The organism is Anaerospora hongkongensis (genome assembly GCF_004339805.1).
Classification (GTDB): domain Bacteria; phylum Bacillota; class Negativicutes; order Sporomusales; family DSM-15969; genus Anaerospora; species Anaerospora hongkongensis.
In genome coordinates, this window is record NZ_SLUI01000016.1 from 57,672 (window position 1) to 105,974 (window position 48,303).

A 48,303-nucleotide genomic window follows, 5' to 3' on the forward strand; every position below is an offset into this window, starting at 1 on the left:
AGGCCGTCAAAACCGTGGCCTATTGCCACAGCCTCAATGGAATCGGCAATCAGCTCTCGGCTGGGCAAAGGATATTTCATACCATCATGCCCCATTGCAATCCCATCACAAATTCCAATCGCCGGAAATTCAACAGCCATACCACCGGCAGCTGCAATCCCCGTTTTTACCGCTTCCGCCACATCCCGCAGGTGCATGTGGCCAGGAATAATTTCATTGAAGGCATTTACGACGCCAATCATTGGCTTTTGCAATTCTTCAGGAGTGTACCCCATCGCATAAAACAAGGAACGATGCGCGGCTCGTGTCGAGCCTTTTTTTACAATGTCACTGCGCATGACATAATCACCTCTTATTTTAGTACTCTATATACTATTAGCCTCTGCATCGCTCATTCCTGCCTTAAACAAAACGACTTGCGAAAATATATTGTAAACTTGTAAACCAGACGGAGGTCCCGTCTGGTTTACATCCCTATAACTATTGACTTTTTTACAATTCACCCAGATTCTTCTTAATAAATGCGGAAATTTTATCAATCCGCCGCAGAATATCGTCTGATTTGGCATTATCACTGCTGACTAACTGCTCCAGGCGCTGACGATATCCGGTATATTGGGCTTCCAGCTGTGCCAGCGAATCACGCAGCTGCTGTACAGAAGGCTCTACCATTACAATATCTGATTTTTCTACCTGCCACTGTCTGCCATCAATCAGGGCACTGTCCCCAAAATGAGGAATATAAGTGGTCAGTCCCAGTTCGGCTTCAATACGCTCGGAAAAAGGACCGGACATCTCCGGCTCACCATGCACCAGAAATACGTTTGCCGGTTTGCCGCTGAACCGCGAAAGCCATTGCAGTAGATACGACCGGTCACCATGTGCGGAAAATCCATCCAGATTAATTACGTTTGCTTTTACCGTAATATCTTCTCCCATGATTTTTACCCGCTTCGCACCTTCGGTCAAACGCCGCCCCAGGCTGCCCTCGGCCTGATAACCTACCAGCAGTACACTGGAATCGGAACGCCACAGATTATGCTTCAAATGATGCAGTATCCGTCCGGCATCAGCCATACCGCTGGCAGAAATAATAATAACTGATTCATTCATTGTATTAATAGCCTTGGATTCAGTCGCCGTGCGGGTAAATGTAAGTTGAGGCATATACAAGGGATTTTCTTTGCTATCATAAACCAGGCTATAGGCTTCTTCATCGTAGACCTGCGGGTTATGCATAAAGATATCGGTAGCTGATATTGCCAGGGGACTATCAATAATAACCGGTATATCAGGAATTTTTCCTGCCTTAAATAACTTGCGCAAATAATAGAGAAGTGTCTGCGTGCGCCCGACCGCAAAGGCCGGTACAACAATGTTTCCGCCCCGGCTGACAGTATCATTAATAATTTCGGCCAGTGTTTCCTCACGGTCAAACGGCTGGTGATCCCGATTTCCATACGTGGATTCTACCACAATATAATCTGCATCATCGATAAAGGTCGGATCTTTAATAATTGGTTGACCCGGCTGGCCAACATCACCCGAAAACACAAGTTTAGTCGTTTTTCCCGCTTCTGTTACCCACATCTCCACCATGGCCGAACCAAGAATATGTCCAGCATCCCGGAACTTAATGACAATTTCAGGCGTAAGAGCGAGTTCCTGATCGTATTGATGAGGAGTAAATTGTTTCAGGCAAGCATAGGCATCATCTATTGTATATAAAGGTGTAACCACTTTTTTCCCGGCTCTTTTGCCTTTGCGGTTAGCAATCTCCGCATCAAATTCCTGGATATGGGCACTATCAGGCAGCATAATCCCGCAAAGATCAGCCGTTACTTTTGTTGCATGAATCGGCCCTTTAAACCCCTCCTTGCATAGTCGGGGTAACAAGCCGCTATGATCAATATGGGCATGCGTTAAAACAACACAATCCAGTTCTGCCGGATTATACATAAATTCACGGGTATTAAATGCGCGAATCGCTTTCGATCCCTGAAACATACCGCAATCAATTAAAATCTTACGGTCATTTACTTCCAGTAAATAAGAAGATCCCGTAACAATCATCGCTGCTCCCAAAAACGTCAATTGCATATCTAATCCGCTCCTTTCGCCTTAACTATCTAATTAGTTCGACAATTCCTTTACAATTACCTGCAATAAAATAAGATTGCCGCATTCCATCATCTGCAGTTACTTAGCATTCTCAGCCGCTGCAAATCCAGTGGAAATAAGGCAATCTTATAAAGTGCAGAATTTTATTCGCCTATGACCCGCACTTCCGGGTGTAAGTCTACGCCAAACTTCTCGTGAACCCTCTGTTGTACTTCCTTTATTAAAGAAAGTACATCATTGGCAGTGGCATTGCCGGCATTAACAATAAAACCGGCATGCTTTTCCGAAACCTGGGCCCCGCCGATTTTTAACCCCTTTAAACCGGTCTGTTCAATCAACGTACCGGCAAAGTAACCGGGCGGCCGTTTAAAAGTACTGCCGGCACTCGGCATTTCCAGCGGCTGTTTACTTTCCCGTTTCGCCGTCAAATCAACCATTTTGCGGCTGATTTCATTTCTTTGCCCGGGAATTAGCGACAATTCTATTTCACAGATAATACAGCCGTTATCCTGAAAGACACTGTGACGATACGTAAAATGAATCTTTTCACTGGAAAAACGCCGTATATTCCCATCAGGGCAGACAGCGGTCACAGCACTGACAACACTGCTGATTTCGCCATCATAGGCGCCGGCATTCATAAAGACTGCTCCGCCAATGCTGCCGGGAATACCGATGGCAAACTCTAATCCTGTCAGCTGCTGCTTTAACGCATATTCGGAAACATCGGCCAATGTAGCGCCGGCACCGGCGATAATAGTTGATCCCGTGTGGCGGATAGCTCCCATATGTTCATCAAATTTCAGCACGACTCCGCGAATACCATGATCTCTCACCAAAACATTAGAGCCGTTGCCTAAAATAGTGACAGCCATATTGCAGCTAAGCGCCGCTTTCAAGACGGCTGCTGCTTCTGGAGCAGAAGCGGGCTGAATTAGAAAATCAGCCGGACCGCCTATTTTGAACGTTGTATGCCGGGACATCGGCTCATTAACGTGCAACCGCTCTGCCGGTACAAGTGACTGTACTTTTTTAAAAAAATCTTGTTCATACTCAGTCTTTTGCAAAAATATCCATTCCTTCGGCAATTGACTCGCCAAGAATTTTGTACACATCAGCCATTACCCGCTGAAATCGCATATGAGCCTGTAAAAAATCGCGGGCACCGGGATTTAAGGAAAGCAGCTCAGCCATTTTCTGCAGCTGGGCGATTTTTTCTTTATCTTCTCCCTTGCCAGCCATTCGTTCATATTCAATTTCCATTTGGCGGGCTAAAAAATCTTTAACCATTTTCTTAGCAGCCCCGTCACCGTCAAGTGCTTTCTTGGCACTAAGAAACTGTTGATATTCACTGCTGCCCTGCAGGGCTCTTGCTAAATCATGAGCTTTATCGTAACTATTCATAACACCCTCCATTTTACACTTTATATAGTATGCTTTACCTACACTTTTCATTCTTGGCTCTGTGTCCCGCCTACTTCAACAATTGCTGATAAAATTCCTGCATACTTCTGGCATCAGCAGCCTGCGTTCCTGCTGATTCGCAGATAATACGCGGCATATAACGCCGCTCAGCAATAAGCGCCAGCAGGGGTTCATGCGGCGGTCCGTAGGGATCAGCGAAAGTCCAATGGCGCTTTTCGCCGGCTCCTGTATATTCAATCCGGCTAAAATGAATATGAAGCCTGCAGGCGGCCTCAGAGCCAAGTACTTCTCCAATCCGGTCAAAAACAGCCGCATATTCCTCTTTTGCAGTATAACCGCCGCAGGTAACTGCATGCATATGGCCGAAGTCAACTGCCGGTCTAACCTGACGGGACATTTTACAGAGTTCCAAAACCTCTTCCAACGTACTGCCGAGCTGATTCTTTTTGCCCATCGTTTCTGCAGCAAGGCTGATGTCCTGCAACCCTTGCTTTTCAGCCTGATTCAAAACAACAGCGAATAAAGCCTTTGCTCTCTCCATCGCTTTTTCCCGCTTCAGCTTCCCTGGACCGCCTATGTGAAAAATAACGCGGTCAGCCCCCATCCAGCGGGCAACTTCCAGCGACTGCAAAAAGTGCTTAATGGTATTGGCGGCTGTTGTTTCATCTTCAGTGGCCAGACTAATATAATAGGGACCGTGAATGCTCAGGCTGATATGATAAGCTGCCGCATTTTGCCCAATCAGGCGGGCCGTCTCTTCCCGCACTCTGGCACCTCTGCTGCACTGGTATTCATAAGCATTCAGCCCTTGCTCAAAAAGCCACTTCGGCATTTGCGCCGAAGCCTTATAACCGGCGGCATAAAAAGCATCGGAATTCCCGGCTGCCCCAAATTCTGCAAGCATAGCATCACCATAATCCTATAAATTATTGTTCTCTACTCATCGCAGCCCAGGGAACTGCAATTGTCTGAGACCCTCATAAGCGGCAATGGCAACAGCATTTGACAAGTTTAGCGAACGGGCATCGTCCACCATCGGTATTCGGATACAGTTATCCCGGTTAATATCCAGAATGGCATCCGGCAGCCCCGCCGTTTCCTTGCCAAATACCAGCATATCTCCCGGCTGATACCGCACATCAGCATGCGAGCGGACAGCCTTGGTCGTATTAAAGTAAAACGTGTGGTCTTTGTAGAGCTCCATTACCTGGGCAAAATTATCGTGGTAGTGTATTTTTACCAAATGCCAGTAATCCAATCCAGCTCTTTTTAAATAGCGGTCGTCAACGGAAAATCCCAGGGGTTTTACCAAGTGCAGCTCGCAGCCTGTAGCTGCGCACAATCTTGAAATATTACCCGTATTGCCAGGAATCTCCGGTTCAACCAGCACTATATGCAGCATTTCGAATCACCTCTAACATTATAATAGGGGACAACCTTTTTTCTCTACGATAAATACCAAATCTTAGCTTAGCCACTCTCGTGCTTTTTGTCCGGTTGCTTGCCTTGAGTCTGAACAATGACTACTGCGGTAAGGACAAGCAGTCCGCCCAGCATTTGCAGCACTCCCATTTTTTCGTCAAGAGCTGCATAGGCAACTGCTGCTGCAATCACCGGTTCCAGACAGGCAATAATTCCCACGCTGGTAGGCGGCAGATAACGCATGCCGGTAAAATAAAGCAAAAAAGGCAGCACGGTTGAGAAAACGGCTACATACCAAAACATATACCAGTGCTCAGCCGTTATACTCCCTGCTTCCCACAGTTCCGGAAGCATCATCCACCATGCCAAAGCACCAAACCCAAAAGAGTAGACAGCTGCGGTCAGCGGATGATAACTGCGAACTGCCCGCCGTCCGTAAATAGTACAAAATGCCATAAAAAAGGCTGAGCTTACTCCACTTATTATACCCATCCAGTTTAATCCTGCAACTCCCCCGGAATTGAGCAAAATGAATAGTCCGCCGAGCATCGCAAGTGCTACTGCCCCTGCACTGCGGAATGTAAACTTTTCTTTTTCCCATAAAACAGCATAAGCCGCCATCAATACGGGAGATAAATACTGAAGAAAAACAGCAGTTGCCACATTCGTTAAGCTAATGGTGAAGAAGTAGGAGAATTGCATAAAAGCCATCCCTCCCATTCCTAAAACCGCAAAATACGGAATGTCCCGGCGTCTGATAACCAGTAAATGCCTGTTATAACAAAATACTCCCGCCAGAAGCAGTAAAAAAGATAATGTTAACCGCACTTTTACTAATAAAAACGGACTGACCGACTGATTAAATAAAAACTTAGCTACCGAACCGCCTACTCCCCACAGAAATGCGGCAGCGATTACAGCAGAAACCCCCACTGTTTCTTTGCGCAACTATGCCCCTCCTCATTCTACCGTATACCAAAATTCCACATAAAAAGATAAAAATCCTACCCCTTTCTGTGAAACAATCGGTAACCGAAACAAAACAGCTGTGAAACACTTAAAAGAAAGAGGCCGCATTATGCTTTTTCTAAAAGCGTTTTGCGACCCCCTCTTTCCTGCAACGCCGGTATTGCAATAGATCGATAAAAGCTTCCAGCCTGGTAGTAATTCCGCCATCACCTGACTGCTCATCGTATGCCAGCGTAAGAATTGGGACATCAGCATCCTTGCTGACCTGATGCAGAATATTTTTGGCTACCACCTCCGGCATGCAGGTAAACGGGTATACCTGGATCATGCCGTCAAAACCGTACTGCTGATTTTGCAGTGAATAGGCAACACTTTTGATTCCATGACCGCCGACATAATGGCCCAAGTAGGGCTTAGCCAGCGTATCAAGCAGTTGGTATTGCTTTCGATAGTCTGGGTTATACCAGAGATGACCTTTTACATAATCACTTAAATACATCGTTTTATAGACTTCAACGCCAAGTGCGCCCAGCCGTCTTTCTAAGTCCTGATTAATAAATGGTTCCAGCATGACATAAATCTCACCCACCAAGCCGATTCTCAGCGGACGCCGTTCTGGGGCTGCAGCCGCAGTTGACAGCAAGACCGTTATTTCCTGCCACGCCTCTTGCAGCTCAGCTTCCTCTGAAGCGGCCGAAATTTTTGCCATTCCTTGTTTCCTGACGGCATCTACGCTTCCTGGCAGACATTCCAGCGGGCGCATCTGTGCTGCCCAGCGCTCGACCTTGTCGAGCAGCTGCAGCTTTCTTCCGGCCAATTGGAAAGCCCGATAAACCTGCAGCCAGCTCTTGCCAGCCGACAAACGCCGTATCGTGCGTACGACTTCACTAAGCTGCGGTTCGATGACAATCATTTCAAAATGATACCCTAACCGTTCCAGAATTTCCTTTTGCACTTCAGCATAGTAGCCTAACCGGCAGGGCCCGGTGCCGCCACAGTTAATTAGCGTGTCTGCTCCTTGGTCCAGTGCCTCAATAAAGTTTCCCAGCGTAATCTTAAAAGGGAGGCAAACTGTTTCCGGCGAATGGGCGATACCCAATTCTAATGTTCGTTTGGAAATTGGCGGCGGTACAAGGACGGTCTGGCCCAGACCTTCAAGTAAAGCCTGCAGTACAATATGCATATTTCCCATATGCGGAAATGTTACTGTCAAGCTTTCTTCCCCCTTTCCAGCATATCGGTATAAGCTTCAAGGCGAGTAACAAAGCCGGCTTCAGCCGTATGCTCGTCAACCGATAAAATCATACAGGGAATATTTCGTTTCTGGGCCTGTTGAATGAGCAATTCCCCGATCAGCGCATCTGGTCCGCAGGAGAAGCACGTGAAGAAGATCAGTCCATCCACTGGTTTCGGCCCCGACATTAAGGCCATAGCCGCACCTGCAATATGCTGACTGCCCGACCAGAATATTTTTTTACCAAGCATACGGGCTGCCAAAGCCGCTTGCTTGGAACTTATTGCTGCGGGAGTAATGACATTAATGGCAGCACGCTTCAGTCTGCCAATGACGTTTAAGCTTACCTGTTTGTCGTAAAGCACATAGGGGTGCCCAATGACGGCTACAGTAAGTCCGCCGCTTGCCATCACCGGCACCACCGCCTGACGCGGCCTCACGAGTGCCCGCCCCCAGGCTGCAAGACTTGCGGCAGAACTTTTTCCCAGTTTCTGCCCAATCGTCACAACAGTATGAATCAGTTTATATCGGCTCTGGAGTAGATTAATTTCATTATCAATTAGTGGTGGAAGCTGAGCATTAGCCCTAAGTAAATCGGGCATGCCAATTATTTTGGGACACGTATACTGGCCATTGGCGATACTGACCACACGCGGTGCAAATAAATAGTCGGCCTGCTCTTTCAACGCACAGGCATGTCCGAAAAACACCTTAGCAGGCAGGCAGACTTCATCAAGTCTACTACCACAAACCAGGGTTTGGCGCGTTGTTTCCCCGGAAAGTATAATATCTGCACCTAGCTGGCGGAAAAAATCTTCCCACAGCCATCCGTACTGGTAATATAACAAGCCTTGCGGCATGCCGATACGAACCGACAAAAGCATCACCTCTTAACAAATTCCCCTTAAGCTACTGTAACGGCACTAGACCATTTGCCGCACCTGTCTCCCCAGCAGCCAATTGGCTGTCCATTCATGTGCAGTTTGACAATCTCACAGCAGTTCGCGCAGCCGCTGCATTCTATGCTGGTGGGGTGATAACTAAAATCTGCAACTTCAAAACCACGAAACAAACTCTTCTTTTGCTGGCTCTGAACCGCTTCTTGCGCCAATAAAGCAGCCCCTACCGCTCCCATAACATTAAAGTGAGGCGGAATAATGATTGGCTGTCCCAACGCTTCTTCAAACGCGCGGTGCATGCCTTTATTAGCAGCAACGCCACCCTGGAAAAGGATCGGACCGGTTATTTGCTTACCTTTCCCGAGATTATTTAAGTAATTGCGCACCAGAGACTGGCATAACCCGTTTAATATATCCGGCAAAGGATGACCGGCCTGCTGCTTGTGGATCATATCCGATTCGGCAAATACCGCGCAGCGTCCGGCAATCCGTACCGGTGTACGGGATTGGAGAGCTATATCGCCAAATTTTTCGATTGGAACATTCAGCCTGGCAGCCTGCTGATCCAAAAAAGATCCGGTTCCAGCCGCACAAACTGTGTTCATTGCAAAGTCAGTAACAACGCCATTACGCATAAGCATAATCTTAGAGTCTTGCCCACCAATTTCCAATACGGTTTGAACCTCAGGAACAATATGCAGAGCTGCCACCGCATGAGCTGTAATTTCATTTTTTATGCTGTCCGCTCCCACCACAATACCAATAAGCTCCCGACCGCTGCCGGTCGTACCTACACCAATAATATCAAGCTGCGGATGAGTATCACGAATATGGCCTAATGCCTGTTGTACCGCTTCAATCGGTTTGCCCTGCGTGCGGATATACAGTGTATCCATTACAGTACCGTCACCGGTAAGAATGGCAATATTCGTACTCACAGAGCCGATATCCAGACCTAAATATACTTGCAAAGCCTGTCCTCCCTTCTAATATTTCGCTTTAATGGACAAATTTAGTATTCCCAGAACCAGCCATTTTAATTGGCAAATCCCCTGTTTTTTCCAGTGGGATTTGCCAGCTTCCATTCAATTCAATGATTATTTTTTAGCCTGCTGCTCACCGGTAGCCCCTTCTACCGGTAATTTACCTGCAAAATCAATCCCTTTCGCGCTATACTTGCTGTTAAAATACTTATTAAAGATTTGGGTGGTTGCTCCGCCCCCGCCAGTAATAAAGGCAAAAGTATCATAATGCCCCCATTGTTGATTGTTCCACATTAGATAAAAAGAGGCAGCCAAAAAAGCAATAAAGGAAATAATACTGAAAAACCTCGTTAAACTGGGGATGCCATTTTCATATGTCATCGCAGTAAGAAAATTACACAAGCAGCTCCACATAATGATTATCCTCCTTACAAATAGCACTCACTATAGTTTATTAGCCTCCGGTTACTGTGGCACATCTTTTGCGGTAAAATAAACCTTGGCAGTTTTTACCCTAAAAGCTATAATATAAGTATCTGACAAAAGGCGGCAGCAACTGTCTTTTGAAGGAAAAATACACAGTCGTAAGTCTAATGCAAGGGCAACACCTGAGCACAGGAGGCACAGTAAGACACCCGCGCCTTCTTTTGGCTATGCCCAAAAGAAGGCTATTTTTGTGTACGGAGGTACAATATGATGACCAAGCGAATTGGTGTCATTGGCATTGTCATTGACGAGCCGAAGCATATATCAGATAAAGTCAATACGCTGCTTAGCCAATATGGTTCCATGATTATTGGCCGCATGGGTATTCCCCGGCACGATGAAAACGTGGGAGTTATTGCCCTCATCATAGAAGGAACCACCGATGATGTGGGTGCATTTACCGGCAAATTAGGCAATCTGCCCGGTGTCACTGTCAAATCAGCCCTGACTGCCAGAAAGGCGACTGAATAGGGGGATAAAAATGATTAACGAAAGTCAGCGTACTACAGATGCCTTTATTGATCATGAACGAATTGTGTCGCTATTAGCAGCAGCCAAAACCGCTTCCCGTGATAGTGCTTACGTCCGGCAAATTATTGCGAAAGCAGCTAAATGCAAGGGCCTGTCTGCCGATGAGGTGGCTGTTCTGCTTGAAATTGATCAGCCCGAACTAATCAACGAGATGTTGTCATGTGCGTCTCAGGTAAAAAATGCGATCTATGGCAGCCGGATTGTTCTGTTTGCACCGTTATACATTTCCAGCTACTGCGTTAATAACTGTACCTACTGCGGCTATCGCGCAGGTAATCCTGAACAGCTTCGCAGGCGCCTAACACTGTCTGAAATCAAAGAAGAAGTGGAAATCCTCGAATCATTAGGTCATAAACGCCTGGTAGTAGAAGCCGGCGAAGACCCGGTAAATTGCCCGACCAGCTATGTAGTAGACTGCATTAAGCAGATTTATAGCATAAAAGACGGTAATGGCAGCATCCGCAGGGTAAATGTCAATATTGCCGCTACAACAATTGAAGAATACCGTATGCTCAAAGATGTGGAAATCGGTACATATATTTTATTTCAGGAAACGTACCACCGGCCAACCTACCAGGCGATGCATCCAACGGGCCCTAAGATTGACTATAACTGGCACACGACAGCAATGGACCGCGCCATGCAAGCCGGAATCGATGATGTCGGCATCGGTGTATTGTATGGTCTTTATGATTATAAATACGAAACAATTGCGATGTGCTTGCATGCCGAACACCTGGAAACTACCCAGGGTGTGGGCCCCCATACCATATCCGTTCCCCGTCTGCGCCCGGCAAGCGGTATGGATGTAAGCCAATATCCCTATCTGGTCAGCGACAACGATTTCAAGAAAATTATTGCCGTTATCCGCCTGGCAGTTCCTTATACCGGTATGATCCTCTCTACCCGGGAAGAGCCGGAGTTTCGTGATGAACTGATTACTTACGGCATAACGCAGATTAGTGCCGGTTCCTGTACAGGCGTCGGTGGTTATCATGATTCACTGCAAGAAACAGATCAGCCCGGCCGGGGCATGCAATTTGAGCCAAGTGACAGCCGCTCGCCAAACGAAGTGATTCGCATGCTTTGCAATAATGGTTATGTGCCCAGCTATTGTACTGCCTGTTACCGCCAGGGACGCACGGGCGACCGCTTTATGAGTCTGGTAAAAAGTGGTGAGCTGCATAATGTCTGCCTGCCAAATGCGATCTTAACCTTTAAAGAATATTTACTTGATTATGCTGATGAAGAAACAAAAAAAGCCGGTGAACGAACCCTGTTAACCAGCCTGGAAGGTATCCCGCAAGAAACGATCCGTAACCAAACGCGCGAAAGATTGGAGCAGATTGAACGCGGTATCCGGGATATGTATTTTTAAACTGTTTTTTATGCTAAAATAAGGTCAGTGGGACAATATTGTGTCCCACTGACCTTATTTATTGACAAACCTTACTACGGACTTTTCGCTGCCTGATCTTTGGCACCAGCCAGAAGAAATAGGCTATACTGTAGATTACGGTGTAGCCGCCTGCAGCAATAAATGCACTGCGATAACCAAGTTCCGCAGATACAGCCCCCAAACCGATAGCTCCCAATGCAACCCCGCCGTCGACAGCCATGGAGAAAAAACCAAATGCCGTTCCCCGGTTGGCAGGCTGCACGGTACTGGTAATAATAGTTGCCAGTGTTGGAAAGGCCAGTCCATAGCCAATGCCGATACTGGCTCCGGCTACTGCCAGGACCCACCAATAGCCGCCTAAGCTGGTAACAAACATTGACGCCCCCATAATGATGAGAATATGAAAGGCCAATCGCTCCGGCGAAAGCACTGTACATAACCTGCCTACCCAGATTCGCGATGCAACTACTGATATTGAATAGGCAATATAGAATAAACTAAATTCCGTAACACCGCTGCTAACCATAAAAAGCGGCAAGAACGTCATAACTGCAGCATAACACAGGTTTACTGCCAATAAGCTGACTGTCGGCACGTATACTCCTGGTTCTGTAATTACCTCTCCCAGCGGCAGCGGCTGACTGTCTCTAGTCTTAATTTTCAGGCGTGGTGTTTTGGGGAAAAATACTAATGACAGCAGGGTTGCTGCTGCGCCGACTGCGACTACCAGGCCAAAACCGCTGACATTATACAACCAGCCGGCCATACTGGCAGCAATACCGACGCCAATCATCGTAAACAGCGTATAAACAGCTACTGCCTCAACCGTATTTTTTTCTTCATGCATCAAGGTTGCCATTGTTAGTGCTGCCGCGCTATAGCCGGATATGCCGATGCCATGCAGCAGCCTGGAGATGCTGGCGGCAAGTAGCGATGTCGTAAAATAATAACTGGCAATTGCTCCAATCGAAAGTACAATCCCGGCTGTAATAACTGGTGCACTGCCATATTTATCAACAGCCTTTCCGCCTATCACGCGAAATACGATAGCGCCCAGGGAAAAAATACCGATAGCCAGACCTACTTGGTGGTCATCCATACCTAAGCTGTGGTAATATATTGGAAGAACTGGCAGAAAGAAATTGACGCTCATCCAAAAAAACATATTCGCTAGTAAAAGACTCACAAATGTTCTTGTATAAATTTCACGGTTACCGATAACTGCAGGCAGGTGTTGCATGAAACGAAAAATTTTCACTTTGATCTTCCTCCTTTCCGCGGCTGCTATTTACGGCCTGGAAGCAACTGATTACGGATATGCCGGATATAAGCCGCACCTTGAAGCAAGGCAAGTGGCAAATGAATATATTCTAACCTGGCCCCGTCTCTCCTATTTATCCTACTATGAAATCGAAGTACTAAATTGCCCACCAGCAAATGATACAAAGGCGGCGCCGCTCTCTAAGCGTATTACCAAGTATCGCACCTGGTCAAACCAATGGACTGTCAACCAGAGTTTCCCTTACCGGACCTATTGGCGCGTATCGGCTCAAGGACTTTTTGCGCATCCGCTGGGCCGGTATTCGGAAAGTCTTAGCCTCTCTGAAGTAACCGGCAGCTCAGCGGAGGATTTTCTCCATATCAAACCGCAGGCAACCTCTTACTACCCGTCTCATAGCCCGGCACCGGCACGTCCGATGCTAACCTGGACCTCTGTTGCCGGCGCAGTATATTACGAAATCGAAATTCTATCTCAGCCACCGGAAAACCCTAATGACATCCTGCCTTCAACCTGGCAGATCTTTTCATCCCGGGAAGTATTTACGAACGGTTATAATGCAGATTTCGCCGATTTACAGGCAGCAAATCCGCTATGGCGTGTACGAGCGCTCGATTATTTTGGCAATCCCATCGGCGTATTTTCCGATGCCACTCAAATCAGCATAAATCCGACTACACCACAAATTTTAAAACCGGTAATAACAGGTTCGCTGAATCAGACTGGCAAAGCTGACCTCTTATATCCGGTGTATTCCTGGATTCCAATTATCGGTGCAGCAGAGTATGAAGTAGAGCTGCTTAGTCAGCCGCCGGAAAACCCCAATGGAACCGAACCATCTCAATACCGTATCTGGAGTAAGCAGGTTACAGGCTTTGACTGCTATGATGATCTCCCGCGCAGCGAAGCCGGGACCTATTACTGGCGCGTTTTAGGTCTGGACAAGCAAGGTCATGCTGTTGGCGTCTATTCTGATGCCTCTTCCTTTACGGTGGACTTATCCAAAGGCAATTATGCCGCCACTTTTGGTGACAGCATTACTCACGGCGGAGGTGCCGTATCTTATTCACCTGCCGACTGGGAATACAGTTACCAGACTTATTTGAGCTTTCCGGTCGTCAATCTGGGTAAAAGCGGCGATACTTCAGAAACAATGGCGGAACGCTTTGATCATGATGTCCTGCCGTATAAACCCCGCTTCTTATTGATTATGGGCGGCACCAACAGCCTGCGCGGCGGCACTCCTGCAGCAGATGTCATTCATGATTTAACTGTTATCCGGGATAAATGTCTGGCTAATGGCATCCGTCCAATATTTATGACACTGCCTCCGATCAATCCGGTTGCCATTGACCGGGTTTTCCGGGAAGATACGATGCCAACCTGGCAGCAAGAATTTGCGGGAGTCAATCAGTTCATCCGCCAGCAGCGTTATTTTATTGATTTAAATCCTTATTTTACGAATATGGATGGGGAATTACCTGATTACTACGCAATTGACGGCCTTCATCCTGATATTGAAGGCAAAAAGCTCATGGCCCAAATTATTAATGCCCATTGGTCGCGCGTGACTCGTTAAAAAAATAAGCAGGCCTCCTGGAAGGCCTTAGGCAATAAGCATAATCAGGCCCGTCAGGGGCCTGATTTATTTATGAACGGGCACATTCGGAAGCTTCACCCTTTAATATTGCTAAACCATGTTCTAGTGCAGGCAGCACAACTTCCAGGCATTCCTGAACGCCCTTGGGACTGCCGGGGAGATTAATAATTAAGGTGCGGCCTCTAGTCCCCGCTACTGCCCTTGACAGCATAGCCCGGTTCGTTTTTTCCAGTGATTTCGCACGCATGGCTTCCGCAATTCCCGGCACCTGCCTGTCCACAACTGCCAGCGTTGCCTCAGGGGTAACATCGCGCGGACCAAGTCCGGTGCCGCCTGTTGTCAGAATCAGGTCCACTGCCAGATTATCTGCCATATCGACCATTTCGCGGCTAAGCGCCTCCTGTTCATCAGGTACAATCACATAATGCTTGACATCCCCTAGGCCTGACAGCATTGCCGCAATCGTTTTGCCGCTAATATCGTCGCGTTCCCCTTTTGCCCCTTTATCACTGGCTGTAATAATGCCAATATTAAACATGCTCAATCACCTCAATGCTATCGCCTACTGACAGGCTGCCACCTTCAACAACAATTGTAAATATCCCCTCTTTCGGCATAACACAGTCACCCGCCTGATAATAAATCGCACAGCGCGTGTGGCATTCTTTGCCGATTTGGCTTACCTCCAGCAGCGTTGCTCCCGCCTTTAGTCTGGTTCCCACCGGCAGCGAACATAAGTCAATACCGGTTGTTGTTACATTTTCGGCAAAATCACCCGGATTGACATCCAAGCCTTTGCCCCTCATTTTTTCAATACTTTCTAAGGCAAGCAAACTAACCTGGCGATGTTGAAAACCGGCATGCGCATCGCCCTCCAAGCCTAATCCTGCGAGCAAATTAGCCGAACCGACATTTTTTTTGCGTTCTCCCTTATTTGCGCTGGTACAGACAGCAACAATCGTCCCTTTCATGAACCAACTTCCTCTCGCTGATAATCTCCGCTTTTTCCGCCCGATTTGGCAGTAAGGCGTATATATTCAATCACCATGGCCTTATCGACTGCCTTGCACATATCATAGATCGTTAAGGCTGCAGTTGCAACTGCCGTAAGAGCTTCCATTTCCACGCCGGTTTTACCGGTTGTTTTAACGGCTGCGACAATATCGACACAATTCTTTCCTTCACAAACGGTTAATTCCAGGTTAACACTCGACAGCAGCAGCGGGTGACACATCGGGATAAGCTCCCCCGTTTTTTTAGCCCCCATAATTCCGGCGACCTGGGCAACGCCCAAAACATCACCTTTCCCCATTTCGCCCTGTTTGATCAGTTCCAGTGTATGGGGTTTCATCACAATACGCCCTTCGGCAATTGCCTGGCGATGAGTATCCTGCTTGACAGTTACGTCTACCATATGCGCTTTGCCGGAATGATTAAAATGTGTTAAGTTCAAAGTCATGCCGTCCTTTCCTACTTTTGCCTATATTCTCCAATAGGCAAACAAATCCTGCCTGTAAAAACCTGGAGATAGCCCGTTGAAACTTCACCGGGCTAACCGTCAACCGCCGATCTGCGACATTCTTCGTTGAAAATCGGTATCTGAATTATTAAGATGATGCTCAGCGGGTTTTTCCTGAACGACTTGAAAAAAAAGGCTTGCTAATCCTGTGTCACTTGCTCCGCCGCGCAGCGGCGTCTTCATATCAACTTCCTGATTAGACAGCAGACAGGGCCGAAGTTTTCCATCTGCAGTAAGACGGATACGGTTGCAGCTGCCACAGAAATGGTCGGATATGGGCGTAATAAAGCCAATGCAGCCTTTTGACTGAGCAAAGCGATAGTACTTCGCCGGTCCATTTCCTTTACCGGTAAAGGTCATCGGCTTTAATGATCCTGGAGCGTGTTTTTCCAGCAATTCCCGGACTGCGTCTGCCTTCATTCCCGGGCCAATGCCGCCATAACCAATAGGCATATACTCAATAAACCGTACGGCAACCGGGTGCTGCCTAACAAGCCTGGTAAAATAAACCAGATCATCTTCCGTCACTGCCTCACTTAATACTACATTCAGCTTTACTGGCGTCAGGCCGGCTTGCAAGGCACTTTCAATGCCGCTTAACGTATCGGCAATATTACCACAGCCGCCGGTTATATGACGAAAGCGTTCCGGATGAACCGTATCGAGACTAATATTAACCCGATCCAAGCCTGCCGCTTTAAGATCAGCGGCTAGAGGACCCAGCAGACTGCCGTTCGTTGTCATAGATAGATCCTCGACTGTCCCCAGCGCCTTAACAGCATGGACAAAATCAACAATGCCTTTGCGCACTAAAGGCTCACCGCCGGTAATGCGAACTTTGCTGATTCCCTGCTTGGTCAATATGGCAATAATCCGTACTAATTCTTCGTAAGTCAATATATCAGAATGTTGCAATAACTGAACCCCTTCAGGCGGCATACAGTAAACACAGCGGAAATTACACCGGTCAGTAACGGAAACACGCAGATAATCAATAGCACGGTTGTAGCTATCGTGCAACTCCATCACCTCTTATCAGAATATCCGGTTATCGACCCGGTTTGAGAATAACAGCCTCCAGAAATAAAGCCAGCTCACCGGCATCATCTAAGGGAAACTGGGGTATATCATCATATAAAAGCGTATCAGTGGCAATTGCCAGCAGCTCACTTTTGGGGCAAAGCGGAGTATCACAAACTGCCTTGCGATAAATCTCAATTTTTTGTTTCCGCTCTTGTTTATAGCCTTCCGTAAATATAATATCAACATCCGAAATGCAGGCTATCACATCATCGAGCGCCAGCTCCTGCTCAACCTTTTTGATCATTGCCATCTTTGCGGGTGACGAGATACAGACCACGTCAGCACCAGCTTGAGCATGACGCCATGTATCCTTACCTGGTTTATCCATTTCAAATCCATGTACATCGTGTTTAATTGTTGCTACTCTATACCCCCGGGCTTTCAGCTCTCGGATGATTTTTTCCAGATAAGTGGTTTTTCCGCTGTTCGAACGCCCCACAATGGATATAACAGGAATCAAATTATCACGCCCTTGAGTGAATATCGTACATATCATTTTCTACATTGCTTTGCTCAGACCTGCTGTAAAGCTTCTTGTTTTTATCATACCCGCCCGCTCCTTATTCATCACAAGGGAATGAACAGCACCATTAGGTAAAAAGGTTTTTACAGGCTAAAATCGAATACACTACCAAAGAATGGATAAGAATGAAAAGGAGCGTAACTATGGTTAATTTAACATTTTGGGGACATGCCTGTTTTCAGTTAACGCACAAAGATCATTCTCTGATCTTTGATCCCTTCTTAACTGACAACCCTTTCCAAATTACTCAGGCCAGCGACATCACCTGCAACTACATTCTGGTTTCCCATGGCCATGCCGATCATCTTGGTGATGCCGTGTCCATTGCCCAGCGAACCGGGGCAACTGTCATTGCAACAGCAGAGGTTGCCCATTTAATCGGTCAAGAGAATTGCACCACCCATGCTATGCACATTGGCGGCAAACATGCTTTTGATTTCGGTTACGTGCGGATTACGCCAGCCTTTCATGGCGCTGGAATACCGGGCGGTCATGCCTGCGGATTTATTGTTAATTTCTTCGGCACCACCATCTACTTTGCCGGTGACACCAGTCTTTTCGGCGATATGGCTTTGCTCGGACGCCTGGAGAATATTGATTATGCGCTGCTGCCAATCGGTGATAATTACACCATGGGGCCTAGTGACGCAGTCGAAGCAGTCGCCCTTCTCAAGCCCAAAGCAGTTATTCCCATGCACTACAATACCTGGCCCGTCATCGCCCAATCACCGGAGGATTTCAAACAGGCCGTCGAACAACGGCTTGCTGTCCCTGTTTATATTGTGGCACCTGGTCAGCAATTAACCTTATAGAGAAAAAAAGACGCCTGCCCTGGTAGAATCCACAGCAGACGTCTTTTTTACAATTCTTTTACCATAGCAATTTCATCACAGTTAGGGAACTTGGCACAGTTGATACACTCTTTCCATACTTTATGGGAAAGCCTTTCTTTCGGCTGCTCGCTAAACCCTAATTTAGCAAAAAAGCCCGGCTGATAGGTTAATGCAAAAACAGTTTTCACGCCTAGCTGCTTTGCCTCTTCAATCAACCCTAAAACAATATTGCGGCCAACGCCACTGTTTGTCGCAGCAGGTGCAACGGCTAAAGCCCGCACTTCCGCCAATTCGTCCCAAACCATGTGCAAAGCACCTACGCCGAGTATCTCACCGTTTTCTTCGGCAATAATGAAGTCCCGCAGTGATTCATATAGTATATTTCGCGCTCGGGCCAACATTAGCCCCTGCTCGGCATAAGCATTTACAATTTTTTGAATAGCCTCTACATCCGCAAAAGTTGCTTTCCTATATATCATCTGAATCCCCCTCTCCTATGTATAATTATACTCATTATATTATATTTATCCAGTGTTTTTTGTATCTTTTACTCTAACCCTATTGCTGAACTTTATTCAATAAGGAACCGCACCCTTAAGGCGCGGTTTTTTTATTCGTATTGAAAGCGAGACATAATGCAGTTAAGCGGCAATTGCCGCATTCCGGTTTACGTGCTTTGCAGACTTTTCTACCATGCCAAATCAGCCAATGATGGGCAGCACTCCATTGTTCCCGAGGAATAGCTTTCATCAGCCCCTGCTCAACAGCCAGCGGTGTTTCTCCTTTTGCCAGCCCTAACCGGTTGGCAACACGAAATACATGCGTATCGACTGCAATGGCAGGAACATGAAATAATTGACTGAGAACAACATTAGCAGTCTTCCTGCCCACACCTGGCAATTCAGTGAGCGCCTCGAAGTCAGCAGGTACTTCACCACCGTACTTGCGGCATAGAATATCACAAGTAGCGATAATATTACGGGCTTTGCCGCGAAAAAGACCGCAGTCGCGAATTTGTTCTTCCAAACCGGCTTGTCCAAGCTCAAGAATCTTGTCCGGACTGTTATATTGAGCAAAAAGACGGGCCGTAATAATGTTTACCCGCTCATCCGTGCATTGTGCCGATAAAATCACGGCTATTAACAATTCGAAAGGCGTTGTATAATGCAGGGCTGTCTCCATGCCGCGATACCATTCTTCCAATATAGCCAGCATTTCTTGTTTAGCAGCTTTGGTTATGCGCACCTCTCCCGCCTCCTCTACCTTTTATTTACCGAAAGGACAATGGGGAAATGTGCAGCTGGTACAAACTTTACAAAGACCGCCATACCCCAGACTGGCGATATCAGCCTTTGTAATACGTTCTCCCGCTAATACCCGGGGGAAAATAAGATCAAGAACCGTAGTCTTGGCATACATTCCACAGGCCGGCATTCCCATTACCGTTACTTCATCCAGATATGCCAGCATAAACATCGCTCCCGGTAATACCGGAGTTCCGTAACTGATAACTTGTGCACCTGTAGCCCTTATCGCATCCGGGGTTACATCATCAGGATCCACCGACATGCCGCCTGAGGCAATAATGATGTCAGCCCCTAGTTCTTTATAATGCAAAATGGCTGCCGTGATTTTTTCTTTATCATCAGGTAAATAGGTTGTTCCGATTAACTCGCCGCCAAAATCGGCTGCTTTTTTTTGAAAGACAGGCGCAAATTTGTCCTGGATGCGGCCATAGTAAACTTCATTCCCCGTGATAATAACACCAATCTTAAGTTTAAGTAATGGCTTAACTGACAAAATCGGACCAAACCGGTTACAAATTTGTTCCACTTCCGCTACCATACTTTCATCTACAACAAGCGGTACCACCTTAATGCCTGCAACGGGAGTGTCTGCATCAACGATTTGATTCCCATGCAAAGTCGAAAGAACAGCATGTTCTACCATATTAATGGCAAAGGCTGCTTCTCTGTTTACCTTTAGTAATCCTGCCCGGCTGGCTTTAACATTGATTTTTCCCTCAGCAGGCTCAGTACAATAGACACCTTCACCGGCAATTCCCCGGGCCATCCGGGAAATGGCATCGTTTTCGTGAACCTGTCCTTCCGTAAGCTCTATTAAAAAAATATGCTCCTTGCCAATATCTTTCAAATGGCAAATATCTTCTTGCCGGATTACATGTCCTTTTTTAAAAGCGGGCCCCCGATATTCACCAGGCACAATTTTAGACATATCATGCCCCAGTACCATGCCGACGGCATCTTCTACTCGCACTTGTCTAATTGCCACATTATCAGCTGCCTTTCTTCCCTGTTTCATTAGAAAAGACTTGGCTTGCACCAAGTCTTCTAAGACGCAGGTGGAAGCCTATGTCGTTCTGTCGATAAAAACTGTTTTTCATGAAAACAGTTAGGCCTAGGCCTTGTTTGCCCTTTCATTTTAAATCACCGGGCAAAAAAAGTAAAGAAAAAGCCCCTGCACTCCGAAAGCGCAGGGGGAACGTTATTAACGCCTATGCAGCAGGTAATCATACGCACTTAAGGCCGCTTTTGCACCATCTCCGGCAGCAATGACAATCTGTTTATCAGGACCGCTGCTAATATCACCGGCAGCGAAAAGTCCCGGAATATTTGTTTTCGCCCGGCAATCGGTAACAACCTCACGATCCTGATTAAGCGCTACCACACTTTGCGCGAATTCCGAATTTGGTATTAATCCAATTTCAACAAACACGCCATTCACTTCCAGTTCCTGATCTTCATTGGATTCAAGGTTTTGCACAACGATTTTCTCCACTACCTGGCTGCCCTCAATTTTTTTAGTTACATAGCCTTTTACCTCAACGATATTGGCTGCTTCTTTCATCTTGTCAATAATAATAGGATCGGCGATATATTCTTCGCTTGATATAAGATATACCTTTTCGCCAACCAAACTTACTTCAATTGCCGCCTGTACGGCTGAGTTTCCTCCGCCAATGACAGCTACCCGCTTATTGGCAAACAACGGCCCGTCACATGTTGCGCAATAACTAACCCCGCGCCCCGTAAACTCCTGTTCGCCCGGTACATCCAGACGCCGCGGCCGCTTGCCTGAAGCAAGAATGACTGTTTTAGCCTGATGCTTGTCCTCTGTGGTTACAATCGTAAATGTTCCATCGGCATTGACGGTAAGACCGGTGGCTTCCTGATACAGAATTTTTACTGAAAACCGCCGTACCTGTTCCTCAAATTTGCCCATTAATTCCGGCCCGGTAATAAACTGATACCCCATATAGTTTTCAATTTCCATTGTCCACATTGGCTGACCACCAAAATCAGTAGTAATCAGCAATGTGTTCATTTTCTTTCTTGCCGCGTATACGGCCGCCGTCATACCGGCCGGACCTCCGCCAATTATAATTACGTCATACATGCTACTCACCTCATAAATAAAAGTAAGATCATTACTCCAGGCGCTGCTGCAAATAACAATCAAATAAATAAAAACAAGCAAGGTGACTGATTTCTAAAAAGCTCTTAGTATTAGTATCGGTTTGCTCCTGCTGAATATGCGAGTTCCAGCTTATGCTGTTATTTTCCAAAACCCCTTCTAGTCTAGCATCTCTTGCATGTTTGTCAATAATCTGCTACTATACTTACAGTCATTTACAGGAGTGTGATACCATGATACAAACGATCGCCCGCATTAATGAATTAGCGCGCAAACAGCGTGAAACAGGCTTATCAGAGGAAGAGAAAGCCGAACAAAACCGCTTACGCCGTATTTATATTGATAATATAAAACAGCAAGTGCGTCAACAATTAGAGCAAAGCCAGCCCGGTCATACCCATAGTTGCAGCTGTGGCTGCCAGCATAAACACTAATAAAAGCGTTATTTTTATAAGCTGTACCGTTTTGCTACGAGAGGAGTCCTTTTATGAATAAGACCGGCAATTCCCGTTGGCTGTTCATTGCCTTGTTAAGTGCCGGGCATTTTTTCAGTGACTTTTACAATACATTTTTACCTGCACTTCTGCCTGCAGTAACAGCCAACCTGGCTCTTTCCTTAACGGCTACCGGTTCACTGATTATGGTTTATTCGTTGACCTCCAGTATTCTCCAGCCCGTACTGGGTTATTATATCGATAAGCATGGGTGGACATGGTTAATCCTGCTTACGATTCCTGCCAGTGCTCTATTTATTTGCCTGGCAGGACTGGTCACCACTTACTGGCAATTATTTGTCTGCATCACCCTGGCCGGTCTCGCTTCCTCGCTCTTTCACCCGCTCGGATCAGCAATGCTGAATAGAGCCACCAATGCCGGCAACAAAGGGATTGCAATGGCGCTGTTCATCGGCGGTGGGAATATTGGGGTCGCAGTTGCACCGGCCTTTGTCTTGTATTTTCTATATCGCTTTGGTACAGAGCAGCTGCTATGGCTGGCTCTTCCCGGTGCACTATTAGGATTAGCCTGTTACTTCGGACATGTCCATCAAATTCCGGTCAAGTCACTTCCTCCAGAGCGAACTACAAATTCTCCTAAGACCGCTGCCTGGTACCGCTCCAGTAATTTGTTAAAACTGAATGTTGTTATGGGCCTACGCTCCTGGCCGCAGGCGGCAATTCCTAACTTTCTCATACTGTGGCTGGCTCAGCAAGGTCAGCCAACGGCTCTCGCCGGCGGCATGCTTACGGTCTTTTTGCTGGGCGGAGCACTGGGCAGTATTGGCGGCGGCTATGTTGGCGACCGTTATGGCCGTAAGAACTGTATTATAGCCTTTTTACTGCTGTGTATCCCATCACTTTATTATTTTTTGACCACCCCGATTATAACTCCCACAACCTATCTGCTGCTCGGCCTAAGCGGGGCAGCCTTACAGGGTACGCTGCCTTCTTCTATAATCTGGGCACAGGAAATGCTGCCGTCCAATGCGGCGATGGCTTCTGGTATGATGCTGGGTTTAGCTTTTGGCTTAGGCGGCCTGGGAGCTGCCGTAACCGGTGCCCTGGCTGATTTTATCGGCCTGCAAGCCGCGCTGCTATGGACCTTGCCGCCGCTGGCACTGGCAAGTATCATAACCCATTTTATTCCCGATGCAAAAGGCTGCAGCCCGGTAACGCAGCAAGTTAGTTCAAAATAAATAAAGAAGGCAGCAGACTAAATTAGTCTGCTGCCTTCTTTATTTATTTGGCAACAAAAGTCTGACAGTCCGTATCATCCGTCTTTGCGGCATTAGCACCAATTACCGCAATGGCACCGGCACTGCAGTTATTCCCTGAATCCCAATACTTACAGCCGTTTACAAAACATTCCACACTGGGAGTAATTTGCTTGCCGTCCATAAAGGCTCCTGTGACCGCACCGGCAACATTTGCGTTATGCAGCGCCCCTACCATATCTCCTACTGTTTTGCGATGATGAAAGGATTTGCACTGCGTGTCGCGCGATGCCTCAGCCGATCCGCTTGCTTCGTTATTATATACACTAATTTTGGCAGCCATACACTGATCACCAGGCATATAATGGGTACATTGATCTACTGTACATTTCACCATAGGATTAGTAGCCAAAACAATCACCTCTCTTGCTTTTTTTTAGTTTGTGCAACTCTAAGAGAAGTATGCTTTTTTAAATATGAATTAATTCCCAGGCAATCCTTGTATCATAATGACACTGCGGACAATACAGCAAATGGACACATTGCTCTCCCAAGCTGCTGTAATCATCATCGGCATGCTCCGAGTATGGGCTGTAAGGTCCAAAATAGTCTTCCAGAATCCCCCCATCGACCATTAACGTATGGCACCCAGGACAGGAGATAACCATGCTTTGCAATCCATTGCAGATCGGACAAACCAGTTCCACGGGCATTCCCTCCTTTGGTAATACGAACGGCCATCACCTGCACTGCATATAATACTACATAGAAACTTTACAAGGATGGTGGCCGCGTTGAATATCAAGCATGCATTGGGCACATCATTTGTTCTTACGCTTGCATTGTGGGTCTTTAGTGGCCTGGGCTCGCTCTGGTTCCCTCAGCCGGTCATGAATGTACTGCGCAATGCCTTAGAGTTAACAAGCACACTGCCAGGCCTAATTATTTTTTTTATTGTATGGTATGGCAGCAATCAGGAAGCAGGACCGCGAATTACAATGATCAGTCTGGTAATGGCCAGCACCAGCATCCTGAATCTGGCTCATTTGCTGGCTTACCCGGGAATTCCGCTAATAGGACAGTCGGACGTCACTGCTATTTGGGGACTCGCATCGCTTTTTGCAAGCTTACTGTGGTCATTTGGATTACTGTATGCGGTTTGCCTGCCCATTAACGGCCCCGCAACATTACCGGCTAAAACCTTATTATATTCTACATTTTTTCTGATAGCCGGTTTAATTGCCAACATTACCCTGAATTACAATGTTTGGCTGAGCAGCCATCATCCTATTGTGTATTATACCCGTTATTTAGCAACACTTGCTGATTTGCTTGCTTTGTTTCTTATCCGCCGCCATGCTTCCGGTCAAGCCGTTGATCACTTACTGCAAATAGCGCTTATCTTTGGCATATTGGCCGATTTCAGCTTTGCCTATACAACTAACCTGGCAGAAACGTTGAATATGTCGGGCCATCTATCAAAAATAATTGCTAATTTCTCGATCTTGTTCGTTTGTCAGTTCATGGTTATCCGCAAGCCTTACGAAGAAATGCTCCAGTATAAGGATGAGCTTGAGGCATTAGCCGCTAATAACGCGAAACTCTATCAGGACTCCGAGCAGCAGCGCAACTTAATTGAAGATACGTTAGCGAAAATTGGTGCCATGATCTCTTCCCAGCTCAATCTAAAAGATACATTAGATTCTATAGCTGATATGGTGGCAGATTTAATGGGTGCCCGCCAAAGTTCGATTGCGCTCTTGCATAAAGACCGTACCAATTTGCAGGTAGCGGCAAGCTATGGCATTAATACACCGCCTGCTTTTATTCCGCTTGCCTCCAGTCTTGCCGGCCAGGTTTTAGAACAAAAAGCCGCGCTGTATATCAAAGATTTATCTGTCCATCCTGAATTATTTCGTCCTCAATTAATTTTTTCCAATATACGTTCCATTATTTGCGCCCCCCTGGTAAATGATCAAGAGATCATCGGCGTTATTGAAGCATATTCAAGTGAAAAGAATGCCTTTGGCGATGCTGATGCATTGCTGTTAAAAGCCTTGGGACATCATGCCGGTGCGGCAATTACCAGTGCTATGCAATATGAAGAAACAAAAATACGTCTGGATGAAGAGAAATTTCTTTATCAGATTGCTCATTCGGCTGCCTCAACAATTGACACCGATACGATTATGGAAACCTGTACAAACCATGTAATACAGGCGCTTAACGCCGATGTGGGCATTGGCTTCTTAACCAACGGCCAGCGTGGTTTATTTACCGTTAAAACTTCCCCCGGCTTAAATTGCGGCCAAGATTGTATCGAGTTAAGCACTTATGCGGAAATTGCCGCAATTTTGGATACTCAAAAACCGGCTGCCGCTTCCGCAGACGTATTTCCATTTTTAAATGACCACTGTCAGGATGGCATCATTAAGCAATTAATGGTTTTGCCCCTCTCTGTTGACCAGCGCCTACTGGGCTGTATTATTGCCGGCTGGCAGCGTTATGTTGCCCCGGAACACCTGGAACGCCCCGGATTTCCGGCCCTTATGGCCCAGCAAATTGCGCTGGGGCTGGAGAAAGCCCAGCTGTATATTCAAATCAAAGCAATGGCATTATCCGATGGTTTGACCGGTTTGGCCAATAGGCGGAATTTTGATATGTTCCTGCGCACCGAGCTGCGCAGAGCTTCTTCGCTGCAACGTCCGCTCAGCCTCATTATGTTTGACCTGGATAAGTTTAAATGCTATAACGACACTTATGGACACTTAATCGGCGATAAACTGTTGGCACAAATCGGTGAAATCCTCCGGCACGGTGTGCGCAGCATCGATTTACCGGCTCGTTATGGCGGCGAAGAATTCAGTATTATCCTGCCTGAGTGCAGCAATTCCGAGGCAATAGGCATCGCTGAAAAGCTGCGCCATACCGTCGAAATAACCCAATTCCCCGATAACATGACCACCTATACCGCCCGGATTACCGCAAGTCTGGGAGTTGCTACCTATGATCCCGCTCTGGTTCAGGAGCCGCCGGATATGGAGAAATTAATTTCAATTGCCGATAAGGCTCTATATCAGGCAAAACAAGCCGGCCGCAACCGCGTAATCAGTGCAACTGTATTTCAATAAAGCCTTACTGTCAGGTGGACGATTCCATTGACACCAAAAAATCTTTCGCTGAACAGCGAAAGATTTTTTGGTATACAGCGATTTTTCTCAAAACCAATACTAAAAATGGTACAATAGATACAAGTAAAACCTTACGGGCAAATAAGGATATACATGAGAAAGGAATGATGCTTTGATGCCTTGGAAAAGATACTGTGCCTACATTTTCCTGCTGCTCTTTTCTGCATCCTTGTTAGCCGGCTGCGGAACTTCCTCCACGAATAACCAGACGGAAAAAGTTCTGCGTTATGGAGCCGGTGCAGAACCACGAACGCTTGATCCCCGCAAATCTACCGGCACCCCGGACAGTACAATTCAGGCACAGCTTTTCGAAGGGTTAACCGTCTTAGACGCGAAAGAAACTGCCATTCCCGCCGTTGCCCAAAGCTGGGATCTGTCTGCCGACGGTTTAACGTATACGTTTCACATCCGTGCCAATGCCAAATGGTCAAACGGCGATCCGGTGACCGCTCATGATTTTATCTATGCCTGGACAACGACGTTGAGTTCTGAGCTGGCCAGCGAGTATGCTTACCAGCTGTATTACCTCAAAAATGGCGAGGCCTTTAATAAAGGGCAAACTACAGCATCAGACCTGGGACTCAAGGCGCTTGATGACCTCACCCTGGTAGTAACACTGGAAAACCCTACACCCTATTTTCCGACGCTGCTCGCTTTTCACACCTATTATCCGGTACATAAAAAAACAGTTGAGACAAATCCCCAGTGGGCTGTTGACGCCAAAACAATAATCAGCAATGGCCCCTTTACCATAACGAATTGGGTGCATAACAGTAAAATCGAATTCAAAAAAAACTCCCACTATTGGGATGCGGATAAAGTTAAATTAAATAAACTCGAATTCTTTTTAACAGACAGCAGTACAACAGAATTGGCCATGTTTGACAATGGGCAGCTCGATATGGGAGATAACCCGCCTGCCCCCGAGTTCAGCCGGTTAAAAAAAGAAAATAAGCTGGTAATCGCCCCCTACCTCGGAACTTACTTCTATTCTTTCAATGTCACCGCTCCGCCCTTTGACAATGCGAAAGTCCGCAAAGCTTTCAGCCTGGCAGTTAACCGGGAGGCAATTATCCAAAACATAACAAAAGGCGAGCAAAAGCCGGCCTTAAGCTGGGTTCCCATTGGCCTGCCCGAGCTGGGAGGTACCGATTTTCGTCAAAACGGCGGAAATTATTTGCAAGACAATCATGTTGAAGAAGCAAAACGGTTACTCGCCGAAGCGGGTTATCCCGGTGGCCAAGGACTGCCGCCGGTAACACTGATCTATAATACAAATGAAATGCATAAAGCTATTGCTGAAGCACTTCAGGAAATGTGGAAGAAAAACTTAGGCGTACCTGTTCATTTGGCAAATCAAGAGTGGAAAGTATTTATCGAAAACCGCCACAGAGGCTTCTATCAACTCGCTCGTAATGGCTGGATTGGCGATTATGCCGATCCCATGACGTTTATCGATATCTTTATGTCCGACAGCGGCAATAATGATGCCCAGTATAAAAACCCTGCTTATGATAAACTGGTTGCTCTGGCAAAATCCACTCCTGACTTGGCTGTCCGTCAACAAGCGCTGCACGATGCTGAAAAACTCCTGTTTGATGATGCAGTGCTGCTTCCCCTTTATTTCTATACCAAACCAGCAATCGTTAATCCAAGGGTCAAAGGCTACCTTCGTTCTGTGATCGGTACACTTTATTTTAAAGAAGCCTATATAGAATAGAATAAAACAAAAAAGAACACCCAGCGCCCCTCAAACTCCCCGGACATGCTGAGTGTTCTTTCTTTGTGCTATTATCTTCCGGTTTGGTTACTACCACGGTTTAACATCCAGTAGAAGGGAATTCCGGCAGCAGTAAGCCCTAGCGCGAGCACCGTATCCGCCGGATTGCTTATCATCGTACTGACAACGATATAAATAGACCCCACAATCGCCACAACTGGCACTAAAGGATATGCCGGTACACTATAAGGCCGTTTTTCCGGCGGTGTTTTTTTGCGCAAAATAAAGATTGCAGCAAAACCAAGAATGTAAAATCCCCAAATAATAAACATTGCCAGATCGGTTAAGCGGTCCGGATCCCCCAGTGTAACAAACAAAACTGCTAATAAAAATTGCATAACAAGAGCGTTAAGCGGAGTGCCAAAGCGGCTTGTCCGGCTAAGCAGCGATGATGCTGGCAATTGCCTGCGCAAAGCCATCGCATAAGAGACCCGCGGGCAGGTAAGAATATAGCCATTCAAAGCGCCAAAGATGGAAACTAAGATACCGATGTTAATTAATTTACCGCCAATATCACCAAACAACCAGGCAGCTGCTGAACCGGCAGCTAACTTCCCTTGCGTTACAATTTCCGCAGCAGGCAGTACATGCAGAAGAGCCAGGTTGATTGCAAAGTAAGCTACAATAACAGTTCCTAACCCAATTATAATTGCCCTTGGCAGCATTTTCGCCGGGTTTTTCATTTCTCCTGCGACAAAACCTACGCCTATCCAGCCGTCATAAGCCCAAAGAGTAGCAAGAACTGCCGCCCCCATACCGGCAGACTCACTGGCACCGCTGGGCATTGCCAGGATTTGCGTATTTCCCTTCCATAAGCCGAATACCACAATTAATACGATTGGTACCAACTTGGCCACCGTAGCTCCCGACTGAATCATTCCCCCATAACGGGTTCCCAGTGAATTAACGGTTGAAAGAAACAGAATTGTTCCGATTGCAAGCGGCAGCTTTAACTCTTCAGCGCCATTGAAAAAAGGAATCAATAAGGATGAAAAATACAATCCCAAAGCTCCAACAAGAGCCGGTCCATAAATAACCGTCTGTACCCAGCCAAAAAGATATCCCCAAAATTTACCGTAGACTTCATCAAGACAGGCATACAAGCCGCCTGTTTTGGGAATCTGAACTCCTAGCTCGGCAATTGTTAAGCCAGCGGCTAGTGTAATGAGACCTCCAATAAGCCAAGCAGTCAAAGCTAGCGTTGAATCACCGGCAGCCAGTATTACTTTGCCTGGCTTCATAAAGATACCAGAACCAATTACCATACCGACAACAAGGGCAGTTGCAGGAATAAGTCCTAAGTCACGACGCAAATTGTTTTCATCATTACGTCCTTGTTGATGCACTACTTAACCCCTCCAAATATATGTTAACCTCGAATCCTCACTAACAATAACAAAAAGAAACAGAAATCGCAACAGAAAAATCACACGGCAGGAAAAGTCAGAAAAATAGTAAATATAGGAACTAATCGACAAATGATGAGGTGATATACGGTGTCTACTCAACCAGCTTCCCTGAATATTAGGCCCCGAATTTTATATCAGGTTGCCAAGGCTGCCTGGGAAGGCAAGCTCTTTGAAAATCGGGAAGAAATCTGCCGGATGGTACATGCGGAATACGAAGATGAAACGACCCGTCTGCACATAGCTAACCAAATCCGGATTGCAATGGGGCTTAATCCCCATACTTTTGATTATGTACTGCAGGACCAGGACGAACTTGCACTCATGGGGATGGGCAGCGAACCAATCGTAGTAGCTGATCCGTCAGGCTGCCGCTCCTGTAATCCGGCTGAACGTCATTGCGAAAACATTTGCCCGGTCCATGCTATCAGCCACGATGATTTTGGTGTTCTTAAAATTGACCACACGAAATGTCTCGGTGACGGCTACTGTCTAGATGCTTGTTCTTTTGGCGCACTTGCGCAAAAATCACAGTTTGTCCCGCTCATTGAATTATTAAAACAAAAAACGCATCCAGTCTATGTTTCTATCGCACCAGCTTTTGCCGGACAATTTGGCCCTGCTGTTACACCGGGAAAACTACGGACAGCTTTGCTTAAACTCGGTTTTATAGAAATGGTGGAAACGGCACTGTATGCTGATCTGATTACTATTAAGGAAGCTTTTGAGTTCAATCACCATGTGAAAGACAGCTCCGATTTTTTAATCACCAGTTGCTGTTGCCCGATTTGGATTAAGTTGATTGAAACAAAATTTCCCGATTTGCTGGACCATATCTCCCCTTCTGTTTCCCCCATGGTCGCTTCCGGACGAGTTATTAAGGCATTAGAGCCGGATGCCAAAGTTGTATTCATTGGTCCCTGTATCGCCAAAAAAACAGAAGCGCTGCTGCCTGATTTAAAGGGGGCTGTCGATTTTGTACTAACCTTTCAGGAATTGGCCACAATTTTTGAAGCAGCCGGCATCAATCCTGCCGACCAGCCGGATGAAGAAAATGGTCAGGCTTCCTGGGGGGGACGGCTCTATGGAAGAACCGGTGGTGTCAGCGCTGCCGTGGGCACTACCCTGGAAAAACTGGTTCCCCGACGGGCGCAAAGCTTTTCTGCCCTGCGCGTCGACGGTATTCCGGACTGCCAGAAAGCAATGGAGAGCATTCGTCAGGGGCAGCTTGAGCACAACTTTATTGAGGGTATGGCCTGTAAAGGCGGCTGCGTCGGTGGTCCTGGGCGCATCATTTCCCCGGAAGAAGGTACCACTCATGTCAATCACTACGGCGATGCTTCGCATGCTCATACTCCTGTTGAAAATCCACAAGTCTACTCGATCTTAGTCCGCTTAGGACAAAGCCAAGGCGAGGAACTGCCGGAACTAACCGGTGAAAGTGCAATGGCTGCTTTATTGGCGCGTAAATTAAAATAGATTTCCAGTGCTAATTCTAGTAAAATTTGTTATTATGGAAGTATACTGTATACTACTTTAGGAGGGACTACTACTGATGACAAATCAGCATCCCGTTAAAATTGTGGAAACCGTGCTGAGAGACGGCCATCAATCCTTAGCAGCCACTCGTATGCGCATGTCAGACATGCTGCCAATTCTCGAACAATTGGATGATATCGGTTTTTGGGCATTAGAAGCCTGGGGTGGCGCCACTTTTGACAGCTGCCTGCGTTTTTTAAATGAAGATCCCTGGGAGCGCCTGCGAACCTTGCGCAGACATTTACCGAAAACCCCAATTCAAATGCTGCTTCGCGGTCAAAACGTATTAGGCTATAATCATTACGCCGATGATGTTGTCAGAGAATTTGTCAACCGGTCCGTTGACAATGGAGTTCGTGTTATTCGTATCTTTGATGCACTCAATGATGTGCGTAACCTGGAAGTATCCATGAGAGCGGCTAAACAAGCCGGCGCTCATGTAGAAGGAGCTTTTGTTTATACCATCAGCCCTTATCATACCAACGAAACCTTCCTGCAGGTAGCCCGTGATCTGGTTTCGCTTGGTGCCGACTCGGTGTGTATTAAGGATATGGCGGGCTTACTGGCCCCCTACGATGCTTACGATTTAGTGAAAAAGCTTAAATCTGAGATTACTGTTCCTATTCATCTGCATACCCATTACACCAGCGGTATGGCCTCTATGACCTACTTAAAAGCGATAGAAGCCGGTGTCGATATCGTTGATTGCGCTTTATCTCCCTTTGCCATGGGAACTTCTCAGCCGGCCACAGAAGCACTTATTGCCGCACTGGAAGGTCATGAGCGCGATACAGGCTTGAAGAAAGAAGCACTTTACCCGATAGCCGATCATTTCCGCAGCGTAAAAAAACAGCTTGCTGAAACGTTCAAACTGAATACCGCTATGGACATTGACACAAAAGTTCTCACTTTCCAAATTCCCGGCGGCATGTTATCCAATCTGCTCAATCAGCTCAAAGAGCAGGGTATGGCAGATAAATATCCTGAGCTGCTGGAGGAAATGCCTCGCGTGCGGGCTGATTTGGGATATCCCTCCCTTGTTACTCCCACCAGCCAGATTATCGGTTCTATGGCTGCCTTCAACGTAATGCTTGGCCGTTATAAAGTTGTTCCCAGAGAAATAAAGGATTTGGCGCGCGGTAAATATGGCCGTACTCCTGCCCCTATCGATCCTGAGCTGCTAAAAACCATTATTGGCGATGACCCGATCATTACCCATCGTCCTGCCGACGATATTGCCCCGCAAATGGACAAGTTCCGTCAGGAGCTGGCTGAAAAGGGCTTTCCCAATGCCAGTACCGAAGATGTGCTATCCTACGCAGTGTTCCCGGAAGTTGCCTTGGAGTTCTTTGAAAAAAATCGAAAATAACAAATAGAAAAGTCATCAGGTGCTAAGCAGCCTGATGACTTTTTTCCTTAATAAAAACAAGAGTCACCAACAAATTCCCGCAAAATAGAGTTGGGAGGAATCTGATCGTCTACAGCAGACTTAAAGTAGGCAAGAAAGTTTAGCATTCGTTGTGCTTCCGAGTATACAGCTTCCTGAGGACCAACCTTTTCCAGTAGAGGAATTGCATATTTTTTTAATATTGCCAACTCATAAATGAGTGCTGAGTTGAACATAATATCCGCTTCTTCCTGGAAAGGAAAGATATTCCGTTCCTCGCCTCTTCGCACAGAAGGCCACATGCGCAGTGTTTTCAAAGCATCCTGAGAACGGAACTGACTGTCCCTAACAATGCGCCTTAAGAGCCGTGCATCCGTAGTTGGAATACGGTTATGATTATCAATAGACAACTGTGTTAAGGCACTCACATAAATCTTCACCTTGTGCTCTTTGGCGACCGATGCAGTCAACCGCTCATTCAAGCCATGAATTCCTTCAATAATCAACGGCTGCTCTTTATCAACCTTGATGATATGCCCTCGATACTCACGCTGACCTGTCATAAAATTATAAGAAGGTATTTTTACCTCTTCGCCTTGCAGCAGACGGGTCAAATGCTCATTAAACAGCTCCAGGTCAATTGCTTCAATTGCTTCGAAGTCATAATTGCCCTTTTCATCCCGCGGTGTATAGTCACGGTCAACAAAGTAATCATCCAAGGAAATGGGCACTGGGCGCACGCCATTTACTCTTAACTGAATTGTTAAGCGCTGCGCAAAAGTTGTTTTCCCTGATGAGGAGGGCCCGGCTACTAAAATCACCCGGACCTCCTTGCGGTGTTCTGAGATAAAGTCAGCTATTTGCGCGATCTTTTTCTCATGAAGGGCTTCAGCCACCCGAATAACGGTGGTAAGATTACCTTCTTCAATACACTCATTTAAATCGCCAACATAGCCGCATTTCATAATTTTCCCCCACTGTTCAGCCTCTAAAAATACTTTAGCCAGTTTAGGCAATTCAACAAAGGGGGGCAGTTCATTCGGCTTTTCTTTCTCAGGAAAGCGCAGCAGCAGGCCTGGCGGGTAAAAGCGCACTTCAAAATGCTGTAAATATCCGGTACTGGGCGCCATTGTTCCATAAAAATACTCAAAGATTGGCCCGCAGTAATAGAGGCTCACCTGCTCTCGCTCAAGCTGGCACAATAATTTCACTTTCTCCATCTGTCCAACTGATTCAAAAAGTTTTATTGCCTCTGCTAACGGCAGCTTGGTACGCGTAATTGGCCGGTCCTCACTTATGATTTCCCGCATACGCTGTTCAAGTGCAGCGATATCAGCGCCTGTAACCTCCTCCTGGCGATGCAGTTCGCAGTAAAGCCCCTTGCTAAGCGAATGCTCAACCGTAATCTCGCCATCAGGAAATAACTCCGCCGCCGCCACAATCATGACAAAAGTCAGACTCCGTTGATATACCTTTATTCCTTCTTCTGTTGTAAGGTCCAAAAATTCAACCGCAGCATCAGATTCAAGCGAACTTTGCAAGTCACGCACATCGTTGTTGACTTTTGCAGCCAGCACAGGTGTCGGGGTATGTTTGCCAATTGCTGTGCTGATTTCCAGCAAGGTACTGCCTTTAGTAAAGTGATGAATTTCTCCTGTCTTTAGCTGGATAGATATCTGTTCCTTCATTCTTTAACCTCCATGTCTAGTCTTGGCAGTTCATCAAAGGCGGTATAAATATATACGAAGGAGTGGCCTTATTTATCCCGTAAAAAAAGAAAGAGCGCTTATGTCGCTCTTTCCCCTTAAAGCTGTTGCTACCGCTCGCGGATCATTCGAAGCAACCGTAAAGCCATTATCGGCACTAGTGGAATACGGCGAGCAGCAAATCGTGCTCCTAACATAAAAATACAAAAAGACCCTACTATATGCACTAACCAGAAGCCGGTGCGCGGAAATTCCCATGTTGTATTGTCAAAGCAATTTTTCTTTTTAAATCCCACTGTTGCATCGCCTCCCTTTGAAGATAGTATCTCCAAAAACAGAAAATAGGCTGATGCAAAAACAATAGTATTATTTGCCAGTCGCAGCAAGTGCTGCTGCAATTTTGCCCGCCATCCCCAGCATCTTATTTTGCGGAACGGCACAAACGGCAATCCGGATTCCTTTTCCTAATGGAACAGCATACAGATAATCGTCATGCAGTTTATCGCATGCGGCGTCGGGATTTTCAGCCGGTACCGTGATAAAAAATCCTGCCGAATAAGGCAGCATGTGCAATTTGGCTGCTGCAGCTTCTTCCGTAAAAATACCGGCCCGCTTACGGATTAATTGATAATAGCCTTCTCGCTCCTGCTCCATTTGTCTCTGCAAAGTTTTATCCTGATAAATAGTGGCAAGCAGCCGCATGCAGCCGCGGTTAATGTTTGACCAGGTAGCACGGCTGGTATATTGATTGATGTCTTCAAACTCTTTAATAACCTGTTCGCTTGTCGACACCCCGATCATTGCACCGGTGCGCTGTCCATACATCGTATACCCTTTAGACATACTGAAAGCTAAAATCGTCAATACATTAGCAGGCAATCGGTCCAATTTTTTCATAAAAGCACGGCTGGTATTTTTTTCACCGGCATAGTCCAGATAAGCAATGTCAATTAACAGGATAATGCGCTTGCGGGGATTCGAAGCGCAATCCTTACATAATTCGATGACCTTATCCCATTCACCGTCAGTTAAGCTATACCCCGTCGGATTATGAGCTGGGGTATTAAGCAAGACCACCAGGCTATCCTGTTTTTCTAACAATGATTTAACCTTGCTTTCAAACGCCTGAATATTAAAGTTCTGCTTTTCATCAAACAGCGTATAGGTTTCCAATTTACGCAATGCATCTTCACACAATACCTTATAAGGGCCCCAGTACCAGTCAGAAGTCAAAACCGTATCGCCGATTTCCGTGTAATTCCATACCGTGTGATGAATAACACCAGAACCACCGGATGTGGCAACCGCTTTTGCATAGGCCTCAGGACGATTATCCGCAAAAGACAACTCAATGGCTGCATTCAAAAATTCTGGTAATCCGGCAATTGGTGCATAATTAATTACTTCGTTCATCGGAAGCTCACGCCAAACTTTTTCAATAGTAGGCAGGCAAACCAATTTTTCATTATCATCCAGCAAAGCACCAATGGTTGCATTGGTAACTTTAGCATTGCCAACTTCCTGTACTGCCCGATTGGCAGCTGCACTGGCTCCAAAAATCTTATCTGTTGCGAATTTTCCTTTCGCATGTGAAGCCGCTATACTTGTGATCATTTTTTCTTCCTCCCCTAATCTCTATCTATTTCCGGGAAACGAACTTTTACGGGTACATTTTATGCAGCATACGCGGGAACGGAATTGTCTCCCGAATATGGTCCAACCCGCAAAGCCAGGCAACTGTTCGCTCCAGTCCAAGTCCGAAGCCCGAGTGTGGAACAGAGCCATAGCGACGTAAATCAAGATACCATTCAAAAGCATCTTCAGGCAATTTATGCTCGGCAATACGCTGTTTGAGCAAATTGAGATCATCAATTCTCTGTCCGCCGCCAATAATTTCACCGTATCCTTCCGGAGCCAGCAAGTCAGCACCAAGAACAACAGTAGGGTCCTGAGGATCCGGTTTCATGTAAAAAGCTTTAATTGCGGTCGGGTATCGATGAACAAAAACAGGTGCATTAAAATGATTGGATATGATGGTTTCATGTGGTGCACCAAAGTCATCGCCCCACACAAATTCTTCCCCTGCCTGCTTCAGTATCTCAACTGCCTCAGTATAACTGATGCGTGGAAATGGTAGTTTCACTGCCTCCAGCTTAGCAACGTCACGTCCAAGCGTACGCAGCTCGTTAGCACATTTATGTAAAACACGCTGAATAACAAAGCACACCATTTCTTCTTGCAGTTTCATATTATCATCTACATCAAAATAAGCCATCTCGGCTTCAATCATCCAGAACTCCAGCAAGTGACGGCGGGTCTTGGATTTTTCCGCCCGGAAGGTCGGTCCAAAACAATAAATCCGGCCTAAAGCCAATGCTGTTGCCTCATTATAAAGCTGGCCGCTCTGCGATAAATAGCCTTTGTCCCCATGATAGTCCAATTCAAACAGATTTGTCGTCCCCTCACAGGCGGCAGGCGTTATAATGGGCGCGTCAGCCAGCACGAAGTCATGCTGATAGAAAAATTCCCGTAACGCATGCTCAATTTCTGAGCGAATCCGCAGTATAGCCACTTGCCGGGGCGTCCGAATCCACAAATGCCGGCGCTCCGCCAAGAAATCGACCCCATGCTCTTTGTGCGTAATAGGGTATTCTTCAGCAATTGCTATGACTTCCACTCCCGTTACCTGCATTTCAAAACCGCCTAAGGCACGTTCCTCTGCCCTGACAAGTCCTGTTAATTTTAATGCACTTTCCTGAGTAAGTGTTTGCGCCGCTTCATATAGTTCAGGAGCAACTTCTTTTTTCACCATAACTCCCTGAACTAAACCACTGCCATCACGTACAATTAAAAACTGGATTTTTCCTGAAGATCTTCGGTTATACAGCCAGCCCTGAATAGTAACCTGCTGTCCGACATGATCACCGAGATTTTTAATCAAAACCGTCTCCAAATCCACCACTCCTTTCGTCAAATCACCACTAGTGTCTCCAGGTTATAAGATGCTATAAATGTTACTCAGGATCAACATTACGCTTTCCTGTTATCCCATTTATTGTTATCGCTACTACCGTACAACTCTGCGCCGCTTGCGGGCTGACCGGCTCATACTGCCGTCCTTCCGCCAGCTGAGCAGTAAGCGCATTTAATAACGCGGCTTTTTCCTCAACATCCACAATAACTTCAGCTGTGCCAAAAACAATAACCGATGTATATCTGGTACTGCACTTGCAGGCCGAGGCACCTAGTACCAGTTTGTCAGTCTGACTGACTTCAAAACATACTTTTTGATTACATGCAATATTATCAAGCTTTTTGCCTTTGTTTGCACAATGAATATAAATTTTGCCTTTAAAAAGCAAATAGTTAAGCGGGGTAATATAGGGTTGACCTGTTTCATCACAAGTAGCCAGGTGTCCTTCATTACGCTGCGTCAAATATTCAATTGCTTCTGGTTCTGTCAACCATTTCTTCGGCATCAGCAAAGCCTCCTTATACCAAATATTGTTACTTATTCTGGACAAGTTAAGTAAATCCTGTCACCCGCTTTAAATTATTAAAAAGTACACTTGCGGTACAAACGACAAAAGCAGGCCTGTTGGCCTGCTTTTGCAGCAATAAGAATTAAGCTTTTTTGTTAGCGTCGTATTTAGCCGTTAAAGTTCCGCTGGTATTCTGAGTGGCTCCGCCAGAAAATTTCTGTTCCTGGGCTTCAATCATCTTACGAACCATGTGTCCGCCTACGCGTCCGTTGTCAGCCGAAGTTAAAGCACCTTTGTACTGATTCTTGTAATCAGACAAACCAATTTCAGCTGCGGTTTCGAGTTTCAGTTGTTCAAGAGCCTGTTGAGCTGCAGGATTCACAGGTTTTCTGCTCCTTGACATGAAGAACACCTCCGTGAATTTTATTTATTTCTGGTTCCACTAATAGAATGCCATTCTAACGAAATTCAATTCTATGTAAATTTTGGTGATTAAAAAATCACATTAAATTCGGCCCGGATTTGATTAGGCTTAATCGTCTCATCATCATGACGGGTAGTAAAATCCCGGTACAAACTTAACGTTCCATTCTCGGTTACCCTGTAATTAGCAATGGCCCGAAATCCTTTTGAATTGGCATAGGCCTCAGTCGTCGTCCAATTCGTATTGACGGCCTGTTCTTCAACATCCCGATAGGAAACAGCATAGTTGATATCACCTTTTTGCGCTATATTGCCAAAAGTGGCTTGTACAAGATAGCCATCAGCTGTAGACTTATCATTTTTCATATACGACCCGCTCAGCGTAATATGTTCAGCTATCTTCGTGCCTGCGTTGAAAGACCAGTATTTGCTGTCCTCAATATCATTCACCTTTACATAGCCAACACCAACATTTACACCTAGAACGGTAGTACCAATATCAAGTGAAATGGAATCCAATTTACTGCTTTCTTGCTTCGGCTGACTAACAAAACCGATTGCATGAAAGCGACTTTTGTTTGCTCCCATATAAATACTTTTCATCCCATTCATATCAAAGAACATCCCCTCGCCGACAATCAACGGTTGACGTCCAAATACAACATCCGGATTAGCAGACTTTTCGTCGTATACTCCCTCTGCACCAGCACTCATTATAGTTTGAGGAGAAGCCAAAACCGGTACTGCAACTAATGTGATAACAGTAAATACGGTAACGGTAACCTTTCGCGTCATTTCTTGTTCCTCCCCAAAAGCACTACTCTGCTCGTCAAGTAGGTGTGGCAATCTGGTGTGTGATAAAATTAACCTGTTAACATAATTCTATGATTACAGCAAAATTCCTGTGAATTTTCTACGCCAAAAGCTTGTCAATAATTGGCTTCTCGCCTTACCGCATAACAAAAAAGCAGATTAACTGCCATACCCATGTATGGTAATTAATCTGCCATATAGTCTACGTAATTTATTCATTCAGGGAAAAAACGCTGATGGATGGCATTAACCGCCTCCCTAACCTGAGACGCATCAATTAAGCAGGAAATACTAATTTCAGACGTACTGATTACTTCGATATTGATCCCGGCATCACCTAATGCGCCAAACATGGTAGCGGCAATCCCTGGGCTGCCCAGCATGCCTGCGCCAACAACCGAAACTTTGGCTACAGAATCTTTTATAACAACATCCAAAAGATTGAGTTCACGGGCAATTGTCTCCAGAATTTCTTTCGCTTGTGCTAAGTCCGGTTTGGTAACGGTAAAAACAATATCATTCATATTTTTATCTGCATTACGGATACTCTGAACAATCATATCTACATCAATATTGGCCTCAGCCAGCGCTGAAAAGATCTTATAAGCAATTCCCGGACGATCAGGAACACCTAATACAGCAATTTTTACTACATTAGTGTCATGAGTTACCCCGCGTATAATAAATTCCCGTTCTTCCATTGTATATTCCTCCCTGATGATTGTCCCTGTTTTTTCTGTAAATGTAGAACGAACGTGAATAGGTACATGATAATGCTTGCCCATTTCAACTGACCGGGGCTGCATAACAAGTGCACCTAATCGGGCCATTTCCAGCATCTCATTATACGTAACTTCTTGCATTTTTTTCGCATTAACAACTATTCGCGGATCAGCCGAGTATATTCCTTCCACGTCTGTAAAAATTTCGCAAACATCTGCTTTGATGGCACCAGCAAGCGCTACTGCCGTGGTGTCTGATCCTCCTCGACCTAACGTCACAATATCACCACAGGCATTTATTCCCTGAAATCCGGCTACCACGACAATTTTGCCCTCTTCCAATTCAGTTAATACACGCTGCGGCTCTATATTATTAATCCGGCCCTTGCCATATGCGGCACTGGTACGGATACCAGCCTGAAATCCGGTAAACGAAACTGCCGGCTGTCCTAGTTCTGAAAAGGCCATTGCCAGCAAAGCGATAGACACCTGTTCGCCGGTAGACAAGAGCATGTCCATTTCCCGGCCATAGTGTTTTCCGGTAATTGCTTTTGCCAAACTAATTAATTCATCCGTTGTATCACCCATTGCGGATACAACAACTACTACGCTGTCTTCCGGTCTTTTCTCCTGCAACACTCTTGCTGCTACTGCTTTTATTTTCTCCGGGGTTGCTACTGAACTTCCGCCAAACTTTTTTACAACTAAAGACACATCGCATCTCCCTCATCAATAGATTCTACTCCCTGCAGTATTTAAATTCTTCGAGGGAGAGACAAAATCCTTCTTGCAATAGACATAAATGTATGTATTTAGTTGCAAACTGTAATTTCTTCTTTATTCCAATAATATTTGAGTCTCATAAGATGTAAAAGTGCCCCGGTTATCACCGGGGCACAACCAGCTAATCTTATGCTTCTACCACAATTTTCTTGGAATTTTCCCAAATTCCGTGAATATTACAGTAAGCAGTCACCAGCAACGTTCCTGATGAAGTAAGTTTAATCAGAGCTTTGCCAAAAGGCTCCGTATAGGCCGGACCTTTATTCGCGCCTTCAACTGATTCTCCATGAGCAGCAAAATCAAAATTGGCCAGCTCATAAGCAAATTTGCCGTTTTCGGGCATGAAATAAAGCTTAATCCAGCGAATGTGATGCTCAGTTGTATTCGGGTGGGCAATTTCATTGCCGACGCCTACTTCAACAGCAACCTTTTCACCTGCCTTGACTGTATCCGGACAATCAATTACCGGTACGTGTTTTTCTGTTTTCCAGTCATCAGTTTTCATAACCTCAGCAAATTTCATGATAGTCCTCCTTATTATTGGAAATGATTAGCATTATATTAGTATATTTCGTTTCTAATTAAAAATTCCTCCAATAAAGAGAAAACGATCACGACTTTTTTTCAAAGAATAATGTCTATTTATAGATACGGATCGTTAAACCATGAATTAATTGTATTTTATCATCCGACCAACCTTCCGGAATACTCGGCTTAACAGGTTCCATAACTAGATTCGTATCACATATCAAGCTTCCATCCGCGGCCCGAACCGCAGCCAAACCGGAATTAGAACGGCAAATAGTAGCAACTATATTCCGGTCAACAATCATATCAATTAAACAGTCATCCTGCGTATCCCCTTTACTGAATCCTTGGAAGTAGCTTTTATCAATCGAAGGAATATTTTCATAAATACACGAGATCACCTGCATGACAATTGCGGCACACACCTCTATGTACTGCTTGTTAATCTGCCGCGGCTCTTTTTGTTCATAACGAACTCTTCCGGAACTCGATAAGCTGGAAATATGGGTTGGAATAACAATTTTATTAGGCAGCCAGATTCTCACCAATAAAGTATTATTCAATATGTCGATATTAAGTTCAATCGGCGAAGGCATAACCATCTTGGATAAAACATCATCTAAGCGTGCGAGGATTGCCGATCTTTCACCTGCCAGCAGCCTTTCAACTCCGCCAATTCTTTCATCCTCTTTTTTATCATGTTCTGCTTTCTCTGCTTCAATCTGTTGTACAATCGCAGTACGCCGTCTCTGGGCTTCATCTTCAGCCTCTGCCACAGCCCTGTTAATCGCTTTCTGACGGTCTTGTGCCGTTAAGTAAATAGATACTGCCAAAAAAACATTAACGACAAATGTTGCCCCTAAAAACAGGGCATTACTATTACTAAGCAGCATGGCAATGACGCCTACTACCAATCCACCACCTTTAGTCGCTAAAGGCATGATAAAGCTTTCTTCTACTTTAAGCTTAGCCTCCACTGGCAAATGATCAAAGCTCGGGATGCTTCGTTCTACAAAAACCTGCCGTTCCAGCAGTGGCTGATAGTCCACAGGCTGATAAGAAAGCCTGCTCAACCCGGCAAGCTGTTCCTCCAGCGCCAGATTATATTCATGTTCATGCTTCCACCGCTCTTCCTGTACGGCATGGCGTATATAATGCACTCCTGCTTGTATTTGTTTGTCATTATCTTGATTGGGACGATTCAAGCGTGATCCACTTATTTTTTTTACCATAATATCCTCCTGTAATTCCCTATCTTCTTATTGTACTCAAAACATTTTCGTATGCCTAGCAAAAATTGATATATTTTGTCAAATAAAAAAATATAGACAGGACTAGGGGGTTTGTGTTAGTCTATAACAAGAAAACTGACCTTTAAATTAGTCCGGAGAGACTAGGAAGGTATACAATAAGCGGCCTTTATATTTTTATGGCCATATTGGACCTTCTAGCCTCTTACTCCGGTAAGAGGCTTTTCTAATGAAAAGGGGGATCTATTATGAGCAGACAAAGAATCATTCAAGTGGAAGAAAAACTTCCTATCCTGCAAACACTGCCACTGAGTTTGCAACATCTATTTGCCATGTTTGGAGCTACTGTCCTTGTTCCCATATTGTTTAAGGTAAATCCTGCCACCATTTTATTGATGAACGGTATCGGCACTCTTCTTTATTTATTTATCTGCAAAGGTAGAATCCCTGCCTACCTGGGTTCGAGCTTTGCCTTTCTTTCTCCTGTTTTCGTGATACTTCCGCAATACGGCTATAATGCGGCACTGGGCGGTTTTATCGTTGTTGGTGCCATCTTTACCTTAGTCGGCTTAAGTATTAAAGTTATCGGTACCAAGTGGATTGACGTAGTCTTCCCACCGGCAGCAATGGGCGCAATTGTCGCCGTTATTGGTCTGGAGCTGGCACCAGTAGCAGCTGACATGGCTGGTCTAACTGCTAAAACACTGGACCCGAAAGTAATTACCGTTTCGATCTTCACCTTGCTTGTTACGATCTTCGGTTCCATCTTATTCCGCGGCTTCTTATCCGTCATCCCGATTCTTATTGGTATCCTGTCAGGCTATATCCTCGCTTTCGCAATGGGAATGATTGATTTAAGCATAGTAGCCAATGCTCCTTGGTTTGCAGTCCCAACCTTCTATACACCAGAATTTAATCTTGCTGCTATCGCTACCATCGTCCCAGCTGCCCTTGTAGTTATTGCCGAACATATTGGCCACCTTGTAGTAACAGGCAATATTGTCGGCCGTGATTTAACCCGTGATCCCGGACTGGACCGGTCTTTGCTTGGCAATGGTCTTTCCACCATCATTTCCGGCTTTCTTGGTTCCACCCCCAATACTACCTACGGAGAAAACATTGGTGTCATGGCGATCACCAAAGTATATAGCACCTGGGTAATCGGCGGTGCAGCAATTATTGCGATCATCCTCTCTTTCGTTGGCAAGCTGGCGGCAGCGATTCAAAGCATTCCAGTTCCTGTTATGGGCGGTGTTTCCCTCCTGCTTTTCGGGGTAATCGCCGCATCCGGGATTCGGATGCTAGTCGAATCGAAAGTTGATTACAGCCAGGCCCGTAATTTAATTCTCACATCTGTTGTACTGATCATTGGCATCAGCGGTGCCTACCTTACGCTGGGAACAATTACGCTTAAAGGAATGGCACTGGCAACAGTCGCTTCTATCCTTTTCAGCCTCAGCTTTAAAGTACTGGATGTGCTTGGACTTACTAACGATAAAGCAGAATAACATACAGCAAAAGAAAACCGCAGCCTTGTGGCTGCGGTTTTTTAGTTTAAGAGCGAAAGTTAATAAACTGTAAATCAATATTAAAGTCGCATTGTTTTAATTTCATAATCGCTTTTTGCAATTCATCTTTATCTTTGCCGGAAACCCGCACCTGATCATCCATAATTTGAGCCTGCACCTTCAATTTGCTGTCCTTAAGCGTTGCAATAACCTCTTTCGCTTTTTCTTTGCTTATTCCCTTTTTAATCGTAACAGTCTGGCGGACAGTACCATGAGAACCGGCTTCAATTTTACCATATTCGAAGCATTTTAACGAAATCCCTCTCTTTACGGCTTTCGCATGAAGAATATCAATAATACTCTGCAGCTTGTAATCACTATCAGCAACAAGCTTAATTACATCCTCTTCCTGCTTTACTTCTGCTTTGCTTCCCCTAAAATCGAAACGCTGGTTAATTTCTTTCACTGTTTGATTAATTGCATTATCAACTTCCTGCATATCCACATCCGATACAACATCAAAAGAGCAATCTTTAGCCATGATAATCCTCCCGTTTGAATTTATTTCTTAATAGAGATACGGATTGTACTGCGAGCCACAACGTATACAAAAGCCAGTACCCCCCCAATGGTAAAAAAGAAAGCCACCGGTTTAATCATTAAAATCTCTGAGGTACCAATAAGACAAAACATTAAAGTTGCCATATAGGCTAAAAATAATTCACCATATCGCGGATTACCGACTCGAGGTGCAAGCGTGAGCCATACTAAAAATCCAAGTAAAATTACATTGCTGTATTTTAAAATATCCATCTGCGTTTCCCCTCACCTGCAAAATAAACTAGATTATAACAGGTAAGTTTTCGCGGGTGTAAGGGTATTTTCCTGCTTTGTTCGTACAGAATACGCCTGCAAAAATTGCACATTAGTCTCAGCTATCCGACGCATCACTTTAAGAGCAGTTAATGAATATACTATCTCGAAAGGACAAAAAAATTCATTTCATAGTTGCCATTGAGTCCGATTGAAATTAAACACCCTAAAAATCGCAGTGGAATCTTTACACCAGTAGCATTATGTTTCGAACTTGCATATGATGATACCAGGTAGATAACATAGATTTTTACATTTTCCCATCATAAATAAAGGAGGTTTCTTGTTTATGGAAAGCAAATACCCGCATTGGTACCATGGTGATAATATGGAGTGTTGCGATTATCCAGAGAAAGAAATGATGTGCTGCGATGATATGCCTCATAAAGCATATCCAACAGAAACAATGAAAGACCGTATTATGTGTCTCTTAGGTGACGAAGTTCTCTTCTCAGTTGACGCCCGTATCTGCCGCCGCGAATCCTTTTGTGGTACCTTATGCTATGTAGGCTGCGACTTCATCATTGTCAACGTATGTTTTCGCCGTAAATCTATTTCTATGCATATTCCTATTAAGATGCTGCGTTTCATTGCACCGTACAAATCTCACGGCCGTATGTTCTAGCTGCCGCACACCCCAAGTGAACCTCCCGCATAGTATATACTAGCACGACAGAAGGGAGGAATGTCTGGTGTGGAAACGACGTGAGCGTAAGCCCCTGGCTGTAGATATAGATCACATGAAAGTGCTTAACCAAGAAGCCATTGAACAATTAGAGTTAATGAGCACAGCGCTGGAGGCCTCAGAACTGGCTACTGGAACTATGCGGGACAGCTTGGATACCATGGCAGAAAACCATTGGCATAGTTATATGGATATCATTCATATGGTATCCATGCATGATGAAGATTTTGCTGCAACCATGAAAAAACAAGGTACTGATCTACGTGATGAAGAAGACAGTGAGTACGCAGAAAGAAAATTTGCCGGCAACCGTGAGTTACTATTGCTCCTTCTACTTGCCCTTATTAGAAGGCATCAACGCTTCATTCAGCTTTGGGCTTTGCGTAGCAGCCCTATGACTGACTACTTTAAGGAATCAATGGCAATGGAACGGGAACATACGTCAGAAATTATTGCCATAATTCAAGGCATGGTGTAATATTGAGGCGATCATCTTGATCGCCTCAATTTATTTTTAGCGGAAAAACTGTAATAGCAATGGTACAATCTTCCCCATACTAAGCATAATCAGAAAGGAGCCGCTATGTTAGACTTAATCGTCTCTGACAAACTATCCACACTGCCATTGAAAGAGTTCTTGCGAAAATCCGGTCTTTCACTGACACTACGCCGGCGGATTAAACATAATGGAGTCATCACCCGTAACGGTACTCCCATCAGCTGGAACGAACCAGTATTCGACCAAGATCAAATAACTGTATCCTGGCCTCTGGAGAATAAAATTGAACCTATGCCTATGCCTCTGGCAATAGCCTATGAGGATAGCGCTTTACTCGTAATAGACAAGCCTCCTGACATCATGGTTCACCCTACCGCCCGACAGGATAGCATAACGATTGCCAATGGTGTATTGCACCATTACCGGGAAAGTGGACAAAGCTGTGATTTTCATCCGGTTCATCGGCTTGACCGCCAAACCTCGGGCCTCCTGCTCCTCGCTAAAAACGCTTATATCCATCACCTCTTATCCGGGCAGGGGATTAAACATGTGCAGCGTACTTACCAGGCGATTGTAACCGGTCAGCCCCTGCCCGCCGCGGGAACCATCAATGCTCCTATTGGGAGAAAACCTGGCAGTATCATTGAAAGAATGATTTCACCATGTGGTCAAGAAGCAGTTACCGACTATCAGCTGATTAGTGGAGTATCCGTAGCAAGCTTAATGCAGATTTCCTTACGGACAGGTAGAACCCATCAAATTCGAGTACATTTTTCTCACATTGGTCATCCGCTTCTCGGTGATGATCTTTACGGAGGAGCTACAGAGCTCATTAATCGCCAAGCCCTGCATGCCGGCAAACTAGCTTTCAATCATCCAATCACCAATGAGCTGCTAACCATACATAGTCCTCTTCCGGCTGATATGCGGTCGGTATTAACGCTGCTCGGTATGCATGACCCATTTGATAATGGATTATGATACATTTTTTTGAATGAGCATATACTGTTTATGCAGAATGCTCACTAATATGGTATAATAAGGATCGACTATAAACTTTCCAGGAGGGAATCGCATGCCATTAGTAACCTCTACAGAGCTTTTTAAAAAGGCCTATGAAGGCCAATACGCCATAGGCGCCTTTAACGTTAACAATATGGAAATCATTCAGGGTATTGTTGACGCTGCCAAAGAAGAACAAGCTCCTCTCATTTTACAGGTTTCAGCAGGTGCTCGGAAATATGCTAAACATATCTATTTAATCAAATTAATTGAAGCAGCGCTGGAAGATTCGGGATTGCCAATCTGCCTTCATCTGGATCACGGTGAGGATTTTGAAATATGCAAATCCTGTATCGATGGTGGCTTTTCTTCAGTTATGATTGATGGCTCCAGACTGCCATTTGAAGAGAATATTGCGCTGACTAAAAAAGTTGTTGAATATGCACATGCTCACGGTGTTGTTGTTGAAGGTGAATTAGGCAAATTAGCCGGCGTGGAAGATGCTGTTAAGGTTAGTGCCAAAGATGCAACCTATACCGATCCTGAACAAGCTGTAGAATTCGTAAAACGTACCGGTGTTGATTCGCTAGCAATTGCAATCGGCACCAGCCACGGAGCTTATAAGTTTAAAGGTGAGCCTTCGCTGGACTTTGAACGCCTGGAAACGATTACAAAATTGCTGCCCAACTTCCCGCTTGTATTGCACGGTGCTTCTACCGTACTGCCTGAGTTCGTTAAGAAATGCAATGACTTTGGCGGCCAAATTGGCGGTGCGCAAGGCGTTCCGGAAGAAATGCTGCTTCAGGCCAGCAAGCTGGGCGTTTGCAAAATTAACATTGATACAGATTTACGCTTAGCCATGACTGCCTCAATCCGTGAACATCTTGTCAATAACCCGGCTGATTTTGATCCCCGTCAATATTTAAAGCCAGCTCGTGAAGCGATTAAGAATATGGTAAAACATAAAATCCGCCACGTACTTAACTGCAGCGGACGGCTATAACAAAAGGTAAAGCTGAACTGGATTAGTCCAGTTCAGCTTTTGTTTTTCATAGGTTAGCAAAACAAAAAAGCACTCACCTAACAATTCGGTATCTAGTAAGATTATCTATATACACTCTATCGCTGACGAGGCAAGGGGAGTGCTGTTACATTAGCGTAGGTTAAGCGACAGCGTCGGAGCGTTGCAATGGCACTCCCTCTGCCGGGCCTTTACGCATCATTCTGACTCGCCATTTTACACAAAACAAAAAAGCACTCACATTCGTAAGTGC

Annotated in this window: 50 protein-coding genes (1 of these 50 cut by a window edge); 15 read left to right on the forward strand and 35 right to left on the reverse strand. The window is 45.6% G+C overall.

Features of this window, described 5'->3' with window-relative positions; all coding sequences use genetic code 11:
* The 11 genes from ilvD to EV210_RS19320 form a co-directional block, all read right to left on the reverse strand.
* On the reverse strand, positions 1-338 hold the 5' portion of the coding sequence (gene ilvD / locus EV210_RS19270) for a dihydroxy-acid dehydratase (protein ID WP_132082990.1). It extends 1,315 nt beyond the left edge of the window; only the first 338 of its 1,653 coding nucleotides appear in the window; it begins with the start codon at positions 336-338; its stop codon lies beyond the left edge, outside the window.
* 154 nt (positions 339-492) lie between these two features.
* Positions 493-2,100, reverse strand: coding sequence for an MBL fold metallo-hydrolase RNA specificity domain-containing protein (locus tag EV210_RS19275; protein WP_132082991.1), 1,608 nt, complete (start codon positions 2,098-2,100; stop codon positions 493-495).
* 164 nt (positions 2,101-2,264) lie between these two features.
* Positions 2,265-3,188 (reverse strand): UDP-N-acetylmuramate dehydrogenase, encoded by a 924-nt coding sequence (gene murB / locus EV210_RS19280; RefSeq protein ID WP_279388516.1) that lies wholly within the window; start codon positions 3,186-3,188, stop codon positions 2,265-2,267.
* Entirely contained in the window at positions 3,175-3,525 is a 351-nt protein-coding gene (locus EV210_RS19285) for a YlbF/YmcA family competence regulator (protein WP_132082993.1), read from the reverse strand. Before EV210_RS19285 ends, murB begins: the two co-directional genes overlap by 14 nt.
* Before the next feature lie 70 nt (positions 3,526-3,595).
* Positions 3,596-4,450, reverse strand: coding sequence for a TIM barrel protein (locus EV210_RS19290; RefSeq protein ID WP_132082994.1), 855 nt, complete (start codon positions 4,448-4,450; stop codon positions 3,596-3,598).
* Positions 4,451-4,486: 36 nt separating this feature from the next.
* Positions 4,487-4,945: a tRNA (uridine(34)/cytosine(34)/5-carboxymethylaminomethyluridine(34)-2'-O)-methyltransferase TrmL gene (trmL, locus tag EV210_RS19295; RefSeq protein WP_132083037.1), complete on the reverse strand. Its 459-nt coding sequence runs from the start codon at positions 4,943-4,945 to the stop codon at positions 4,487-4,489.
* 71 nt (positions 4,946-5,016) lie between these two features.
* Complete coding sequence (locus EV210_RS19300) at positions 5,017-5,916, reverse strand: DMT family transporter (RefSeq protein WP_132082995.1); 900 nt, start codon at positions 5,914-5,916, stop codon at positions 5,017-5,019.
* Positions 5,917-6,055: 139 nt separating this feature from the next.
* Positions 6,056-7,150, reverse strand: a complete 1,095-nt coding sequence (locus tag EV210_RS19305; protein WP_132082996.1) for a hypothetical protein — start codon at positions 7,148-7,150, stop codon at positions 6,056-6,058.
* Positions 7,147-8,049: an acyl-CoA dehydratase activase-related protein gene (locus tag EV210_RS19310; protein WP_132082997.1), complete on the reverse strand. Its 903-nt coding sequence runs from the start codon at positions 8,047-8,049 to the stop codon at positions 7,147-7,149. The genes EV210_RS19305 and EV210_RS19310 overlap by 4 nt, the downstream gene beginning before the upstream one ends.
* Positions 8,050-8,075: 26 nt before the next feature.
* Positions 8,076-9,041, reverse strand: a complete 966-nt coding sequence (locus EV210_RS19315; protein ID WP_132082998.1) for an acyl-CoA dehydratase activase — start codon at positions 9,039-9,041, stop codon at positions 8,076-8,078.
* A 126-nt stretch (positions 9,042-9,167) separates the two neighbouring features.
* On the reverse strand, positions 9,168-9,467 hold the full coding sequence (locus EV210_RS19320; protein WP_132082999.1) for a hypothetical protein: 300 nt from the start codon (positions 9,465-9,467) through the stop codon (positions 9,168-9,170).
* 279 nt (positions 9,468-9,746) lie between these two features.
* Between EV210_RS19320 and EV210_RS19325 the strand changes: the two genes are divergently transcribed.
* Both EV210_RS19325 and hydG read left to right on the forward strand, forming a co-directional pair.
* Positions 9,747-10,010, forward strand: a complete 264-nt coding sequence (locus EV210_RS19325; RefSeq protein WP_243650641.1) for a TM1266 family iron-only hydrogenase system putative regulator — start codon at positions 9,747-9,749, stop codon at positions 10,008-10,010.
* 10 nt (positions 10,011-10,020) lie between these two features.
* Positions 10,021-11,448: a [FeFe] hydrogenase H-cluster radical SAM maturase HydG gene (hydG, locus tag EV210_RS19330; RefSeq protein ID WP_132083000.1), complete on the forward strand. Its 1,428-nt coding sequence runs from the start codon at positions 10,021-10,023 to the stop codon at positions 11,446-11,448.
* A gap of 58 nt (positions 11,449-11,506) precedes the next feature.
* On the opposite strand, the gene EV210_RS19335 is transcribed toward hydG, so the two are convergent.
* Positions 11,507-12,727 carry an MFS transporter gene (locus EV210_RS19335; RefSeq protein ID WP_132083001.1) on the reverse strand — a complete coding sequence of 407 codons (1,221 nt, stop codon included), beginning with the start codon at positions 12,725-12,727 and terminating at the stop codon, positions 11,507-11,509.
* On the opposite strand from EV210_RS19335, the gene EV210_RS19340 reads away from it, so the two are divergent.
* Positions 12,708-14,327, forward strand: coding sequence for an SGNH/GDSL hydrolase family protein (locus EV210_RS19340; RefSeq protein WP_132083002.1), 1,620 nt, complete (start codon positions 12,708-12,710; stop codon positions 14,325-14,327). The genes EV210_RS19335 and EV210_RS19340 overlap by 20 nt on opposite strands.
* A 70-nt stretch (positions 14,328-14,397) precedes the next feature.
* Here the strand turns inward: EV210_RS19340 and EV210_RS23145 are convergent, their stop codons facing one another.
* From EV210_RS23145 to mobB, 5 genes are all read right to left on the reverse strand, one after another.
* The gene (locus EV210_RS23145) at positions 14,398-14,886 is read right to left on the reverse strand and encodes a MogA/MoaB family molybdenum cofactor biosynthesis protein (protein WP_132083003.1); all 489 of its coding nucleotides are present in this window, start codon (positions 14,884-14,886) and stop codon (positions 14,398-14,400) included.
* Positions 14,879-15,319 (reverse strand): MOSC domain-containing protein, encoded by a 441-nt coding sequence (locus EV210_RS23150; protein WP_132083004.1) that lies wholly within the window; start codon positions 15,317-15,319, stop codon positions 14,879-14,881. The genes EV210_RS23145 and EV210_RS23150 overlap by 8 nt, the downstream gene beginning before the upstream one ends.
* The gene (gene moaC, locus EV210_RS19355; protein WP_132083005.1) at positions 15,316-15,807 is read right to left on the reverse strand and encodes a cyclic pyranopterin monophosphate synthase MoaC; all 492 of its coding nucleotides are present in this window, start codon (positions 15,805-15,807) and stop codon (positions 15,316-15,318) included. Before moaC ends, EV210_RS23150 begins: the two co-directional genes overlap by 4 nt.
* A 99-nt stretch (positions 15,808-15,906) precedes the next feature.
* The gene (moaA, locus tag EV210_RS19360; protein ID WP_312339839.1) at positions 15,907-16,893 is read right to left on the reverse strand and encodes a GTP 3',8-cyclase MoaA; all 987 of its coding nucleotides are present in this window, start codon (positions 16,891-16,893) and stop codon (positions 15,907-15,909) included.
* Between the two features lie 22 nt (positions 16,894-16,915).
* Positions 16,916-17,410: a molybdopterin-guanine dinucleotide biosynthesis protein B gene (mobB, locus tag EV210_RS19365; RefSeq protein ID WP_132083007.1), complete on the reverse strand. Its 495-nt coding sequence runs from the start codon at positions 17,408-17,410 to the stop codon at positions 16,916-16,918.
* A gap of 206 nt (positions 17,411-17,616) precedes the next feature.
* On the opposite strand from mobB, the gene EV210_RS19370 reads away from it, so the two are divergent.
* On the forward strand, positions 17,617-18,285 hold the full coding sequence (locus EV210_RS19370; protein ID WP_132083008.1) for a metal-dependent hydrolase: 669 nt from the start codon (positions 17,617-17,619) through the stop codon (positions 18,283-18,285).
* Between the two features lie 47 nt (positions 18,286-18,332).
* On the opposite strand, the gene EV210_RS19375 is transcribed toward EV210_RS19370, so the two are convergent.
* The 4 genes from EV210_RS19375 to EV210_RS19390 all read right to left on the reverse strand — a co-directional run bounded on the left by EV210_RS19375 (position 18,333) and on the right by EV210_RS19390 (position 21,723).
* Entirely contained in the window at positions 18,333-18,785 is a 453-nt protein-coding gene (locus EV210_RS19375) for an N-acetyltransferase (protein WP_132083009.1), read from the reverse strand.
* 115 nt (positions 18,786-18,900) lie between these two features.
* The gene (gene nth / locus EV210_RS19380; protein WP_132083010.1) at positions 18,901-19,551 is read right to left on the reverse strand and encodes an endonuclease III; all 651 of its coding nucleotides are present in this window, start codon (positions 19,549-19,551) and stop codon (positions 18,901-18,903) included.
* Between the two features lie 21 nt (positions 19,552-19,572).
* Positions 19,573-20,598 (reverse strand): molybdopterin-binding protein, encoded by a 1,026-nt coding sequence (locus EV210_RS19385; RefSeq protein WP_207900783.1) that lies wholly within the window; start codon positions 20,596-20,598, stop codon positions 19,573-19,575.
* Between the two features lie 216 nt (positions 20,599-20,814).
* Entirely contained in the window at positions 20,815-21,723 is a 909-nt protein-coding gene (locus EV210_RS19390; protein ID WP_132083011.1) for an NAD(P)/FAD-dependent oxidoreductase, read from the reverse strand.
* A gap of 251 nt (positions 21,724-21,974) precedes the next feature.
* On the opposite strand from EV210_RS19390, the gene EV210_RS19395 reads away from it, so the two are divergent.
* Together EV210_RS19395 and EV210_RS19400 are read left to right on the forward strand one after the other, a co-directional pair.
* Positions 21,975-22,175 (forward strand): DUF896 domain-containing protein, encoded by a 201-nt coding sequence (locus EV210_RS19395; protein ID WP_132083012.1) that lies wholly within the window; start codon positions 21,975-21,977, stop codon positions 22,173-22,175.
* Between the two features lie 53 nt (positions 22,176-22,228).
* Positions 22,229-23,434, forward strand: coding sequence for an MFS transporter (locus tag EV210_RS19400; RefSeq protein ID WP_132083013.1), 1,206 nt, complete (start codon positions 22,229-22,231; stop codon positions 23,432-23,434).
* 43 nt (positions 23,435-23,477) lie between these two features.
* Here the strand turns inward: EV210_RS19400 and EV210_RS19405 are convergent, their stop codons facing one another.
* Both EV210_RS19405 and EV210_RS19410 read right to left on the reverse strand, forming a co-directional pair.
* Entirely contained in the window at positions 23,478-23,864 is a 387-nt protein-coding gene (locus EV210_RS19405) for a DUF1540 domain-containing protein (RefSeq protein WP_424218230.1), read from the reverse strand.
* A gap of 58 nt (positions 23,865-23,922) precedes the next feature.
* The gene (locus EV210_RS19410) at positions 23,923-24,159 is read right to left on the reverse strand and encodes a hypothetical protein (protein WP_132083014.1); all 237 of its coding nucleotides are present in this window, start codon (positions 24,157-24,159) and stop codon (positions 23,923-23,925) included.
* Positions 24,160-24,246: 87 nt separating this feature from the next.
* On the opposite strand from EV210_RS19410, the gene EV210_RS19415 reads away from it, so the two are divergent.
* Positions 24,247-26,583 (forward strand): diguanylate cyclase, encoded by a 2,337-nt coding sequence (locus EV210_RS19415; protein ID WP_243650643.1) that lies wholly within the window; start codon positions 24,247-24,249, stop codon positions 26,581-26,583.
* A 175-nt stretch (positions 26,584-26,758) separates the two neighbouring features.
* Positions 26,759-28,363, forward strand: a complete 1,605-nt coding sequence (locus tag EV210_RS19420) for a peptide ABC transporter substrate-binding protein (protein ID WP_132083016.1) — start codon at positions 26,759-26,761, stop codon at positions 28,361-28,363.
* A 71-nt stretch (positions 28,364-28,434) separates the two neighbouring features.
* On the opposite strand, the gene EV210_RS19425 is transcribed toward EV210_RS19420, so the two are convergent.
* Positions 28,435-29,769, reverse strand: a complete 1,335-nt coding sequence (locus EV210_RS19425) for an APC family permease (RefSeq protein ID WP_243650644.1) — start codon at positions 29,767-29,769, stop codon at positions 28,435-28,437.
* Positions 29,770-29,919: 150 nt separating this feature from the next.
* On the opposite strand from EV210_RS19425, the gene EV210_RS19430 reads away from it, so the two are divergent.
* Both EV210_RS19430 and EV210_RS19435 read left to right on the forward strand, forming a co-directional pair.
* The gene (locus EV210_RS19430; RefSeq protein ID WP_132083017.1) at positions 29,920-31,308 is read left to right on the forward strand and encodes a [Fe-Fe] hydrogenase large subunit C-terminal domain-containing protein; all 1,389 of its coding nucleotides are present in this window, start codon (positions 29,920-29,922) and stop codon (positions 31,306-31,308) included.
* Between the two features lie 76 nt (positions 31,309-31,384).
* Positions 31,385-32,737, forward strand: a complete 1,353-nt coding sequence (locus EV210_RS19435; protein ID WP_132083018.1) for a pyruvate carboxylase subunit B — start codon at positions 31,385-31,387, stop codon at positions 32,735-32,737.
* 47 nt (positions 32,738-32,784) lie between these two features.
* Here the strand turns inward: EV210_RS19435 and EV210_RS19440 are convergent, their stop codons facing one another.
* The 9 genes from EV210_RS19440 to EV210_RS19485 form a co-directional block, all read right to left on the reverse strand.
* Entirely contained in the window at positions 32,785-34,443 is a 1,659-nt protein-coding gene (locus EV210_RS19440; protein ID WP_132083019.1) for a nucleoside kinase, read from the reverse strand.
* A 384-nt stretch (positions 34,444-34,827) separates the two neighbouring features.
* Positions 34,828-36,075, reverse strand: a complete 1,248-nt coding sequence (locus EV210_RS19450) for a pyridoxal phosphate-dependent aminotransferase (protein ID WP_132083020.1) — start codon at positions 36,073-36,075, stop codon at positions 34,828-34,830.
* A 46-nt stretch (positions 36,076-36,121) separates the two neighbouring features.
* Positions 36,122-37,414 (reverse strand): asparagine--tRNA ligase, encoded by a 1,293-nt coding sequence (gene asnS, locus EV210_RS19455; RefSeq protein WP_132083021.1) that lies wholly within the window; start codon positions 37,412-37,414, stop codon positions 36,122-36,124.
* Positions 37,415-37,475: 61 nt separating this feature from the next.
* Positions 37,476-37,940 (reverse strand): pyridoxamine 5'-phosphate oxidase family protein, encoded by a 465-nt coding sequence (locus tag EV210_RS19460; RefSeq protein ID WP_132083022.1) that lies wholly within the window; start codon positions 37,938-37,940, stop codon positions 37,476-37,478.
* Between the two features lie 145 nt (positions 37,941-38,085).
* On the reverse strand, positions 38,086-38,346 hold the full coding sequence (locus EV210_RS19465) for an alpha/beta-type small acid-soluble spore protein (protein WP_132083023.1): 261 nt from the start codon (positions 38,344-38,346) through the stop codon (positions 38,086-38,088).
* Positions 38,347-38,435: 89 nt separating this feature from the next.
* Positions 38,436-39,161 carry a hypothetical protein gene (locus EV210_RS19470; RefSeq protein WP_132083024.1) on the reverse strand — a complete coding sequence of 242 codons (726 nt, stop codon included), beginning with the start codon at positions 39,159-39,161 and terminating at the stop codon, positions 38,436-38,438.
* Positions 39,162-39,394: 233 nt separating this feature from the next.
* Positions 39,395-40,615, reverse strand: a complete 1,221-nt coding sequence (locus tag EV210_RS19475) for an aspartate kinase (protein ID WP_132083025.1) — start codon at positions 40,613-40,615, stop codon at positions 39,395-39,397.
* 196 nt (positions 40,616-40,811) lie between these two features.
* The gene (locus tag EV210_RS19480; RefSeq protein ID WP_132083026.1) at positions 40,812-41,207 is read right to left on the reverse strand and encodes a class II SORL domain-containing protein; all 396 of its coding nucleotides are present in this window, start codon (positions 41,205-41,207) and stop codon (positions 40,812-40,814) included.
* A gap of 115 nt (positions 41,208-41,322) precedes the next feature.
* Positions 41,323-42,444: a hypothetical protein gene (locus tag EV210_RS19485; protein ID WP_132083027.1), complete on the reverse strand. Its 1,122-nt coding sequence runs from the start codon at positions 42,442-42,444 to the stop codon at positions 41,323-41,325.
* Positions 42,445-42,710: 266 nt separating this feature from the next.
* Between EV210_RS19485 and uraA the strand changes: the two genes are divergently transcribed.
* Entirely contained in the window at positions 42,711-43,970 is a 1,260-nt protein-coding gene (gene uraA, locus EV210_RS19490; protein WP_132083028.1) for a uracil permease, read from the forward strand.
* A gap of 46 nt (positions 43,971-44,016) precedes the next feature.
* Here the strand turns inward: uraA and EV210_RS19495 are convergent, their stop codons facing one another.
* Both EV210_RS19495 and EV210_RS19500 read right to left on the reverse strand, forming a co-directional pair.
* Entirely contained in the window at positions 44,017-44,511 is a 495-nt protein-coding gene (locus EV210_RS19495; protein WP_132083029.1) for a YajQ family cyclic di-GMP-binding protein, read from the reverse strand.
* A gap of 20 nt (positions 44,512-44,531) precedes the next feature.
* On the reverse strand, positions 44,532-44,783 hold the full coding sequence (locus EV210_RS19500; protein WP_132083030.1) for a hypothetical protein: 252 nt from the start codon (positions 44,781-44,783) through the stop codon (positions 44,532-44,534).
* A 349-nt stretch (positions 44,784-45,132) separates the two neighbouring features.
* Here EV210_RS19500 and EV210_RS19505 point away from each other — a divergent pair, with 349 nt between their 5' ends.
* From EV210_RS19505 to fba, 4 genes are all read left to right on the forward strand, one after another.
* Positions 45,133-45,468, forward strand: coding sequence for a hypothetical protein (locus tag EV210_RS19505; RefSeq protein WP_132083031.1), 336 nt, complete (start codon positions 45,133-45,135; stop codon positions 45,466-45,468).
* 67 nt (positions 45,469-45,535) lie between these two features.
* The gene (locus tag EV210_RS19510; RefSeq protein ID WP_132083032.1) at positions 45,536-46,006 is read left to right on the forward strand and encodes a hypothetical protein; all 471 of its coding nucleotides are present in this window, start codon (positions 45,536-45,538) and stop codon (positions 46,004-46,006) included.
* Between the two features lie 105 nt (positions 46,007-46,111).
* Positions 46,112-47,008, forward strand: a complete 897-nt coding sequence (locus tag EV210_RS19515; protein ID WP_132083033.1) for an RluA family pseudouridine synthase — start codon at positions 46,112-46,114, stop codon at positions 47,006-47,008.
* Between the two features lie 94 nt (positions 47,009-47,102).
* Complete coding sequence (gene fba / locus EV210_RS19520; protein ID WP_132083034.1) at positions 47,103-48,032, forward strand: class II fructose-1,6-bisphosphate aldolase; 930 nt, start codon at positions 47,103-47,105, stop codon at positions 48,030-48,032.
* Positions 48,033-48,303: the final 271 nt, after the last annotated feature.

Excerpts from the sequence above, each read along its gene's own strand:
- EV210_RS19275 (WP_132082991.1), bottom strand. The coding sequence starts at position 2,100 with ATGCAATTGACGTTTTTGGGAGCAGCGATGATTGTTACGGGATCTTCT.
- EV210_RS19285 (WP_132082993.1), bottom strand. The coding sequence starts at position 3,525 with ATGAATAGTTACGATAAAGCTCATGATTTAGCAAGAGCCCTGCAGGGC.
- EV210_RS19290 (WP_132082994.1), bottom strand. The coding sequence starts at position 4,450 with ATGCTTGCAGAATTTGGGGCAGCCGGGAATTCCGATGCTTTTTATGCC.
- EV210_RS19320 (WP_132082999.1), bottom strand. The coding sequence starts at position 9,467 with ATGTGGAGCTGCTTGTGTAATTTTCTTACTGCGATGACATATGAAAAT.
- EV210_RS19325 (WP_243650641.1), top strand. The coding sequence starts at position 9,747 with ATGATGACCAAGCGAATTGGTGTCATTGGCATTGTCATTGACGAGCCG.
- hydG (WP_132083000.1), top strand. The coding sequence starts at position 10,021 with ATGATTAACGAAAGTCAGCGTACTACAGATGCCTTTATTGATCATGAA.
- EV210_RS19340 (WP_132083002.1), top strand. The coding sequence starts at position 12,708 with ATGAAACGAAAAATTTTCACTTTGATCTTCCTCCTTTCCGCGGCTGCT.
- EV210_RS23145 (WP_132083003.1), bottom strand. The coding sequence starts at position 14,886 with ATGTTTAATATTGGCATTATTACAGCCAGTGATAAAGGGGCAAAAGGG.
- EV210_RS23150 (WP_132083004.1), bottom strand. The coding sequence starts at position 15,319 with ATGAAAGGGACGATTGTTGCTGTCTGTACCAGCGCAAATAAGGGAGAA.
- moaC (WP_132083005.1), bottom strand. The coding sequence starts at position 15,807 with ATGACTTTGAACTTAACACATTTTAATCATTCCGGCAAAGCGCATATG.
- moaA (WP_312339839.1), bottom strand. The coding sequence starts at position 16,893 with ATGGAGTTGCACGATAGCTACAACCGTGCTATTGATTATCTGCGTGTT.
- EV210_RS19370 (WP_132083008.1), top strand. The coding sequence starts at position 17,617 with ATGGTTAATTTAACATTTTGGGGACATGCCTGTTTTCAGTTAACGCAC.
- EV210_RS19375 (WP_132083009.1), bottom strand. The coding sequence starts at position 18,785 with ATGATATATAGGAAAGCAACTTTTGCGGATGTAGAGGCTATTCAAAAA.
- EV210_RS19390 (WP_132083011.1), bottom strand. The coding sequence starts at position 21,723 with ATGTATGACGTAATTATAATTGGCGGAGGTCCGGCCGGTATGACGGCG.
- EV210_RS19395 (WP_132083012.1), top strand. The coding sequence starts at position 21,975 with ATGATACAAACGATCGCCCGCATTAATGAATTAGCGCGCAAACAGCGT.
- EV210_RS19400 (WP_132083013.1), top strand. The coding sequence starts at position 22,229 with ATGAATAAGACCGGCAATTCCCGTTGGCTGTTCATTGCCTTGTTAAGT.
- EV210_RS19420 (WP_132083016.1), top strand. The coding sequence starts at position 26,759 with ATGCCTTGGAAAAGATACTGTGCCTACATTTTCCTGCTGCTCTTTTCT.
- EV210_RS19435 (WP_132083018.1), top strand. The coding sequence starts at position 31,385 with ATGACAAATCAGCATCCCGTTAAAATTGTGGAAACCGTGCTGAGAGAC.
- EV210_RS19440 (WP_132083019.1), bottom strand. The coding sequence starts at position 34,443 with ATGAAGGAACAGATATCTATCCAGCTAAAGACAGGAGAAATTCATCAC.
- EV210_RS19450 (WP_132083020.1), bottom strand. The coding sequence starts at position 36,075 with ATGATCACAAGTATAGCGGCTTCACATGCGAAAGGAAAATTCGCAACA.
- EV210_RS19460 (WP_132083022.1), bottom strand. The coding sequence starts at position 37,940 with ATGCCGAAGAAATGGTTGACAGAACCAGAAGCAATTGAATATTTGACG.
- EV210_RS19465 (WP_132083023.1), bottom strand. The coding sequence starts at position 38,346 with ATGTCAAGGAGCAGAAAACCTGTGAATCCTGCAGCTCAACAGGCTCTT.
- EV210_RS19470 (WP_132083024.1), bottom strand. The coding sequence starts at position 39,161 with ATGACGCGAAAGGTTACCGTTACCGTATTTACTGTTATCACATTAGTT.
- EV210_RS19480 (WP_132083026.1), bottom strand. The coding sequence starts at position 41,207 with ATGAAATTTGCTGAGGTTATGAAAACTGATGACTGGAAAACAGAAAAA.
- EV210_RS19485 (WP_132083027.1), bottom strand. The coding sequence starts at position 42,444 with ATGGTAAAAAAAATAAGTGGATCACGCTTGAATCGTCCCAATCAAGAT.
- uraA (WP_132083028.1), top strand. The coding sequence starts at position 42,711 with ATGAGCAGACAAAGAATCATTCAAGTGGAAGAAAAACTTCCTATCCTG.
- EV210_RS19495 (WP_132083029.1), bottom strand. The coding sequence starts at position 44,511 with ATGGCTAAAGATTGCTCTTTTGATGTTGTATCGGATGTGGATATGCAG.
- EV210_RS19500 (WP_132083030.1), bottom strand. The coding sequence starts at position 44,783 with ATGGATATTTTAAAATACAGCAATGTAATTTTACTTGGATTTTTAGTA.
- EV210_RS19505 (WP_132083031.1), top strand. The coding sequence starts at position 45,133 with ATGGAAAGCAAATACCCGCATTGGTACCATGGTGATAATATGGAGTGT.
- EV210_RS19515 (WP_132083033.1), top strand. The coding sequence starts at position 46,112 with ATGTTAGACTTAATCGTCTCTGACAAACTATCCACACTGCCATTGAAA.
- fba (WP_132083034.1), top strand. The coding sequence starts at position 47,103 with ATGCCATTAGTAACCTCTACAGAGCTTTTTAAAAAGGCCTATGAAGGC.